This is a genomic window from Pseudomonas sp. WC2, assembly GCF_050586545.1.
Classification (GTDB): domain Bacteria; phylum Pseudomonadota; class Gammaproteobacteria; order Pseudomonadales; family Pseudomonadaceae; genus Aquipseudomonas.
Map to the genome: position 1 here is coordinate 1 of NZ_JBOBDR010000011.1, position 56,839 is coordinate 56,839.

General features: G+C 60.3%; 52 protein-coding genes (1 of these 52 cut by a window edge). 28 read left to right on the forward strand and 24 right to left on the reverse strand.

The genetic code is table 11. The features are described from left to right. Positions 1 to 80: 80 nt before the first annotated feature. The 4 genes from ACQ4OE_RS14835 to ACQ4OE_RS14850 form a co-directional block, all read right to left on the reverse strand. Positions 81 to 977, reverse strand: coding sequence for an Ig-like domain-containing protein (locus ACQ4OE_RS14835; RefSeq protein ID WP_430947068.1), 897 nt, complete (start codon positions 975 to 977; stop codon positions 81 to 83). 56 nt (positions 978 to 1,033) lie between these two features. Further along, positions 1,034 to 5,047, reverse strand: a complete 4,014-nt coding sequence (locus ACQ4OE_RS14840) for an RCC1 domain-containing protein (RefSeq protein WP_430947069.1) — start codon at positions 5,045 to 5,047, stop codon at positions 1,034 to 1,036. A gap of 153 nt (positions 5,048 to 5,200) precedes the next feature. After that, the gene (locus tag ACQ4OE_RS14845) at positions 5,201 to 5,596 is read right to left on the reverse strand and encodes a YbaN family protein (protein ID WP_430947070.1); all 396 of its coding nucleotides are present in this window, start codon (positions 5,594 to 5,596) and stop codon (positions 5,201 to 5,203) included. Between the two features lie 10 nt (positions 5,597 to 5,606). Then, a complete protein-coding gene (locus ACQ4OE_RS14850; RefSeq protein WP_122593282.1) occupies positions 5,607 to 6,194 on the reverse strand; it encodes a UPF0149 family protein in 588 nt (195 codons plus the stop codon). 399 nt (positions 6,195 to 6,593) lie between these two features. Here ACQ4OE_RS14850 and recQ point away from each other — a divergent pair, with 399 nt between their 5' ends. The 3 genes from recQ to ACQ4OE_RS14865 all read left to right on the forward strand — a co-directional run bounded on the left by recQ (position 6,594) and on the right by ACQ4OE_RS14865 (position 11,163). Next, on the forward strand, positions 6,594 to 8,723 hold the full coding sequence (gene recQ / locus ACQ4OE_RS14855) for a DNA helicase RecQ (protein ID WP_122593284.1): 2,130 nt from the start codon (positions 6,594 to 6,596) through the stop codon (positions 8,721 to 8,723). 132 nt (positions 8,724 to 8,855) lie between these two features. Then, positions 8,856 to 9,290 (forward strand): MarR family transcriptional regulator, encoded by a 435-nt coding sequence (locus ACQ4OE_RS14860; protein ID WP_122593286.1) that lies wholly within the window; start codon positions 8,856 to 8,858, stop codon positions 9,288 to 9,290. Positions 9,291 to 9,417: 127 nt separating this feature from the next. Then, positions 9,418 to 11,163, forward strand: a complete 1,746-nt coding sequence (locus ACQ4OE_RS14865; protein WP_430947071.1) for a FimV/HubP family polar landmark protein — start codon at positions 9,418 to 9,420, stop codon at positions 11,161 to 11,163. A 51-nt stretch (positions 11,164 to 11,214) separates the two neighbouring features. Here the strand turns inward: ACQ4OE_RS14865 and ACQ4OE_RS14870 are convergent, their stop codons facing one another. Beyond that, positions 11,215 to 13,416 carry a patatin-like phospholipase family protein gene (locus ACQ4OE_RS14870; protein ID WP_430947072.1) on the reverse strand — a complete coding sequence of 734 codons (2,202 nt, stop codon included), beginning with the start codon at positions 13,414 to 13,416 and terminating at the stop codon, positions 11,215 to 11,217. 71 nt (positions 13,417 to 13,487) lie between these two features. On the opposite strand from ACQ4OE_RS14870, the gene ACQ4OE_RS14875 reads away from it, so the two are divergent. Beyond that, the gene (locus ACQ4OE_RS14875) at positions 13,488 to 13,775 is read left to right on the forward strand and encodes a SelT/SelW/SelH family protein (protein WP_430947073.1); all 288 of its coding nucleotides are present in this window, start codon (positions 13,488 to 13,490) and stop codon (positions 13,773 to 13,775) included. Here the strand turns inward: ACQ4OE_RS14875 and ACQ4OE_RS14880 are convergent. Both ACQ4OE_RS14880 and ACQ4OE_RS14885 read right to left on the reverse strand, forming a co-directional pair. Next, on the reverse strand, positions 13,769 to 14,662 hold the full coding sequence (locus ACQ4OE_RS14880; protein WP_122593294.1) for a DMT family transporter: 894 nt from the start codon (positions 14,660 to 14,662) through the stop codon (positions 13,769 to 13,771). The genes ACQ4OE_RS14875 and ACQ4OE_RS14880 overlap by 7 nt on opposite strands. A 179-nt stretch (positions 14,663 to 14,841) precedes the next feature. Then, entirely contained in the window at positions 14,842 to 15,606 is a 765-nt protein-coding gene (locus ACQ4OE_RS14885; protein WP_430947074.1) for a helix-turn-helix domain-containing protein, read from the reverse strand. Positions 15,607 to 15,739: 133 nt separating this feature from the next. Here ACQ4OE_RS14885 and ACQ4OE_RS14890 point away from each other — a divergent pair, with 133 nt between their 5' ends. Continuing rightward, positions 15,740 to 16,555, forward strand: coding sequence for a UDP-2,3-diacylglucosamine diphosphatase (locus ACQ4OE_RS14890; RefSeq protein WP_122593298.1), 816 nt, complete (start codon positions 15,740 to 15,742; stop codon positions 16,553 to 16,555). Between the two features lie 148 nt (positions 16,556 to 16,703). Here the strand turns inward: ACQ4OE_RS14890 and ACQ4OE_RS14895 are convergent, their stop codons facing one another. Both ACQ4OE_RS14895 and ACQ4OE_RS14900 read right to left on the reverse strand, forming a co-directional pair. Continuing rightward, positions 16,704 to 17,294, reverse strand: a complete 591-nt coding sequence (locus tag ACQ4OE_RS14895; RefSeq protein WP_430947075.1) for an HD domain-containing protein — start codon at positions 17,292 to 17,294, stop codon at positions 16,704 to 16,706. 14 nt (positions 17,295 to 17,308) lie between these two features. After that, positions 17,309 to 17,620 (reverse strand): Mpo1-like protein, encoded by a 312-nt coding sequence (locus ACQ4OE_RS14900; RefSeq protein ID WP_430947076.1) that lies wholly within the window; start codon positions 17,618 to 17,620, stop codon positions 17,309 to 17,311. Positions 17,621 to 17,784: 164 nt separating this feature from the next. Here ACQ4OE_RS14900 and ACQ4OE_RS14905 point away from each other — a divergent pair, with 164 nt between their 5' ends. Then, entirely contained in the window at positions 17,785 to 18,846 is a 1,062-nt protein-coding gene (locus ACQ4OE_RS14905; protein WP_205933104.1) for an AraC family transcriptional regulator, read from the forward strand. Here the strand turns inward: ACQ4OE_RS14905 and ACQ4OE_RS14910 are convergent. Further along, positions 18,803 to 20,257, reverse strand: a complete 1,455-nt coding sequence (locus ACQ4OE_RS14910) for a TrkH family potassium uptake protein (RefSeq protein ID WP_430947077.1) — start codon at positions 20,255 to 20,257, stop codon at positions 18,803 to 18,805. The genes ACQ4OE_RS14905 and ACQ4OE_RS14910 overlap by 44 nt on opposite strands. Before the next feature lie 121 nt (positions 20,258 to 20,378). On the opposite strand from ACQ4OE_RS14910, the gene ACQ4OE_RS14915 reads away from it, so the two are divergent. Then, positions 20,379 to 20,945, forward strand: a complete 567-nt coding sequence (locus ACQ4OE_RS14915; RefSeq protein ID WP_430947078.1) for an NAD(P)H nitroreductase — start codon at positions 20,379 to 20,381, stop codon at positions 20,943 to 20,945. A gap of 93 nt (positions 20,946 to 21,038) precedes the next feature. On the opposite strand, the gene ACQ4OE_RS14920 is transcribed toward ACQ4OE_RS14915, so the two are convergent. From ACQ4OE_RS14920 to ACQ4OE_RS14945, 6 genes are all read right to left on the reverse strand, one after another. Then, positions 21,039 to 22,379 (reverse strand): sensor histidine kinase, encoded by a 1,341-nt coding sequence (locus tag ACQ4OE_RS14920; protein WP_430947079.1) that lies wholly within the window; start codon positions 22,377 to 22,379, stop codon positions 21,039 to 21,041. 177 nt (positions 22,380 to 22,556) lie between these two features. Beyond that, entirely contained in the window at positions 22,557 to 23,006 is a 450-nt protein-coding gene (locus ACQ4OE_RS14925; protein WP_016987938.1) for a Spy/CpxP family protein refolding chaperone, read from the reverse strand. Between the two features lie 125 nt (positions 23,007 to 23,131). Continuing rightward, positions 23,132 to 23,809, reverse strand: a complete 678-nt coding sequence (locus ACQ4OE_RS14930; protein ID WP_016771129.1) for a response regulator transcription factor — start codon at positions 23,807 to 23,809, stop codon at positions 23,132 to 23,134. A gap of 7 nt (positions 23,810 to 23,816) precedes the next feature. Continuing rightward, positions 23,817 to 24,227: a translation initiation factor 2 gene (locus tag ACQ4OE_RS14935; RefSeq protein ID WP_430947174.1), complete on the reverse strand. Its 411-nt coding sequence runs from the start codon at positions 24,225 to 24,227 to the stop codon at positions 23,817 to 23,819. A 110-nt stretch (positions 24,228 to 24,337) separates the two neighbouring features. Continuing rightward, positions 24,338 to 24,637, reverse strand: coding sequence for a YciI family protein (locus tag ACQ4OE_RS14940; protein ID WP_329516037.1), 300 nt, complete (start codon positions 24,635 to 24,637; stop codon positions 24,338 to 24,340). Between the two features lies 1 nt (position 24,638). Beyond that, complete coding sequence (locus ACQ4OE_RS14945) at positions 24,639 to 25,238, reverse strand: septation protein A (RefSeq protein ID WP_007919675.1); 600 nt, start codon at positions 25,236 to 25,238, stop codon at positions 24,639 to 24,641. An 87-nt stretch (positions 25,239 to 25,325) separates the two neighbouring features. On the opposite strand from ACQ4OE_RS14945, the gene ACQ4OE_RS14950 reads away from it, so the two are divergent. The 6 genes from ACQ4OE_RS14950 (at position 25,326) to rluB (ending at position 30,338) form a co-directional block, all read left to right on the forward strand. Then, positions 25,326 to 26,189 (forward strand): PHP domain-containing protein, encoded by an 864-nt coding sequence (locus ACQ4OE_RS14950; RefSeq protein ID WP_430947080.1) that lies wholly within the window; start codon positions 25,326 to 25,328, stop codon positions 26,187 to 26,189. Positions 26,190 to 26,202: 13 nt separating this feature from the next. Further along, positions 26,203 to 26,832: an L-threonylcarbamoyladenylate synthase gene (locus ACQ4OE_RS14955; RefSeq protein WP_038363745.1), complete on the forward strand. Its 630-nt coding sequence runs from the start codon at positions 26,203 to 26,205 to the stop codon at positions 26,830 to 26,832. 123 nt (positions 26,833 to 26,955) lie between these two features. After that, positions 26,956 to 27,654, forward strand: a complete 699-nt coding sequence (locus tag ACQ4OE_RS14960) for a segregation and condensation protein A (RefSeq protein WP_205933105.1) — start codon at positions 26,956 to 26,958, stop codon at positions 27,652 to 27,654. An 11-nt stretch (positions 27,655 to 27,665) separates the two neighbouring features. Next, complete coding sequence (gene scpB / locus ACQ4OE_RS14965) at positions 27,666 to 28,643, forward strand: SMC-Scp complex subunit ScpB (RefSeq protein WP_430947081.1); 978 nt, start codon at positions 27,666 to 27,668, stop codon at positions 28,641 to 28,643. Positions 28,644 to 28,771: 128 nt separating this feature from the next. Then, on the forward strand, positions 28,772 to 28,963 hold the full coding sequence (locus ACQ4OE_RS14970) for a DUF1289 domain-containing protein (protein WP_122593320.1): 192 nt from the start codon (positions 28,772 to 28,774) through the stop codon (positions 28,961 to 28,963). 154 nt (positions 28,964 to 29,117) lie between these two features. Beyond that, on the forward strand, positions 29,118 to 30,338 hold the full coding sequence (gene rluB, locus ACQ4OE_RS14975) for a 23S rRNA pseudouridine(2605) synthase RluB (RefSeq protein ID WP_122593322.1): 1,221 nt from the start codon (positions 29,118 to 29,120) through the stop codon (positions 30,336 to 30,338). Positions 30,339 to 30,468: 130 nt separating this feature from the next. On the opposite strand, the gene ACQ4OE_RS14980 is transcribed toward rluB, so the two are convergent. Both ACQ4OE_RS14980 and ACQ4OE_RS14985 read right to left on the reverse strand, forming a co-directional pair. After that, on the reverse strand, positions 30,469 to 31,434 hold the full coding sequence (locus ACQ4OE_RS14980; protein ID WP_430947082.1) for a leucyl aminopeptidase: 966 nt from the start codon (positions 31,432 to 31,434) through the stop codon (positions 30,469 to 30,471). Between the two features lie 70 nt (positions 31,435 to 31,504). Next, the gene (locus ACQ4OE_RS14985) at positions 31,505 to 31,642 is read right to left on the reverse strand and encodes a hypothetical protein (protein WP_430947083.1); all 138 of its coding nucleotides are present in this window, start codon (positions 31,640 to 31,642) and stop codon (positions 31,505 to 31,507) included. 894 nt (positions 31,643 to 32,536) lie between these two features. On the opposite strand from ACQ4OE_RS14985, the gene ACQ4OE_RS14990 reads away from it, so the two are divergent. Continuing rightward, entirely contained in the window at positions 32,537 to 33,949 is a 1,413-nt protein-coding gene (locus tag ACQ4OE_RS14990) for an amino acid permease (protein ID WP_430947084.1), read from the forward strand. A 234-nt stretch (positions 33,950 to 34,183) separates the two neighbouring features. Then, entirely contained in the window at positions 34,184 to 34,597 is a 414-nt protein-coding gene (arfB, locus tag ACQ4OE_RS14995; RefSeq protein WP_422609194.1) for an alternative ribosome rescue aminoacyl-tRNA hydrolase ArfB, read from the forward strand. On the opposite strand, the gene ACQ4OE_RS15000 is transcribed toward arfB, so the two are convergent. From ACQ4OE_RS15000 to phhA, 6 genes are all read right to left on the reverse strand, one after another. Continuing rightward, entirely contained in the window at positions 34,594 to 35,781 is a 1,188-nt protein-coding gene (locus ACQ4OE_RS15000; RefSeq protein WP_430947175.1) for an MFS transporter, read from the reverse strand. The genes arfB and ACQ4OE_RS15000 overlap by 4 nt on opposite strands. 114 nt (positions 35,782 to 35,895) lie before the next feature. Next, positions 35,896 to 36,078: a hypothetical protein gene (locus tag ACQ4OE_RS15005; RefSeq protein WP_122593329.1), complete on the reverse strand. Its 183-nt coding sequence runs from the start codon at positions 36,076 to 36,078 to the stop codon at positions 35,896 to 35,898. A 69-nt stretch (positions 36,079 to 36,147) separates the two neighbouring features. After that, complete coding sequence (locus ACQ4OE_RS15010; RefSeq protein WP_003222792.1) at positions 36,148 to 36,279, reverse strand: hypothetical protein; 132 nt, start codon at positions 36,277 to 36,279, stop codon at positions 36,148 to 36,150. Between the two features lie 321 nt (positions 36,280 to 36,600). Further along, positions 36,601 to 37,794 carry an amino acid aminotransferase gene (locus tag ACQ4OE_RS15015; RefSeq protein WP_430947085.1) on the reverse strand — a complete coding sequence of 398 codons (1,194 nt, stop codon included), beginning with the start codon at positions 37,792 to 37,794 and terminating at the stop codon, positions 36,601 to 36,603. Further along, positions 37,794 to 38,150, reverse strand: a complete 357-nt coding sequence (locus tag ACQ4OE_RS15020; protein WP_122593333.1) for a 4a-hydroxytetrahydrobiopterin dehydratase — start codon at positions 38,148 to 38,150, stop codon at positions 37,794 to 37,796. Before ACQ4OE_RS15020 ends, ACQ4OE_RS15015 begins: the two co-directional genes overlap by 1 nt. Before the next feature lie 69 nt (positions 38,151 to 38,219). Beyond that, positions 38,220 to 39,011, reverse strand: coding sequence for a phenylalanine 4-monooxygenase (gene phhA / locus ACQ4OE_RS15025; protein WP_430947086.1), 792 nt, complete (start codon positions 39,009 to 39,011; stop codon positions 38,220 to 38,222). Positions 39,012 to 39,395: 384 nt separating this feature from the next. On the opposite strand from phhA, the gene ACQ4OE_RS15030 reads away from it, so the two are divergent. From ACQ4OE_RS15030 to ACQ4OE_RS15090, 13 genes are all read left to right on the forward strand, one after another. Then, positions 39,396 to 40,961, forward strand: coding sequence for a sigma-54-dependent transcriptional regulator (locus tag ACQ4OE_RS15030; protein WP_430947087.1), 1,566 nt, complete (start codon positions 39,396 to 39,398; stop codon positions 40,959 to 40,961). Positions 40,962 to 41,270: 309 nt separating this feature from the next. Then, positions 41,271 to 42,011, forward strand: a complete 741-nt coding sequence (locus tag ACQ4OE_RS15035) for a flagellar basal body rod protein FlgF (RefSeq protein ID WP_122593337.1) — start codon at positions 41,271 to 41,273, stop codon at positions 42,009 to 42,011. A 45-nt stretch (positions 42,012 to 42,056) separates the two neighbouring features. Continuing rightward, positions 42,057 to 42,842 (forward strand): flagellar basal-body rod protein FlgG, encoded by a 786-nt coding sequence (gene flgG / locus ACQ4OE_RS15040; RefSeq protein ID WP_003222804.1) that lies wholly within the window; start codon positions 42,057 to 42,059, stop codon positions 42,840 to 42,842. Positions 42,843 to 42,894: 52 nt separating this feature from the next. After that, the gene (gene flgH / locus ACQ4OE_RS15045; RefSeq protein ID WP_122593339.1) at positions 42,895 to 43,590 is read left to right on the forward strand and encodes a flagellar basal body L-ring protein FlgH; all 696 of its coding nucleotides are present in this window, start codon (positions 42,895 to 42,897) and stop codon (positions 43,588 to 43,590) included. 27 nt (positions 43,591 to 43,617) lie between these two features. Beyond that, the gene (locus ACQ4OE_RS15050) at positions 43,618 to 44,706 is read left to right on the forward strand and encodes a flagellar basal body P-ring protein FlgI (RefSeq protein WP_163005196.1); all 1,089 of its coding nucleotides are present in this window, start codon (positions 43,618 to 43,620) and stop codon (positions 44,704 to 44,706) included. Between the two features lie 11 nt (positions 44,707 to 44,717). After that, positions 44,718 to 46,022, forward strand: a complete 1,305-nt coding sequence (gene flgJ, locus ACQ4OE_RS15055) for a flagellar assembly peptidoglycan hydrolase FlgJ (RefSeq protein ID WP_430947088.1) — start codon at positions 44,718 to 44,720, stop codon at positions 46,020 to 46,022. 24 nt (positions 46,023 to 46,046) lie between these two features. Then, positions 46,047 to 48,092, forward strand: a complete 2,046-nt coding sequence (flgK, locus tag ACQ4OE_RS15060) for a flagellar hook-associated protein FlgK (protein ID WP_122593345.1) — start codon at positions 46,047 to 46,049, stop codon at positions 48,090 to 48,092. Between the two features lie 13 nt (positions 48,093 to 48,105). After that, positions 48,106 to 49,674 carry a flagellar hook-associated protein 3 gene (locus ACQ4OE_RS15065; protein ID WP_430947089.1) on the forward strand — a complete coding sequence of 523 codons (1,569 nt, stop codon included), beginning with the start codon at positions 48,106 to 48,108 and terminating at the stop codon, positions 49,672 to 49,674. 115 nt (positions 49,675 to 49,789) lie between these two features. Then, positions 49,790 to 53,392 carry a glycosyltransferase gene (locus ACQ4OE_RS15070; protein ID WP_430947090.1) on the forward strand — a complete coding sequence of 1,201 codons (3,603 nt, stop codon included), beginning with the start codon at positions 49,790 to 49,792 and terminating at the stop codon, positions 53,390 to 53,392. Positions 53,393 to 53,639: 247 nt separating this feature from the next. Continuing rightward, entirely contained in the window at positions 53,640 to 54,413 is a 774-nt protein-coding gene (gene rfbF / locus ACQ4OE_RS15075; protein ID WP_430947091.1) for a glucose-1-phosphate cytidylyltransferase, read from the forward strand. Further along, entirely contained in the window at positions 54,395 to 55,477 is a 1,083-nt protein-coding gene (rfbG, locus tag ACQ4OE_RS15080; RefSeq protein WP_430947092.1) for a CDP-glucose 4,6-dehydratase, read from the forward strand. The genes rfbF and rfbG overlap by 19 nt, the downstream gene beginning before the upstream one ends. Continuing rightward, entirely contained in the window at positions 55,474 to 56,034 is a 561-nt protein-coding gene (locus ACQ4OE_RS15085; RefSeq protein ID WP_093439614.1) for a dTDP-4-dehydrorhamnose 3,5-epimerase family protein, read from the forward strand. Before rfbG ends, ACQ4OE_RS15085 begins: the two co-directional genes overlap by 4 nt. Then, positions 56,031 to 56,839 carry the 5' portion of a methyltransferase domain-containing protein gene (locus tag ACQ4OE_RS15090; protein ID WP_430947093.1) on the forward strand. 418 nt of this gene lie beyond the right edge of the window, so the window shows 809 of its 1,227 coding nt (coding positions 1-809); it begins with the start codon at positions 56,031 to 56,033; the stop codon falls past the right edge of the window. The genes ACQ4OE_RS15085 and ACQ4OE_RS15090 overlap by 4 nt, the downstream gene beginning before the upstream one ends.

Genomic DNA, 56,839 nt, shown 5'->3' on the forward strand with positions numbered 1-56,839 from the left:
GACAGCAACAACGTCAACAGCCATTTCTGTGCAACCCGGCCCGTGCTCCGCATGACCCTTCCTCTGTGCGCCGATTTCGATCAGGGTGCTGTAACACCCAGTACCTGCAAGAACGTTTGGGTGTCCTGAGCGCTGGCATTGTCATTGACGTCGGGACCGTTCAAGTCGTACGTCCAGGCTGTGCCGGCTCCCAGCGACTCGGCTGTCCATACGGCGTAGTTCAGCCAATCCAGATAGTCGGCCACGGGCCCGGCGTCCTGGAAGTACAGTGACCAAAAGCGTTTGATCTGCGTCAGCGAGATCGCCTTCAGACCGGCTGCCTCACAGGTGGTTTGCATGCCTTGCCAATCCGCTCTGTGGCTGAGGAAATGCACTTCGGTAATGCCCTTGATCGTCAACGGATAGCCAATACTTTTGCCCTGGCTGTCAGTGGCGCTGATGGTGCACTGGCCATTGCGCAGCGCATTGACTTCGCCCGACTGGGCATCGACGCGGGCAATGCCCGGATCGCTGCTCGCGTATCGATAGGGACCGATGCCCCATTGCGCCAGTCGAGTCATTCGCGCCCCTTGCGGCAGATACACCGGTGGCTTTTCAACGGCGACAACGTAGTTCTGCGCGCTGAGATCAAGGGTTGCCGCCACTTCAAAACCCGATTGCATCAGCAGACTCATCGTTTCCGAGGGCACTCGTGCACCACCCACGAAATCCACTTCATAACGAATGGACACGATGTCGTCTGCACCGGCGACGAGTGCGTTGGCGGGGACTTCAAAGAGAACGTCTTTGCCGACTGCGGGGGAGCCGATCGGCAGCTCGTCGCGGTAATTTTCCCCCACAAACAGATACACCCGATCCTTGGCGGCCATATCGTCATAGGCCTTGATTCTGACGGTCACACCGCGCGGCGGGACTTGCTCGGGATCGAGCATGTCACCAGGCGCTTCATCCACTGAAGGTTTAATCAGAGTGTTCATGGCAGCACCTCACTTGGCGCTCTGGCGAGCGCCAAGTCTCAGGAAAAGAACAGGCGTCAGCGCTTGGCGCGCCGCATTGAGTCGAAAGAGCGAGCCGCTTTGAGGGAAAGGCCTCTGGAGGCTGGACTGGCTTTGTAGGAAACCTGCCCTAATAACAGCCGTTGCACCGCGCTGCTGTCGCCGCCCCCGCCAGGGTGTCCCCAAGTCACTACGCGACCGTCAGCAGTCAACGCGGTAAAGCCATGGGTGTTATCGTAGAGGGCTTGCACCTGTGTCAGTTGATCGGCCACTTCCTTGCTGATCGCGCCACCAACGTCTGCATTGCCCCAAGCGACCACCGTGCCATCCTTGCGCAAGGCAGCGAATGCCATTGATGACCCGCACACTTGGACAATGTCGTTCATCCTTGCGATGTCCTCCGGTACGGTGCCGCCTTCTGCCGGACGCCCCCAGGCCACAACACTGCCATTGGAGAGGCGTGCAGCGAACGCCCGCCATGTGGAGCTCACTTCCACAATGTTGGTCATACCGCCGATGGTTCCGCCGATCGTCCCACCATATTCTGGCGTACCCCACGCCACGACCTGACCCGTGGCCCTTCGCGCAGTAAAGGCCTGCGCATTGGCGCAGCTGAGTTCAATGATGTCGTCCAGAAGGGCGATTTCTTCGGGCACCGCACCGCCGTAGGTGGCGTGGCCCCAACCGACAATCCTGTTTGTGCGCAGGTGCGCGGCGAAAGCACCGTAGCTGCCGATCAGATTATCGATACCGGTCAGGCCTCCGATGTTGCCGGGGACGGTGCCACCATTTGCCGCATTGCCCCACGCCACAACGTTTCCCGCCGCCTGGATCGCAGCGAAGGCCTGACCGGCTGCGACTATTCGGACAACGTCTGTCAGCCTGGCGATGTTTTCAGGGACGAGGCCACCGTCGGTCAGATTGCCCCACGCAAACACTTGGCCCGTGTTCTTCAACCCGGCGAGTGCGGTGGAGTTGCCGATGACCTCAACGAAGCCGAACTGCGGAACTCCGTCAATATTGCCCCCCTCCGCTGCGTTGCCCCAGGCCGCGATCGCCCCGCTTTTGGCAACGCGAACCACATAGGCGCTGCGTGAACAACTCACTTCAACGATTTCATCCAGAACGATGATGCTGGAAGGGATACTGGCGCCAAATGCCGCGTCTCCCCAACCAACCACATCGCCTTCATCGCGATGGGCGACAAACGCCGCCTGTCCGGTGGCCGTGGTATCGATGCCGTTGCCGATAATGTTCGCCGGATTGAGCGTGACCTGGTCATCAGCGGTGCGCACCTGCAAAGGTTCTTGTGGTGAGGTATCGCGCCAGGTGGCGGCGGTTTTCCACTCACTGTCCGATGGGTACTTCCATTGTGCTTGCACCGCCGCTCCCGTGACGGCGTTGAATGCGCTGAGAACCCGGCTGGCGCTGGATGCCCGATAGGTGCTGCGGTTGTAGCGCGCGCCCATGATTTTAAGGGAGCCGCTGCCGATCACCTTGCGCACATCGTAAATTGTCGGATCCGACGGACCGTCGGTGCCACCGGCGTTGCGCTTGACGGTGTAGCTCAGCGCAAGGTTGCCCTCGAGGTTGGCATTGACGAAGGCATGAGGCACTTTGATGACGCTCAACTCTTTGTCGGCTTCGGTCGACAGCACTGTGTGCGGGTACGTGGTGGTGGTTATCCCTTCCACCGTCACGATGATCTCGTCATCAGTCTTGAGTCGAGCGGCGGCTTGTATCACCACGGTCGCCCCCGCGGGGTAGACGTCGTCCGGATTCAACAAATCGTTCTGCTGTCCGGAAGCCTCTTTGAACCTGGCTACCGGCAGCTTGAACTCCTGCTCCTGGACTGTGAGTTGGTAGGGCTTGCCCGGGACTTCCTTGTCATCTGCCAACTGCACGACCCGGTAATTGACGGTCACGGTTTTGCCGAGACTGGCCAGTACCACCTCACGGGAAATCGGGAACACAACCGGTTTGCCCTTGTTGTTACCTGTGATGGGTTTGTCAGCCTTTTCCTCGACGGTTCCGTCCGCCGACTTCCAGGTCATGTAAAAGTGATCGCCAGCGTTGTCGGGGCTGTTTGCCGGAATTTCAACGGTCGCGCCGTTCGGTGCATTGGCCGGATCGAGAATGTCGTCGACGGCTTCCACAACCTTGGCCGGATCAAGCAATTGTTCCTGACCTTGGCCGACAGTGAAGGCCAATGGATTTGAATAACTGTATTTGTTGTCTGCGGTGCGAAAGAGTCTGTAGTTCACCGTGATCTTGCTGCCGCGGTTGGCCTCGATGTGATCTTTGACGAATGTTTCGTTGAGCCTGATTTTCAGGTCCTGGCCTTGGTTGAGTGAAGTGATGTTGACTGAGTCTTCATGGTCGCCGGCCCCTTCAGCCGTCCACTTATAGGTCACGACATCGCGGGTTTTCCATGGATTGGCGAGCGGTCGAGGAATGGTTAATTGGCCTACACCGTTTGGCAGATCGTTTGGCTCCAGCGAACCGTTGTTTTCCCCTTGAACAATCGGTTTGTCCAATTCGAACTGCGGCTCGCCGACGTTCAATGGTGCAGCGGACAGCGAAGGACGTGATTGCGGCTCACCCTGCTCATCCTCAAACCAGAACAGGTACGACAGCGTAAGTGTCCCGCCCTCCAGTGTTTTGACGTGTCTGCCGTCTACCGTAATGAAGAAACCATTGGGATCCTCGGCCTCTTCCTCGTCGGGGAGATACCACTCCAGCGGGGGGTTATATACGCTGTTGTCTGGACGTACTCCAAACCATACGACCTCTATGGCGCTGCCATGCTTGATGGCCAGGTTGAAGGGAATCAGAATCCGGGTGTGCGGAAGATCCGGATCCAGTGCGCCCTGGTTATCGTCCTCTGCAATTGGCGCCGCAAGTTGGGTGGACTGTCCGCTAACCTGCACGAACTGGCCTTTGGAGAGCAGGGGGGAGGGTTCTCCCGTGCGAGTAACCTGATAGGAAAAGATGACCTGAGTGTCGACCAATCTGCGCAGATCCGAGTTCTCTATCTCGAACTCATAGACATGTGGCAAGTTGTCGATTTCCTGAGGGGGAGGCGTCAGCTCCACCGTTTCGCCGCTGCTGGTCGTGCCGCGTACTTTCAGTTCGATGACATCGCCAATTTTAAACAGGAGCGATGTGGTAACAACCTGTCCCCAGACATTCGGATTTCCAGTGGCGTCCAAGTCTATGACATTGTTGGTCGCCCCTTTGACGATGGGCGCTATCAGCAACGAGGTTCCCATTGACACACTGAGGCGGGTCTCATTGCACCAGTCCTCAGAGTAGTTGTGCACGATGTCACGCACGCGGAAGGTGACGGGCAGACTGTCGGAGTCGCCCGCCGTTTCTATGGTTGCCTTGGTAACCAGAATCTCGATCGGGTTGTCTTGTGGAGCACTGATCTGCTCCAACGTCACAGGATCGGACCAAACGAATACGCCGCCCCAACTTATTTGCATGCAGTCGCCCACGGCGATATCCGGATAAGGCTTGCCCGTCCCGGAAGCGGCGCGGACGATGATCGGAACGCCGGCTTCGGCCGTCTCTTTGTCCACCCCACCCGTGACAATTTCAGGCGGCAAGAACATGTGCAGATTTGAGTGCCCCGGCCCCTCCTGCGTGTCCTGACCGGCCGGAATATCCAGCTTGACGTAGATCTTGACCGGCGGGGAGTCCTCGGGTGTCTGAACGGGGTTGCTGATCCGATAAATGAGGACGTGAGACCCCTGTGAAAGATTTCTGGGCGCAACGAACAGGGTCACACGCTCACCGACGTCTGCCTGATCACTGATGAAGTGCGAATCGACCTCATCAGCGCCGCGAAAGAGCGTCACCTTGTCACCCACCTTCATGTTGTTCCATGGATTGATGTACACCTGCAACCCGTGGTCCGGATAGACGCCGCGTGCAGCAGCGAGATTGATACCCCACTCATCGGAAGGCAGAATCGGGTGAGTCCGGCCGGTGATTTCCGGTTCCAGCAATGCCAGGGTTGAAATGGCTTTCGGTGGTTGGTTGAGCATGCTGAACACTCCTGCCGGATAAGAAACGACCGAAGGGAGTTAACGCGATAAAAAGGGAGGGTGTCACCTGTCAGATCTGACAGGTGAGGTTGGTTTTCCGATCAGCGGTCGAGTGACGCGGCGGACCCGGCGCACGCTCGGGCGCCGCGTTGTTCACCGTTTTTGCAAAGTCTTCTGCCGCAGGATATAAACCGTCACCAGCACCGCACTGGTGAGCATGAAACCCCGCGCCCACGGCAGCGGCACCAGATAGCAGGAGAACAGAATGCTCGCCCACATCAGCCCGATCGCATAGACCTTGCCTTTGAGGGGGATGCCGTTGCCATCGAGGTAATCGCGGATCCATGGCCCGAGGCGGGGATGCTCGACCAGCCATTTATAGAAACGCGGAGAGCTGCGCGCGAAGCACGCTGCTGCGAGCAGAAGGAAGGGGGTCGTGGGCAGGACGGGCAGGAAAATCCCGATCACCCCTAACGCCACGCTGAGCCAGCCGATGGCCAGCAGCAAGTAGCGCAACATCAGGGGGCGGTTGCCTATGGGATTGTCCATAGGCCGGATCTTAGTGGTGACGTGGCTTGAGGATCGCCGGTTTTTCGTCAGGCGCCTGGCACAGCAGGTACAGCGCGGTGAGGGCTTCCGGAATCTGCACGATCATGTCGTCCATCAGGTTGGCGTCTTTAGCGATGTCTTCGAACTCAGGCTGTTCGTCGAACAGGCCCGAACCGACCATGATCGGCAGGAGCATTTCGCTGACTTCTTCTTCAGCGGTTTCGAACCAAGCGGCTTCGCGCAGGAACACGCCTTCCATGAAACCGATGCACCAGCCGCGCAGTTCCGAATCGTCCGGCTCTTCGCCCAGGTCCAGTTCGCATGGCAGTTCGAACTCTTCATCCGAGGCCAGTTGACGGGCGATGTGCGCCTTGAGGCCGATCAGTGTGGCTTCGATTTCGGCGCGCTGTGCTTCGTCGCTGTAATGCGGCTCTTCGGCGAACAGGGCATCGATCCACTCACGCTCTGGCACGTCTTCGGCACAGATCGACAGGGCGGTCAGGTAACCGTGGGCGGCCACGTAATCCAACGCCTCGTCGTGCAGCTCGTCGGCGTCGAGGAAGACTTGCAGGCGGGTTAGTTGCTCAGCGAAGGACATTACGGGGCTACCTTGGGGGAATAAACAATGCGGGAATTCTAGGCCTTCTTGCGCGCTCAAGCCAGCCGCAAGGCAGATTTGCCGCAATTGCCGGACGGCATACAAAACCTTGTGGGAGCGAGCCTGCTCGCGAAAGCGGTGGGTCAGGCGCGTTTGTATTGGCTGCCCCACCTTTATTCGCGAGCAGCCTCGCTCCCACATGGGTTCGTGTGCGGCAGGTTGATCAGTGTCTTATCAGCGGCACCCTGCACAGGGAAGGCCTCGGGTATACTGCCGCGTTTTGCGATCCCTGCCCGCATTGCGCCTGTCATGCAATGCGCTCTTACGTTTTGTTTAAGCAGCCGTGGCTGTTCTGAACCAGCCTGAGCAGGGATGTATCGGTAGATTTTTGGAGTTTTTATGCTCGAACAGGCTCAACGCGTCCTCAAGGACATCTTCGGCTACGACAGTTTTCGTGGCCGTCAGGGTGCAATCATTGAGCGCGTGGCCAGCGGCGGTGATGCGCTGGTCCTGATGCCTACCGGCGGCGGCAAATCCCTGTGTTTCCAGGTGCCGGCGCTGCTGCGCGATGGCTTGGCCGTGGTGGTGTCGCCGTTGATCGCCTTGATGGACGATCAGGTCGCCACCCTCGAAGAACTGGGCGTGGCCGCTGCCGCGCTGAACTCCACGTTGAGCGCCGAGCAGCAGCGTGACCTGGCGGCGCGGATCAAGCGCGGCGAAGTGAAGATGCTGTACCTGGCACCGGAACGTCTGGTGCAGCCGCGTATGTTGTCGTTCCTGCAAGGCCTGAACATTGCCTTGTTCGCCATCGACGAAGCGCACTGCGTGTCGCAATGGGGCCACGATTTCCGCCCGGAATACCTGCAACTGGGCCAACTGGCCGAGATGTTCCCGGACGTCCCGCGTATTGCCCTGACCGCCACCGCCGACAAGCGCACCCGCGAAGAAATCGTCACCCGACTGCACCTGCAGAACGCCGAGCGTTTTCTGTCGAGTTTCGACCGCCCGAACATTTTCTACCGCATCGTCCCCAAGGAGCAGCCGCGCAAACAGTTGCTGGCATTCCTTGCTGAGCGACGCAGCGATGCCGGCATCGTCTATTGCCTGTCGCGCAAAAAGGTCGAGGAAGTCGCGGCGTTTCTCAGCGAACAAGGCTTCCCGGCGCTGCCTTATCACGCCGGTCTGCCCAATGATTTGCGTGCCTTCAACCAGAAACGCTTCCTCAATGAGGAAGGCCTGATCATGGTAGCGACCGTGGCGTTCGGCATGGGCATCGACAAGCCCAACGTGCGTTTCGTTGCGCACCTCGATTTGCCGAAATCCCTTGAAGCGTATTACCAGGAAACCGGTCGCGGCGGTCGTGACGGCCTGCCGGCGGATGCGTGGATGGCTTACGGTCTGCAAGACGTGGTGATGCTCAAGCAGATGCTGCAGAACTCCGAAGGCGACGAGCGCCACAAGCGTCTGGAGCAGCACAAGCTCGACGCGATGCTGTCGCTGTGCGAAGAAACCCGCTGCCGCCGACAGACGCTGCTGGCGTACTTCGATGAAGAGATGGCCGAACCCTGTGGCCATTGCGACAACTGCGTTGATGGCGTGCAGACCTGGGATGCTACCGAGCCTGCGCGTCAGGCATTGTCGGCGATTTTCCGCACCGGTCAGCGTTATGGCGTGGGTCATCTGGTCGACGTGTTGCTGGGCAAGGACAACGAAAAAATCCGCAGCTTCGGCCATCAGCACCTCTCGGTGTGGGGTGTTGGCAAGGCGCTGAGCGAAAGCGAATGGCGTTCGCTGTTCCGCCAGTTGGTGGCGCGCGGGTTGGCGGATGTCGATCACGAAGGTTACGGCGGGCTGCGTCTCAACGACAGCTGCCGGCCTTTGCTCAAGGGCGAAGTGACCCTGGAACTGCGCCGCGATCTGAAACCGCAAGTCACGGCCAAAAGCGGCAGCAAGAGCCAGGCGAGCCAACTGGTGCGCGGCGAAGAACGCGAACAGTGGGAAGCCTTGCGCGCACTGCGGCGCAAACTGGCCGAAGAACATGGCGTGCCGCCGTACGTCATTTTCCCCGATTCGACTTTGCTGGAAATGCTCCGCAGCCAGCCGACCTCGCTGGCGGAAATGGCCCGGGTCAGCGGCGTCGGTGCACGCAAGCTGGAACGCTACGGCGAGGCCTTCCTCGAAGTGCTCGGTGGCGAAGCCGAGGCCCCGAAAGTGGTCGCCGATGTACGCCACGAACTGATCACCCTGGCTCGTGCCGGCATGACGCCGCTGCAAATTGCCGGGCAACTGCAGTGCTCGGAAAAGAACGTCTACACCATGCTGGCCGAGGCGATCGGCAAACAACAGTTGTCGCTGGAGCAAGCGCTGGACTTGCCTGAAGAGTTGATGGGTGAGGTGCAAGACGCGTTTCTCGATGGCGAGGGTGAGTTGCCGTCGGTCGCCGAAGTGGCCGAACTGTTCGCCGGTCGCGTTCCGGAAGGCGTGCTGTACTGCGTGCGGGCCGCGCTGCAATCGGAATTTGAAATGTGAGAGGGCGTTTGTGCCAAGGCTCATACAGTTGTAACGATTCAGTACAGGCCGCCACTTGCCTATAACTGCAGCTCATGCTTAGCTGGCTAATAATTAGATTTTCTTTATTTTCAGTCTGACCGTGAGTGTTTTATGCCGTTAACCGATCAACACCGCTTTGGCATGCAACTGGCCCAGATGTCCCGTGGCTGGCGTGCCGAACTGGATCGCCGCCTCGCCGGTCTGGGCTTGTCCCAGGCACGCTGGCTGGTGCTGCTGCATCTGGCGCGTTTCGAAGAAGCACCGACCCAACGTGAGCTGGCGCAGAGCGTCGGCGTCGAAGGTCCAACCCTGGCGCGCTTGCTCGATAGTCTGGAAAGCCAAGGCCTGGTGCAACGCCAGTCCGTGATGGAAGACCGCCGGGCGAAAAAAATTGTCCTCTGCGCGCCAGCTCTGCCGCTGATCGAACAAATCGAAACCATTGCCACGCAACTGCGCCACGAATTGTTCGACGGCGTCGACGAGGCGGATTTGAAGGTGTGCATGCGGGTTCACGGGCACATTCTGGGTAACCTGGAAAAATCTTGAGGCACATTGCCGTGCCGTTTCTTTGAGAGATCGCGCTGAGCCGACTATAAGAACTACTGGGCAATATCGTGTTCGTACCGGATGTGCGAACGCATAGAAGTCGGTTTTGCTTATTTAAGGGATGCTCATGCTCGCAAGTTGGCACGTTTTACTGCGCGGCGGCGCCAGAGGGTTGCTGCTCGCTGGCCTATTCAGTTTTTCGACCGCGTCGATGGCACTGGGGCTGGGTGACATCACTGTTCACTCAGCCCTCAATCAGCCGCTCAAGGCCGACATTGCCTTGCAGGATGTCGGCGCTCTGAGCCAGAACGATCTGTCGGTCGGCCTCGCTACAGCAGACGAGTTTGGCCGCGCCGGCGTCGAGCGGGTGTTTTTCCTCAATGACCTGAAGTTCACGCCGATCCTGCATGGCAAGCGCCAGATGATCCGGGTGACGTCCAGCAAACCGGTCAACGAACCCTTCCTGAATTTCCTCGTGGAGCTCAATCAGCCCAATGGCCGTTTGCTGCGCGAGTACACCGTATTGATCGATCCGCCGGGCTCACCGGGGATCGTGCCTGCGACCGATGAACCGGACCCCCGTGCGCAGTCTTCCGAGTTCCCTACGGTGGAGCCGGCGGCGGCGCCGACCCAGGCCGCTCAGGGTAAGCGCGAAAGCGCACCCGCGCCGGCCACGCCCCCCGCCAACGATGCACTGGCCGAGCAATTGGCCGCCAGTACGCTGCTCAACCAGCAGTTGCAGCAGACAGTCGAGGAGCAGAAAGCCCGACTGTTGACTCAGGAAACCCAGATCGCTGAAGGCAAGAAGCAGATCGCTGCGATGGAAATGCGTCTCGCCGAACCGCAGAAAGCGCCGCCAGCGTCCGTGGTCGCACCGACACCGGCACCCGTTGCAGCCCCTGTCGAAGCCACGGATGACGGCTTGAACTGGCCTTTGCTCGGCGGCTTGCTGTTATTGCTGGCAGTCTTGGCTGCATTGTTCGTCCGTCGTCGGCAACAACAGCGGCACACGGGCGGACCGTTGCCCTTCTTTGCGCAGCCTGCTGAAGCGGAAGCCGACGAGGCTGAACCGACAGCCCACGTCCGGACTCACGGCGCAGCAGAACACCGAGAAGAACCCGCCGCCGGGGATGTGCTGGAAGCGGTCGGCATTTACCTGGCGTACGGGCGACTCGCTGAAGCGGCGGGCCTGTTGCGCGATGCCTTGCACAAAGAGCCGGAGCGCCTCGACCTCGGGCTGCAACTGCTTGAGGTATTGGGTCGTCAGGGTGATAGCGCCGCGTATGAACAACAGGAAAGTCACCTGCGCGCATTAGGCGTGGATGAGCTGCAACTGCAGGACACCCGTGCCCGCCATCCAAAACTGGTGAGTACGGTGCCGTTGGCGCCAATCGTCGCGGCAGCGCCCATTGCCTCGGCGCCACCGGCGCCGGAAGACAATTTCGAGTTGAATCTGGGCGAACTGTCGATGGATTCCAGCTGGGACCTGGAGGGCAGTCGCCCATCCCCGGAGCCAGCGCAGCCAAGTCTGGGTTCAAGCCTGCAAGTCTTGCCGCAGGATTTCGAATTGCCTGAACCGGTGGCCAGTGAAGAAGCGGAACTCGAATGGATTCCCGAGCCTGATGCCCAGCCGCTGGATGACGATTTTCTCAATGAGTTCGCTGATCCGCAGCCCTCTTTAGCGCTGGAGCCGCTGGAGTTGCAATTGTCCGAACCGGCGGAAACTACCGGCTCAGTCAAGCTCGAACAGGCACAAACCTGCATCGACGATGGCGACATCGACAGTGCGATTGCCTTGCTCAATGAATTGCTCAAAGAGGCCGATGAACCGTTGAAGCAAACGGCGCGGACGTTGTTGGCGGGGATTCGCTGAAGTCTGGATATTTGGGGCGGGCCGGATATCGCCATCGCGAGCCGACGTCGATCAGAAGGTCTGCCCCAGATTCAGATACACCGCCTGCTCATTCGCATCATTCAACCCATAGCTGAAATTCAACGGCCCCAGCGGCGTATCGAAACCAATAAACACACTCGCCGCGTTGATGTAACCGCTGTCGAATTCATTGTCGTTGTTCCACGCTCGCCCACGTTCCAGCGAGGCGCCGGCGTACATCGGGAAGTCCAGCGGCAGGTACGATCTCGGCGTCAACCGGCGGTAGTAAACCGCGCGCAGCAGACTGACGTTTTGCCCGGAAACCGCATCCTCGCGGAAGCCGGACAATTGCCGCGCACCACCGAGCAGGAAGCTTGAAGTGACCACGTTGGTATCGTCCAGCGTGCGCCCATAGCGCCCGCCGATAATCAGCGTGTCCGGCCCATGACTCAGGGCTTTATCGAGTTTGAACTCCCACTGCCGGTAACGCGTGTCGGAACCCAGGCTCGGCTCGAACTGCTTCAGGGTCAGGCTGATGTCTTTGCCTTCGTGGGGGAAGTACACGTTGTCCAGTGAGTCGTAGGAATACTTCAAGGCATAGAAGCCTTCATTGAAGGTTTCGCTCGGCAAGTCTTGATCGCCAATGCGCACATCGGCCTTGCCCCAGGCTTCGCCGACGCCGAAACGGATCTCGCCATTGTTGCCGATCTGCCGCCCCAGGTTGAGGCCGAAACCGTAACGTTCGACGCGGTATTGCGCGATCGGATCGTTGTCGAGCACCGAGTCGACGTTCTGCGCTTCGAACGACGCGTAGGGCGCGACAAAGTAGCGTGAACCGACGTCCAGCGGCTGATAGAACTCGGTGTACAGCTCTTGTTTGTCGCCAATCTGTGCGCGGGTCAGCCATTCGGCACCAAGGCGATTGATGCCGTTGATGCGGTAACTCGCCCCGAGATTGAAAGCGCTGTCGCCGCGCATGTCGTCCGACAGGTTGAGGCCGACCCGCAGATAATCGGTGCCGCTGCGTTTGCCCCGGGCGCTGATCACCAGCGTGTGATCCTGGCCCTTGTGCACCACTCGGTACTGCACCTGTTCAAAGTAATCGAGGCCGTACAACGTGCCCATGTCTGAGTGCAGCCGGCCCAGATCCAGTGGCTCGCCGACGGTCTGGCGGATGTAGTAACGGATCACATCGTCGTCGACTTTCGAATCGTTCTCGACCCTGATCGCGGTGATCACCGGCGTGCGCTGGCCTGGCGAGCGGGCTGCGTTGAGTTCAGCGTCCTGGGCATTATCGGGTTTCAGCGCAGCGAGGCGTGCGTCGAGGATTCGGGTCGCGCGGTAGCCGGCGTCGATCATGTCCTGGGCCTTGCCGAAATCGGTGACGCCATACGCCGCCAGGGCTGGCTGGATCAATACGTCGGTCGGCTTGAGCGCGGCCAGTTGTTCTTCCGAATTGCTGCGGGTCATCAGGGTGATCGACTGATTCAACACGTCGACCACGGTGGTCAGTTGCTTGCGGTTGCGCAGCGGCGTGCCGATGTCGACGACGATGGCCACGTCGACGCCCATTTCCCGCGCCACATCGAGCGGGATGTTGTCGGTCATGCCGCCGTCCACCAGTAGCCTGCCGTCGAGCTCGACCGGGGCGAACACCGCCGGGATCGACATGCTCGCGCGGATCACCTGCGGCAGATGGCCTTTGCGAAACACGACTTTTTCACCGTTGGCGATGTCGGTGGCCACGGCGCGGAACGGGATTGGCAGTTTGTCGAAATCGCGGGTATCGCTGGTGTGCGCGAGCAGACTTTCCAGCAACAGCGCGAGGTTCTGCCCCTGAATCACCCCAAGTGGCAGACCGAGGCTGCCATCGTCGCGGAAGCTGAGTTTTTGTTTCACCAGAAAATCGCGGTCATCCTGCTTGCGGCGGAACGGCACGTCTTCGCGCGGTGGCGCGTCGGAGAGCGCGGCTTGCCAGTCGATCTGCAGCGCCAGTTTTTCCAGCTCGTCGATCTTGTACCCCGAGGCATACAGGCCGCCGACCACGGCGCCCATGCTGGTGCCGGCAATCGCATCGATCTTGATGCCTTGCTCTTCGAGTGCCTTGAGCACGCCGATGTGCGCCAAGCCGCGAGCAGCGCCGCCGGACAGCACGAGGCCGACCTTGGGGCGTGATGCTTCAGTGGCTTCGACGCTGGCGTGGACGAAGAGGGGCAGCAAACCCAGCAGCAGGCAGAGCAACAAACGGCGCATTGTGAGTCTCGGGGCGATCGGTAAAGCCGGCTATTATAGCGGCGCCCTCTGTCTCAGGAGTTTCAGCGAACATGACTGTCGCAAAAGCAGAAATTGTCATCACCTATTGCACCCAATGCCAGTGGCTGCTGCGCGCCGCGTGGCTGGCGCAGGAACTGCTCAGCACCTTCGGCGATGACCTCGGCAAGGTCTCGTTGGTGCCAGGCACTGGCGGGGTGTTTCACATCACCTGCGCCGGCACGCAGATCTGGGAGCGCAAGGCCGATGGCGGTTTTCCCGAAGCCAAGGTGCTCAAGCAACGGGTTCGCGATCAGATCGACCCTGACCGCGACCTCGGCCACAACGACCGCTCTCAGTGAGACGCAGCCTCGGCGGCACCGGTTTTTTTATCGCTGCCGCCTGACATCCGTGCCGACACCACGATGGCGACAATGATCAGCGCGCCACCGAGCAACATGCGCAGGGTCGGGTTTTCATTGAACAGCAGCCACGCCACGGTGATGCCGTAAACCGGCTCCATGGCGAACACCACTGCCGCCGTGCGCGCCTTGATCACCGCCAGGCTGGCGACGAACAGACTGTGGGCGACGCCGGTGCAGAACACGCCGAGCAGGGCGATCCACAACCAGTCCAGCGCGCGGACCTCGCTGAGTTGCGGCGCCGCCACCGGCAGCAGACACAGCGCCACCACGACGTTCTGACACAGTGCCGCCTGCACCGCCGGAATGCGTCCGGAGCTGGCGCGATTGGTCAGCGACAGCAGGGAAAACAGCAATCCCGACAGCACTGACCAGAGCAAACCGATGGTCGCGCCGCTGCCCAGATCGAACGCTGGCGTCACCAGCACCAGACCGACACTGACCAACACCACCAGCACGATTTCATTGGCGCGAATGCGTTCGCGGAAGATCAGCCCTTCGAGAATCACCGTGAACGCCGGGAAACTGGCGAAGCCCAGAGTCGCGATGGCCACCCCGGCAATCTTCACCGAAACGAAAAAACTCACCCAGTGCCCGGCCAGCAACACGCCGCTCAGGGCCAGACGTCGCCAATCCACGGCTTGAAGTTTTTGCCAGCGGCTCTGGCTGGCGAAACGGGCGAAGAACGCCAGGGCGAGTACGGCGAAGGCGGCACGGCCGAAGACGATCACGGCCGGCGAAGCGGCGGCGAGCTTGCCGAAGACGCCAGTCAGGCCAAACATCAAAGCGCCGATATGCAGGGCGCCGAGGGCGGTACGCGGGGTCATTGCAGTCCTTAATCCAGACACGATTCGATCGTTCCCACGCTCTGCGTGGGAATGCCTCTAGGGACGCTCTGCGTCCAGTGACGCGGAGCGTCACGGGGCTGCATTCCCACGCAGAGCGTAGGAACGATCAACCCATAGGCCCATTGAACCGCGTATCGGCCAGCAAGTCTGTCGGCAGGCTATCGTCTTTTGTTGTAGGAATCGCGCCGAAGTTGCCCGGGTGATGCGCCGAACTCGCGTAGGACGGCGGCGGAAAAGGCACTTTGCGAGCTGTAACCGACGCGACAGGCAATTTCTCCGATCGGCAGGACCGTGTCGCGCAACATGTGCACCGCCAGATGCAGGCGTCGGCTGCGACTGTAATCCATCGGTGTCTGCCCGCATTCAGCCATGAACCGAGCATGCAGGCGTGCACTGGACAACCCGGCCACTCGCGCCAGATCGGCGACCTGCAGCGGGTAAGCGGCATTCTGTTCGATGTGCGCATCCAGTGCGGCATAGGGCAGGCGACGAGCAGTGAGTTCGGCCGGTTGCGCGTGATTGAGACTGGCCAGCAGCAACACCGCACCTTGCTGTGCGATCAACGGATCGCTGACCGGACTGTTCGCCAACCAACTGACCAACTGGCTCTGTCCCGAATCCAGCGACAGGCGGGCGGGCTGATCGAGCAAGCGGCGACTGGCCTCGGCATGCTCGCCCAGCGAGTCGTTCACCCATTGCCCTTCAGGGATATCCAGTACCAGGCAGCGGCTGCCCGTCGGACTGCCGCACGCGTGGTGGGCGCCGGACGGGATGACCACGAAACTCTGCTGGCGCACCTGGCTGCCACAACCCTCGACCTCGAAATCCAGCGCACCGGACAAGCCGAAGACCAATTGGGCGTGGTCGTGGCTGTGGACGATCAGATCGCGGGTGTACTGACGCAAGGTGAGGATCGGGCGCATAAGCAGGTCTCCGGGCAGGCCTGCAGTCTACACCCACGCACGCCGGACGCGCTGTCACAGGACTGACTTGTGCTTGTCATGGTCAATTAACCGGGCAAGCGCACTCTGGCGAAAACATCGCAGAGGGTTGCCCATGACCAGCGCCGAGCTCGCCAGACCCAGCCGCAAACAACGGGTGCGAACCCTGTGGATTTCCGACGTGCACCTGGGGACGCGGGACTGCCAGGCGGAACATTTGTCGCAGTTTCTCAAAGGCTATCAGGCCGACAAGATCTACCTGGTCGGCGACATCATCGACGGCTGGAAACTGCGCGGCGGCATGTATTGGCCGCAAGCGCACACCAACGTGATCCGCCGCTTGCTGACCATGAGCAAGCGCGGCACCGAGGTGATTTACGTCACCGGCAACCACGACGAATTCCTCAGACGTTATTCGAAGCTGATTCTGGGCAACATTCAGTTGGTCGACGAGGCGGTGCACGTCACGGCGGACGGTCGGCATTTGCTGGTGATTCACGGCGATCAGTTCGACGTGATCACCCGTTATCACCGCTGGCTGGCGTTTCTCGGCGACTCGGCCTACGAATTTACCCTCACGCTTAATCGCTGGCTCAACCATTGGCGTGCGCGTTATGGCTACGGTTACTGGTCGTTGTCGGCTTATTTGAAACACAAAGTGAAAACGGCGGTGAGTTTTATCAGCGACTTCGAAGAAGCCATCGCCCATGAATGCGTGAAGCGCGGATTGCACGGCGTGGTGTGCGGGCACATTCACCATGCCGAGATCCGCAAGGTGGGCGAGGTGGATTACCTCAATTGCGGTGATTGGGTGGAGTCGTGCACGGCGCTGATCGAGCATTGGGATGGCACGATCGAGTTGTATCGACTGGCGGATGCGCAGGCGCGGGAGGCCGAGCTGAAAGCGGCCAAGGTCGCCGAACTCGCCTGAACCACACAAATCCCCTGTGGGAGCGAGCCTGCTCCGGGCGGCGTTCCGACGAAAGCGTTACATCAGGCAAAGTCGTGTCGCCTGACACTCCGCATTCGTCGGAACGCCGCCCGGAGCAAGCTCGCTCCCACAATGGGCTGTGATGTTCTCAGGCTGGGCTGTGTTCTTCCATTGCGGCTTTGTAAATTGAGTTCTTCGGCTGCGCAAACAGCCTTTGCATCATAGGCTCAAAGAAGCTCAACGGCAGCGTGTCATAGTCTGGATCAAACGCTGCCGCATCGTACTTGGCGCAAAACTCGGCGGTCGCCTGAAACTGCGGATGTTCCTTGAATTGCTCGCGCAGATGCCGATCCATGCCCAAATGGTGGAAGAAGTAGTAGCCCTGAAAAACGCCATGCTTTTCGACCATCCACAGATTCTCGGCACTGACGAACGGCTTGAGAATCGCCGCAGCAATGTCCGGGTGGTTGTAAGAGCCCAAGGTGTCGCCGATGTCGTGCAGCAGAGCGCAGACCACGTATTCCTCGTCACGGCCATCGCGAAAGGCGCGGGTCGCGGTTTGCAGCGAGTGAGTCAGGCGATCCACCGGGAAGCCGCCGAAGTCGCCTTCAAGCAGCTTCAGATGAGTCATGATCCGCGAGGGCAATTGTTTAGCGTAGGCACTGAAGTCGGCGGCGATGATCGCCCAGTCTTCCTGCGTACCGTCCTTCATATGGGTGAAGCGGGCATTGGCATTCATTGGCTGACCCTCATTCAGAACGCCACGCGACCGAGGATCATGTCGCGATACATGACGAAGTCGCCGAGGAGGCTGTACAGCGGATGCTGAAACGTCGCCGGCCGGTTCTTTTCAAAGAAGAAGTGCCCGGCCCAGGCAAAGCTGTAACCGGCCAGCGGCAAGGCCAATAACAGCAGCCAAGCGCCTTTGGCGATGGTCATCGCGAGAATGAAAATCACCAGAGTCGTGCCAATGAAATGCAGGCGACGACAGGTGCTGTCGTTGTGTTCACTGAGGTAATACGGATAGAACTCAGCGAAGTTGTTGAAATGTTTGATGTTTTCCACGACCGCGTTCTCTGTGGTTATTGTTCTGGCGACGAGTTGTTCTGCGGGTAGCTTATTTGAGTCTAGAGTGATCATTGGCGTGGGCCAGTGACAATCGGCGCCACTTTAGTATCCTTCGCAAATCAGGTCGTAATATGCGGCCCCTCATGTAAAAGAAAAACGCCATGAGCGAACGAACGACTTCTGCAAGCTGGGCGATGGGGATTGTCAAAGCATTGGAGATGGACGGCCTGGATTGCCGGGTTCTGTTCAAGCAACTGGGGCTCGATTACACGGCTCTGGATGATCCGGATGCACGCTTCCCGCAAGATTCCATGACCCGCCTCTGGCAACGGGCGGTCGAGTTGTCCGGCAACCCGGCGATCGGCCTGAACATGGGCAAAGTGGTGCGCCCGGCCTCGTTTCATGTGGCCGGCTACGCGCTGATGTCGAGTAATACGCTGGCTGAAGGCTTTCAGCGGTTGGTGCGCTATCAGCGGATTATCGCGGAAAGTGCCGACCTGAGCTTCCGTCTGCTGGAAGAGGGTTACGCGCTGATTTTGACCGTGCACGGCGATCACCTACCGCCGACCCGGCAAAGCGCCGAAGCCTCGCTGGCCTGCGCTTTGGGCCTGTGCGGCTGGTTGACCGGGCGCACGCTGCACCCGGTCAAAGTGCTGGTGCAGGGCGACGAGCCGGATGATCTGGCACCCTATAAACAAGCCTTCCACGCGCCGTTGATGTTCAACGCGCCGTACGATGCGCTGATCTTCGAGCGCGCCGACATGGAAGCGCCGCTGCCCACCGCCAACGAAGCCATGGCGCTGTTGCACGATCGCTTTGCCGGGGAATACCTGGCGCGATTTTCCGAAAGCCGTGTGACCCACAAGGCGCGGCAAGTGCTGTGCCGTTTGCTGCCGCAAGGCGAACCCAAGCGCGATACCGTGGCGCAGACCCTGCATTTATCGCAGCGCACCTTGCAGCGGCGCTTGCAGGAGGAGGGCACCAGTTTTCAGCAGTTGCTCGACGACACCCGCCGTGAACTCGCCGAGCAGTATCTGGCGCAACCGAGCATGACCTTGCTGGAGATTGCCTATCTGTTGGGCTTTGCCGATCCGAGCAATTTCTTCCGCGCGTTCCGCCGCTGGTTCGACACCACGCCCGGCGATTACCGGACGCGGTTGTTGCAGGCGCCGAACGCGGTCAGTGACGCCAAAAGGCCGGAATACACAGCACAAACACCGTAATGATCTCCAGTCGGCCGAGCAGCATGCCAAACGACAGGATCCACTTGGCGGCATCCGGCAAGGTGGCGAAGTTGCCCGCCGGGCCGATGGTTTCGCCAAGCCCCGGGCCGACACCGGACACGGTGCTGGCGGCACCGGTCAGTGCGGTCATCCAGTCGACACCGAGCAGCGACAGCAGCAGGGCGATCACGCAGATGGTGATGGCGAAGAAGAACGAGAAGGTCAGAATCGAACGCACGATCTCTTCGTCGAGACGGTGACCGTTGTACTTCTGCTTGATCACCGCGCGCGGGTGAATCAGTTGATTAAGGTTGGCCTTTAGCAGGATGTAGGCGACCTGGAAACGGAAGATCTTGATCCCGCCCGCCGTCGACCCGGAACAGCCGCCGACAAACCCCAGATAGAAGAACAACATCAACGAGAAGTTGCCCCACAGGCTGTAGTCGCCGAGGGCAAAACCGGTGGTGGTGACCACCGACGTCACGTTCAGCGCCACATGACGCAGGGCGTCCAGCCAATGCAGGTTGGTGGTCCACCAGTACCAGGTGCCGAGCACCAGCCAAGTGACCAGCAACATGCCGAGCAAACCCTGCACCTGCTGATCCTTGATCAACGCCTTGCGGTTACCGCGCAATGTCGCCACGTACAGGGTGAACGGCAGGCTGCCGAGAATCATGATGACCACCGCAACCCAGTGCACCGCCGGTTGCGTCCACTTGGCCAGCGACTGATCGGAGGTCGAGAACCCACCGGTGGAAATTGCCGACATCGCGTGGTTGATCGCGTCGAACGGGCTCATCCCCGCCCACCAGAACGCCAGGCTGCCAAGAATGGTGATGCCGACATACGCGGCGACGATCAGCCGCGCCACCATGTGCGAGCGCGGCATGACCTTTTCCGAGCGATCCGAAGATTCAGTCTGGAACAGGCGCATGCCACCGATGCGCAACAGCGGCAGAATCGCCACCGCCATGCCGATAAAGCCGATGCCGCCGATCCAGTGCAGCAGCGAGCGCCACATCAGAATGCCCGGTGACATGTTGTCGAGATGATTGAGCACGGTCGAGCCGGTGGCGGTGATGCCGGACATGCTTTCGAAAAACGAGTCGGTGTAGCTGATGTGCTGGGTCAGCAAAAACGGCAGCGCGGCGAAAATGCACACCACCAGCCAACTGCTGACGGTCAGCAAATACATGTCACGCGGGCGCAGGTGAATGTGTTCCGGGCGGCCGGGAATCACCAGCGCGAGGCCCGCGACAAAGGTGATCATGCTCGCCCAGAGGAACGACGGCAGGTCGCTGGTGCGGTCGAAAATCAACAGGGTTGCCATGGGCACGACCATGGCCACGGCCAGGGTGATCAGGAAGATGCCGATGATGAAACCAATGATCCGTAAGGTCGGCAACGCCATGAAGTCCGCTCGGGCTGATGTGAGAAGGGCGCCATTCTACCCGTGGGGCAGGGCATGTAAACCGGCATCCTGCTGGCAGATAAAGCTAGAATAGCCGCACATATTTTTCAGGAGGTGGCCGATGCAGGCTCTCGACGCGTTGCTCAACCGTGTTTCCGTTCCACGTCTGGTCGAACCGGCCCCCACTGCCGAGCAGCGCGAAGCCTTGTTCGGCGCAGCGTTGCGCGCGCCGGATCACGGGCATTTGCAGCCGTATCGCTTCCTGACCGTCGAAGGCGCGGCACGCGAGCAAATGGGCGAGTTGCTGGCCGAGGCTGCGCAGCAGCAGGCAGGCGAAGTCACCGAAGCGATGATCGACAAGGCGCGCAACGGCCCGCTGCGTGCGCCGCTGGTGGTTGTGGTGATCGCTAAATTGCAGGAACACGTCAAATACCCGAAGGCCGAACAGTTGCTGGCGGCCGGGTGTGCGGCGCACGGAATTTTGCTGGCGGCGTATGCGCAGGGGATTGGTGCGGTGTGGCGCACGGGCGATCTGGCGTATTCCCAGCATGTGGCACAAGGTTTGGGCTTGACCGAAGGTGAAGAGGTTATCGCATTCCTCTACCTAGGCACGCCGCAGAAAGAACCTCGCGTAGTTGAAAAGGTCGACCTGAGCGAGTTTGTCAGCGCCTGGCCCGGCAAGGCCTGACCCCCTGAATCAAATGTGGAGCGAGCCTGCTCGCGAAAGCGGTGTTTCACTCATTGCACAGGGTGACTGACAGGCTCGCTCGCACAGGTTTAATCAGATTTGAAGAACAACCCCGGGTACGAGCGGTAATTCCAGGCTGGCAATAAACCCGCCCTGCGGATGGTTGGCCAACGTCAGAGTCCCGCCATGGCGCTCCGCCGCTCGCCGGGCAATCGCCAGGCCCAAACCATGTCCCGCCGCCGTCTGCCCCGGCGCCCGGTAAAACGGCTCGCCCAATTGACTCAGATGTTCGGCCTGCACACCGGGGCCATGGTCGCGCACGCTGATGATGATTTTTTCACCCTGACGTGAGGCGTGCATCTCAATCGCCTGACCCTCCGGGTTGAAGCGCTGAGCATTGCGCAACAAATTGTCGACGGCGCGTTCAATCATGGTCGGCCAGCCTTTCAGGTTCAGCTGCGGTTCGGCCTCGAGACGCACGGTCTGCTCGGGTGATCCAAGTTGTGCATCCTTCTGCAACGTGCCGAGCAGCGCATTCAAATCAACGTCCTCGGCACTGGCATTGTCGGCATCGACTCGCGCCAGCACCAAAATTTCACTGATCAACGCTTCGAGGCGATCGCACTCGCGTGTGAGGCGTGGCCAGAGTTTTTCCCGTTCTTCAGGATTGGCGCGCTCTGCCAGCGCCAAGGCTATGCGTAGTCGCGCCAGCGGTGAGCGCAACTCGTGGGAAACATCGCGCAGCAACTGCCGCTGACTGCCGATCAGGCTTTGCAGACGCGCGCCCATGCGGTTGAAGTCTGTGGCGAGTACGCCGAATTCATCGCGACGGTTAGCCAGTTTCGCCAGGCTGTTCTGCTGATAGGTCGTCTGCCCCAGATCATGCACGGCGCCACGTAAACGGCTGAGCGGACGGGTGATCGAAAAGGTCACGAGCAGGCTGAACAGGGTCAGCACCACCAGCGCGATACCCAGCGCACTCAAGGGCCAGAGCAGGCTTTCGCGGTGCCAGGAATCGAGTTCCGGGTGCGGGATGCGGTAGATGAACAGGTAAGTGTCGCCGGTTTTTTCGCTGGTGAATTCGTCGGTCAGGCGGCGCCACGGCAGGCGTCGGTCATCGTTGTTCTGCCGCGCTTCGAAGGCGGCGGCGCGGCGTGGGAAAGTGCCGCGTACGACCGGATCGCCGCTTTCGTTGAGCACTTGCACATCGATGTGATATTGGCGTTTGCGCTGTTCGAGGATGTCCTGGGCGGCTTCTTCGCCTTGGGCTTCGTAGGATTGCGTCCACTCGCTGGCGAGGGTGTTGAGGCCCGGATGGCGACTGAGGATCCACGCGTCCTGATTGAGCATGTGCCCGAGCAGAATCGACAGCCCTGCCACCAGAGCGATGGCCAGCCAGAAACTCGCGAGAATACGCCAGAACAGTGAACGCACAGAAAATCCTCAATCAAACACAAATCCAGAAATGTTGGAGCGAGCCTGCTCGCGAAAGCGGTGTATCAGCGAAGAAATTCTTTTCTGACACACCGCTTTCGCGAGCAGGCTCGCTCTCACATCAGATCTAAAGCCAGAAAACCCGACGGGGTTAACCGTCGGGTCCGGGTCAGAACATTATTGCGCTTTTTGCGCCTGCTGCGCTTTCCACGCCTTGAACTCAGCCCATTCGGCGCGACGCTCAGCCTGTTTCTTCTGGATCTCGTCGAATTTCTTCTGTTGATCCGGCTTCAGCACCGCACGAACATCGGTCTCGGCTTTCTTGTGGTTGGCCGCCATCTCGTCCTTCATGGCCTTCTGGTCAGCCGGCGAGAGTTTTTCCAGGTACTTGTCGACCACTTGCTTACGCTCGTGCATCTGCTCGCCCATGATCTTGCGGATCTGCTCGCGCTGTTCGCGGGACAGGTCGAGTTGGCTGTACGGGCCTTTACCGTGCATGCCGTGCATCTGACCGCCGTGGCGTGGGCCGTCGAGCGGGCCACCCATCGGGCCGCCGTCTTGCGGCATTGCCATGGCGACGGTTGGCAGAGCGGCAGCGAACATCAGAGCGATAAGAGTCTTGCGCATGGTGTATCTCCTTGTCTCGTTCCCGGTACGTTCCGGATGAGTTCAGATTACGGAGATCAAGGTCAGCGGCGGTCAGCGCTACGTAAAGCTTGGGTAAAGACGTTCGAGCGCTGACCTGACACTTTCTACAGGCTGTAGTAGTAACCCCGGCTGCGCAGGGCGACGATGCGTGGGCGGCCGTCGGGATGCGGGCCGATCTTTTTGCGCAGGTTGCTGACGTGCATGTCGAGGCTGCGGTCGTACAGGGTCAGCTTGCGACCGAGGGCGAGCTGCGCCAGTTCCTGTTTGTCCAGCGGTTCGCCAGGTTGCTTGAGCAAAGCTTCGAGCAAGCGGCTTTCGGAGACAGTGAGGGTCAGTTCCTTCTCGTCGATGCTGACCACGCCGCGCACCGGGCTGAAGCTCAGGTCGCCCAGTTCAAGCTGCGTCGACACCGCTGCCGGATGACTGCGGCGCAACACAGCGCGCAGGCGGGCGGTGAGTTCACGCGGGTCGCACGGTTTGGCCAGATAATCGTCGGCGCCCAGTTCGAGGCCGAGGATTCGGTCCAGCGGCTCGCCACGGGCCGAGAGCATCAGCACCGGCAGATCAGCGTGATCGTTGCGCAGTTGCTTGAGCAGCTCCAGACCGCTGCCGTCGGGCAGCATCACGTCGAGCACCACCGCCGCCGGGGCGGTTTCGGCCAGCGCTTTGCGGGCGCTCTGGCCATCGTGGCAGGCACGCACCTGGAAGCCTTCCTGGCTCAACCAGCTACTCAGGAGTTCACACAACTCCTGGTCATCATCAATCAATAACAGCTCGCTCATGACTCACTCAATTTAGCCATTGCCGACGTTTTCGGCTTGCTCCACTGGCAAAGATACCGCAGAGCAGCGCCAATAGCGCTACCCCGGCTCCCGTGACGAACCACTGCTGCTGGTCGGTCAACAGACGCGGCAGCGGGCTGGCCTGGGCTTCCTTGAGTTGCAGCTTGAGGCGCTGGTTCTCTTGGCGCAGCCGGGCGAGCTGGGCGCTTTCGCGGGTGTTGTCGGCATTTTGCAGTTGTTTGTTCAATTCTTCCCGTTGCTGCTCGCTGGCCTTGAGGCGCTGCTGCAGTTCGGTGATCTGGCTGCCGGCACTCAACGATAAGGGTGTAGAGGTTCCGCTTTCGGTGGATTCCTCACCGTGGGCGGGCGCCATTATCGACAACGTGACCAACATCAGACACAACGGACCCTTGCGCATCGCGACACCTGCTTCCAAATGGATATTGGGCAGGTTGTCGGCAGGCAAACGAGAATAATGAGCGATTGAGAACGCGATGAACCGACAAGGTTCATCGCGTGGAGACAGAGTTACGGCAGGACTTGCTTGAACGGCTTGACGATCACGTTGGCGTAGACGCCGGCGGCCATGTACGGATCGGCGTCAGCCCAGGCCTGTGCGGCGCTCAGCGAGTCGAACTCGGCGACGATCAGGCTGCCGGTGAAACCCGCTGCGCCCGGATCATTGCTGTCGACCGCCGGGTGTGGACCGGCCAATACGATGCGGCCTTCGCCCTTGAGCGCTTGCAGGCGTTCGAGATGCGCAGGGCGCGCGGCCAGGCGTGCTTCCAGCGAGTTGGCGACGTCGGTGGCAATGATGGCGTAGAGCATGTCAGTCCTCGGTTTTTGGTGTTGTTGTGGTATCGGCATCGTGCAAATGGCGCGACAGGTAAATGCCCTGTGCGACCAGGAACACCAGGGTCATGCCCAGGCTGCCGAACACCTTGAAGTCCACCCAGTAGCTCTGGAAGGTGAAGGCGACGAACAGGTTGGCGGCGCCGCAAAACAGGAAAAAGGCGATCCAGGCGATGTTCAGGCGCGTCCAGACCGGATCCGGCAGGGTCAGCGCGTGGCCCATGATGCGTTTGATCAGCAGGCGGTCACCGATGAAGTGGCTGCCGATGAACGCAACGGCGAACAGCCAGTTTACCACCGGGGCTTTCCATTTCAGGAAGGTCTCGCTGTGGAACGCCAAGGTCAGGCTACCGAATACCAAACAGGCGATCAGGGTCAGCCATTGGCTCTTTTCCAGCTTGCGCTGCTTGATGAACAACGCGCCGTACACCACCAGCGAACTGATGATCAGCATCGCCGTGGCGCTGTAAATACCGCCTACAGTCACTTCATGGCCAGCGATATCGACGACCCGTGGATCAAGTTTGTAAACGATGAAAAACAGCAGAAGCGGAATGAAATCGATGAATTGTTTCACAGTGAGAGCCAGAAGCTGGATGTGGCGGCATAATAACAAACATATGGGCGCGCGATAGCGCCAGCTGATTTGAGGTTACAACTCCCCGTGAATGTTGATTTGCACTGCCATAGCACGGCCTCCGATGGCGCCCTGGCGCCTGCGGTTCTGGTTGCGCGTGCGTTCGAAAACGGCGTGCGAGTCCTGGCGTTGACTGACCACGACACCCTTGAAGGCCTCGCCGAAGCACGCGCGGCCGCCAACGAGTTGGGCATGCAACTGGTCAACGGCGTCGAGTTGTCCTGCACCTGGGGCGGCGCGACCATTCATGTGCTGGGCTACGGTTTCGACGTCAACGCCGCGCCGTTGGTCGAGGCCATCGCCAAATTGCACGATGGCCGTTGGCTGCGGTCGGAAGAAATAAGCCGCAAGCTCGCCCTCAAAGGCATGCCCGGGGCCCTCGACGGCGCCCGGCAGGTTCAGCAGGAGCTGGGCGACAGCGGCAACGCCCCGGCCCGTCCGCACTTCGCTGACTGGATGGTGCGTGAAGGTTTCGTCAAGGATCGCGCCGAGGCATTCCGCAAGTGGCTCGGTGCCGGCAAGCTGGGCGACGTCAAGCTGCACTGGCCGACGCTGGAAGACACCGTCGGCACACTGCGCGCTGCCGGGGCCTGGGTCAGCCTGGCGCATCCGTGGCATTACGATTTCACTCGCAGCAAGCGCCGAAAGCTGATTGCCGACTATATTCAAGCAGGCGGGCATGCAATCGAGGTGGTCAATGGCCATCAGCCTGCGGAACAGGTGGGCAGCCTGGCAATCCTTGCCCGTGAGTTCGGTCTGCTGGTCAGCGCCGGCAGTGACTTCCATGGCCCTGGCGGCTGGTCCGAGATCGGCCAGTACCGGCCGGTTCCCGAGGACCTTCCACCCCTGTGGTGTCGGTTCAAACATGACACAGCTATTGCCGCCGTCTGAACAGGTAGAGAATGTGAGTCAATTTTTCCAGATTCATCCGGAAAACCCGCAAGCGCGCCTGATAAAACAGGCGGTCGAGATCATCCGCAAGGGCGGGGTGGTGGTGTATCCCACGGACTCCTCCTATGCGATCGGCTGCCAGATTGGCGACAAGACTGCTATCGAACGCGTGCGCCGCCTGCGTCAGCTCGATGAGAAGCACAACTTTGCGCTGATCTGCAGCGACCTGTCGCAGTTGGGCAACTACGCCAAGATCGACACCGGCACCTTCCGTATTCTCAAGGCGCACCTGCCGGGCCCGTACACCTTTATTCTCAATGCGACCCGTGAAGTGCCGCGTCTTCTGTTGCATCCGAAGAAACGCACCATTGGTCTGCGCGTGCCCAGCCATCCGATTGCGCTGGCGCTGCTGGCTGAACTGGGCGAGCCGCTGATGAGCGTGACCCTGATCATGCCCGGCGATGAAGACCCGCTCAGCGATCCGTACGAAATGCGTCAATTGCTTGAACACCAGGTGGACCTGATCGTCGACGGCGGCTTCGGCGGCATCAAAGCTTCTACAGTGATCGACCTGACCGGCGACGACCCGGAAGTGGTCCGCGTCGGTTGCGGCGACCCGACGCCGTTCATGGTCGAGGCCTGAATGTCCGCAGTGGAAACCGTGGTCGATCCTCAGGCCGACGCTCAGCAGGAACTGCCGTTTGCCATGGTTTATGGCCAAGCGGTCATGGAAATGCCGCTCGACCTGTACATCCCGCCGGATGCGCTGGAAGTCTTCCTTGAAGCCTTTGAAGGCCCGCTCGACCTGCTGCTGTACCTGATCCGCAAACAGAACATCAACATCCTCGACATCCCTGTGGCGGAAATCACCCGCCAGTACATGGGCTATGTCGAGTTGATGCAGTCGGTGCGCCTGGAACTCGCCGCCGAGTATCTGGTGATGGCCGCGATGCTCGCCGAGATCAAATCGCGGATGCTCCTGCCCCGCGCTGAAACTATCGAAGACGAAGAAGACGACCCGCGCGCCGAACTGATCCGCCGCTTGCAGGAGTACGAGCGCTTCAAGGCTGCCGCTGAAGGCATCGACGGCTTGAGCCGGGTGGGCCGCGACGTCATCGTGCCGAAGCTCGACGCCCCGGAAGCCCGCGCGCGCAAGCTGCTGCCGGACGTGGCGCTGGAAGAGATTTTGATGTGCATGGCCGAAGTGCTGCGCCGTGGCGACATGTTTGAAAGCCACCAGGTCAGCCGCGAGGCGTTGTCTACCCGCGAGCGCATGAGCGATGTGCTGGAGCGGCTCAAGGGCGGCGGGTTTGTGCCGTTCGTCGAGCTGTTCACCGCCGAAGAAGGGCGACTGGGTGTGGTGGTGACCTTTATGGCGATCCTTGAACTGGTCAAGGAATCCTTGGTCGAGCTGGTGCAGAATGAGCCGTTCGCCGCGATCCACGTGCGAGCCCGAGCCGAATAACGAGTCGAAACATGAACCTGACTGAACCCCGCGAGCTGGCGCCCCTGCTTGAAGCCTTTCTGTTGGCCTCGGGAAAGCCGCAATCCCTTGATCGCCTGTTTGAACTGTTTGAAGAAGGCGAACGGCCAGAGCCCGCGGTCTTCAAGAAAGCCCTGACCCTGTTGGGCAAGTCCTGCGAGGGCCGCGCCTTCGAGCTCAAGGAAGTCTCGTCCGGTTATCGCTTGCAGATCCGCGAGAAATTTTCGCCGTGGGTTGGCCGCCTCTGGGAAGAACGCCCGCAGCGCTATTCCCGTGCGTTGCTGGAAACCATCGCGCTGATTGCCTATCGCCAGCCGATCACCCGTGGCGAGATCGAAGACGTGCGCGGTGTGGCGGTGAACAGCAATATCGTCAAAACCTTGCTGGAGCGTGAGTGGATCCGAGTCGTCGGCTACCGCGACGTGCCGGGCAAACCGGCGATGTTTGCCACCACCAAGATGTTTCTCGATCACTTCAACCTGAAGAACCTCGAAGACCTGCCGCCATTGGCCGAGCTGCGCGAGATGGAAACCGATCCGGTGCTCGATTTCGACGACGCGCCAGTGCCGCAGAGTCTGCAGGAACTGGCCGACGCCAGCGCCGAGCCCGAGGAGGAGAAGGAAGAAACCAGTTTCCATACTTTGCTGCTGGAACTGGACAGCATGGAGGAGGGGATCAAGACCGACTTCGACGATTTGCTGCGGGACGCAGCGGATGGTGAGGCGCCGATGACCGAGCCGGAAACCGAAGTCGCCGCGCCAGCAATTGCAGTTGAACTTGAAGCCGAGGCAGAAGCCGAAACCGAAGAGGACATCCTCGGTGTTGCCGCAGCCCGGGAAAAACTTCTGGCCGCCGTCGCTGCCCTTGAGCAACCGGCGCCAGCGCCCGAACCGGCGCTGAGTGAAGAAGAAGCCGAAGCCCGCGCGCTGGCCGAAGCCATCGAAGCCGAACGCCGGGAACTCGAAGACTGATTACGAACAGCTGTGGGAGCGAGCCTGCTCGCGAATGCGGTGTGTCAGACAACGATGATGTCGACTGACAGGGCCCTTTCGCGAGCAGGCTCGCTCCCACAGGAAAAGGTGCATATTCGGAGTGAGTGATGAGTTCCACCAAAGACCCGTGCATCAGCGTCTGCAAATTCACCGACGACATCTGCATCGGCTGCGGCCGCAGCAAGCGCGAAATCAAAGCCTGGAAGAAACTCGACAAGGACGACAAACGCACCGTGCTCGCCGAAGCCGCACTGCGGCTGATCAAACTCGGTGGCGCCGGTCGGCGGAAAAAGAAATAACTGTCGATCGATCAGCTAGTCTCTGATGCGCGATGGCGCACATCCGCGTATGATTCGCGACCCTTCGCCGATCCCTTCGGCCTAGAACCCAGATTTCAATGCGTCAAGCGTCCAATTCAGGGCGCTTGAACAGACCACACCGGGAGGTGCCCAGATGAGCGACATCATTCAGAAAGACGACCAGGAAATCGGCCCAGCAGGCGAAAAGCTGCAGAAAGTCCTCGCCCGTATCGGCGTCGGCTCGCGCCGTGACGTGGAATCCTGGATCAGCCAGGGCCGGATCAAGGTCAATGGCAAAGACGCCACCCTCGGTCTGCGCGTCGACATGCACGACGCCATCACCATTGATGGCAAGGTGATCAAGCGTGAAGAGGCGGCCGAATCGGTACGCCGCGTGATCATGTACAACAAACCCGATGGCGAGATCTGCACCCGTGACGACCCGGAAGGCCGTCCGACCGTGTTCGACAAGCTGCCGCGTCCGAAAGAAGGCCGCTGGATCAACATCGGTCGTCTCGACATCAACACCACCGGTTTGCTGATGTTCACCACCGACGGTGAGCTGGCCAACCGCCTGATGCACCCGTCCTACGAGATGGACCGTGAATACGCCGTGCGCGTACGCGGTGAAGTCGATGACGAGATGATCGAGCGTTTGAAGGCTGGCGTGGTGCTGGAAGACGGCCCGGCCAAGTTCACCGACATCAAACAGGCGCCGGGTGGCGAAGGCTTCAACCACTGGTATCACTGCGTGGTGATGGAAGGCCGTAACCGTGAGGTTCGTCGTCTGTGGGAATCCCAAGGTCTGGTGGTCAGCCGTCTGAAGCGCGTGCGTTTCGGTCCGGTGTTCCTCAACTCCGACCTGCCGATGGGCCGCTGGCGCGAAATGAGCCAGTACGAAGTCGACATCCTCAGTGCTGAAGTCGGCCTGACGCCGGTTGCCATGCCGCAGCTGAACGCCAAGAGCAAAGACAAGCTTGAGCGCATGCAGCGCAAATCGTCGCGTCCGATGGGCAAGACCGAGCGCGTACGCACCCTGCGTCCAGCCGCTGGCGCGCCGACTGGCCCACGTCCTAGCCGTGAGCCGCAGATCGAGGGCGAGCGTCCAGGTCGCAAACCCGTTGCCCGTGACGGCGAGCGCGCTCCGCGTCCGGCCAACGGTCGCACCGAACGTGGCGAGCGTGGTGCGCCTGCCGGTCGCGGTACGCCAGTGGCGGATCGTCCAGCGGACACCACCAACAAGCGCCCAGCCAAGCCTGCGCCGAAGCGTCCGGGAATCAAGCTGGTTGAGGGCGACAAGCCATCGGGCAAGCGCCGCGGTGCACCGGCCGGTTCCGGTCAGCGTCCGGGGTTCGGTCGCAAGAAGCCGGAATAAGGCAGCTGTGAGCTTCTAGCGGTAAGCTGCAAGCTCAAGCAAAAACGCCAACCTTAGGGTTGGCGTTTTTTTTCGTCTGGCGCACACCGATCATTCCCACGCGGAGCGTGGGAATGATCAGGTGTCGGCCCTAAAACACAAAGCGGCCATCAAACACCGGCTTGTCATCCAGCGCCAGAACGCCGCCGGAGAAGATCAGGTCCAGGTGATGACTGCCCTTGGCCCCACCGCCCAGCCCCAGATGCAACCCACAATGCCGCTCCTCAAACCCGGCATTGCGCGCGTACAGATCCTTTACGCCTTCGTTGGTGCCAATTCCCAACTCCTCAATCCGCCGATTCGACGGGTTGGCGTCCAGGTACTTGTTGAAATCATGCTCCAGCCCCGGTACGTCCGTGGCGATGCGGCTGATGGTCGAGTTCTCGATCCACAGCTCCAGCGGCGACTCCAGCACGCCGTACTTGCGCGCAAACGGAATGGTGCTGAGGAACGTGCCCTTGAACTTCACGTGGCCATTGATGGCTTCACTGTGGGTGGCGATCTCGCCGGGGGCCAGGTCGAAATTGCCGACACCGTTGATGTCGGTCCACTTCTTGATGCTGCTCAGCGGTGCTTCGAACCATGAGCCTTCGTCGTCCTTGAAACTCAGCGTGGTCGCTTGAGACATGCGCTGGATCAAGTGGCTGTTGAGCCCGGCAATCCGCTGCGGCGTGACGCTGAAAGTGTCGTAGAAATACTCGCCGTAATCCTTGAACAGGAGCGACTTCTTCCAGTTTTCCGCCATCACGCCTTGCAGCGCACGGACGAACTCCGGGCCGTCAGGGCGCGGGTTGGGCAGGGTGGAAGAGTCGTAGAAGAAAATGTAAAGATCGCTGTCGGTAATTGCCGAGGTCAGCGTTGCGGTGCTGTCGAGGTCCAGACGTCGGGCGCTGAACGTGAAGCGTGGATGATCACCGGCCTGTTCGGCAATGGCGCCGGTCAGCGCTTCGTAATCAGCCGTGTGGCCGAGCAATACCTTCGCCGAGTCGAGGCCAGCAAGGGCAGGGTGATGTTCGAGGTAGTAAAGGAAATGCGAGATCGCGCGGGGCTTATCCATGAATCCTCCCTGACTGACCGTGGAAAAAGCGGCAGGCACGACCGGCCGGATCGTGCCTGCCCGGGATGTGTTACAGAGGCCACATTGCCGTGCCGAACGGAACGACCGCATCGGCTTGCATCATTTCCACGGCGGCGTCGTGGGTCGGGGCTTCAAACCATTCGTCCAGTTGCAGTTCGCTGTCCAAGTCTTTTTCCAATGCTTGCATGGTCGATCTCCTAGATGACTTTTCACGGTTATGACTCGTCGGTCGAGGTGGCCGGCGGGACGTGAAAAACCTAGTTCAGGGTGTTTTGTAATGCAAAAAATTATTCATTTAATTTTTAAATAGACTTTTTATTCTGTTTTTCCTCGGTGCTTTTCTTATTTGAAAACAAAAAACTAAACGGCGAGGTTTATTAGCAAGCTGGGTATCGTCAATTTGCAGGCGTCCTACAGAAATGTCTGAAATGGAAATTCTGCGTTACGCCTTGTAAAGGAATGTTTACGAAAAGCTCGGTAAAACCCAGTAAACCGAGCTCGGGGGAAACGCTGTAAGGAAAAGCTGCCGAAGCCTTGCCGTCCGGGCGCCGCGCGAGGCTCTGGCGCGCTTGTTTCGAAGCCGTATGAAGGGTGTGATGCGCCCCATGCCTGCCGTGCAGGTGCATAACAAGAAGGAGGCGCAATGAACGCCGTGACTGATTTCCACTTCTCTCCGTGGGACGGTTTTTTCCTCGTCCGCGTCGATGGCCTGCAAAGGCCTGACTCAATTTTTGCAGCCGCCCGAACCTCTCGTGGCGGACACACGCAATCCCGGCAACCGACACGCTGATCCAGCGGGGTCTGGCAGCAGGGGGTTAGCGGTGTACAATGCGCCGCGTTTTAACTGTGACCCTCTGCGTAATCGCGCAAATCTCAAGGCTATCCGCCTTGTTCACTCCGTGGCGCCACAAGCGTTTCGGGTTCGATTTCGTCACAGATAAAAACAAACAGGTGACGCATGACCGTTGTAAATAAGCTGAACTCCTGGTGCCTGCGCTGGGGTTTGATCGGGGCTGCTTGAAATCGCAACCTGGCAGCAACGTCTACTGAACATCATCAAACCTTGCGTGAGACCTTTTTCATGAGTGGACAACCCTCGCAATCAGGCGAGCTGAAACGCGGCCTGAAAAATCGCCATATTCAACTGATCGCCCTCGGTGGCGCGATCGGTACCGGATTGTTCCTCGGCTCGGCCGGAGTACTGAAATCCGCCGGCCCGTCGATGATCCTCGGCTACGCCATCTGCGGCTTCATCGCCTTCATGATCATGCGCCAGCTGGGTGAAATGATCGTCGAAGAGCCGGTGGCCGGTTCCTTCAGCCATTTCGCGCATAAGTATTGGGGCGGCTTTGCCGGCTTCCTGTCGGGCTGGAACTGCTGGATTCTGTACATTCTGGTGGGCATGTCCGAGCTGACCGCGGTCGGTAAATACATTCACTACTGGGCGCCGGACATTCCGACCTGGGTTTCCGCTGCTGCGTTCTTCGTGCTGATCAATGCGATCAACCTGGCCAACGTCAAAGTCTTCGGTGAGGCCGAATTCTGGTTCGCGATCATCAAAGTCGTGGCGATCGTCGGCATGATTGCCCTCGGCAGCTATCTGCTGGTCAGCGGCAACGGCGGCCCGCAAGCGTCGGTGAGCAACCTGTGGTCCCACGGTGGTTTCTTCCCCAACGGCGTCAGCGGTCTGGTGATGGCCATGGCGATCATCATGTTCTCCTTCGGCGGTCTGGAAATGCTCGGTTTCACCGCGGCTGAAGCCGACAAGCCGAAAACCGTGATCCCGAAAGCGATCAATCAGGTGATCTACCGGATCCTGATTTTCTACATCGGTGCACTGGTGATCCTGCTGTCGCTGACCCCATGGGACAGCCTGCTGGAAACCCTCAACGCGTCTGGCGATTCCTACAGCGGCAGCCCGTTCGTGCAAGTGTTCTCGATGCTCGGCAGCAACACCGCCGCGCACATCCTCAACTTCGTGGTCCTGACCGCGGCGCTGTCGGTGTACAACAGCGGCACTTACTGCAACAGCCGCATGCTGCTCGGTATGGCCGAGCAGGGTGATGCACCGAAAGGTCTGGCGAAGATCGACAAGCGCGGCGTGCCGGTGCGTTCGATTCTGGCTTCAGCGGCGGTGACCGTGATTGCGGTGTTGCTCAATTACCTGATCCCGCACAGCGCGCTGGAACTGCTGATGTCGCTGGTGGTTGCCACACTGGTGATCAACTGGGCGATGATCAGTTTCTCGCACTTCAAGTTCCGCCAGCACATGAACAAGACTCAGCAGACGCCGCTGTTCAAGGCGCTGTGGTACCCGTACGGCAACTATGTCTGCCTGGCGTTCGTGGTGTTCATCCTCGGCGTGATGCTGTTGATCCCGGGGATTCAGATCTCGGTGTACGCGATTCCGGTGTGGGTCGTGTTCATGTGGGTCTGCTACGTGATCAAGAACAAGCGCAGTGCGCAAACTGCATTGCCTGCGACCGCGAAGTAACCGCTCAAGCAGAAACAACAAACCCGGCCAAGTGCCGGGTTTGTTGTTTATGGGCGCAATGGAAGGATGGCGAATCCTGTGGGAGCGAGCTTGCTCGCGAAGAGGATATTGAATCCAGCATCAGCGTTGCCTGACACCACGCCTTCGCCAGCAAGCTCGATCCCACAGGGTGTTGTGCCGAATCCAGAATGATTTTCGCGGTATCCTGCACACTCTGAATACGGACGCTTTTCCATGCTGGTGATTTCCAACAATGTGCATCTGCCGGATGCCGAGATCGAATTGACCGCCATCCGCGCGCAAGGCGCCGGGGGGCAGAACGTCAACAAGGTCTCCAGCGCCATGCACCTGCGCTTCGATATTCCGGCCTCGTCCTTGCCTGAATTTTACAAGGAGCGGCTGCTGGCGCTGCGCGACAGTCGTATCACCAGCGACGGCGTGTTGATCCTCAAGGCCCAGCAATACCGCACGCAGGAAGCCAACCGCGCCGATGCGCTGGAGCGCCTGGTCGAGCTGATCCTGAGCGCCACCAAAGTTGAAAAGAAACGCCGCCCGACCAAGCCGACCCTTGGTTCAAAGAAGCGTCGGCTCGAATCGAAAACCAAGCGCGGCAGCATCAAGGCCGGGCGTGGCAAGGTGGATTTCTAGTCTTCGCGATACTTGGCGGTGTGCTTGTACAGATAGACGCTTAGCGCCAAACCGCTCAACGCGGCGAGAGCGGCGAAGAGGAAGATCGAAGCAAATCCGAATCCCGCCGCAATCGCCCCGGCCAATGGCCCGGTGATCCCCAGCGACAAATCGATGAACAGCGAGTAAGCGCCGACAGCCGCGCCGCGACTGGACGCTGGCACCAGATTCACCGCCTCCACGCCCAGCGCCGGGAACACCAGCGAGAAGCCGAAACCACTCAACGCCGCCCCGGCCAGCGCCCAGTGCGCGTCCGGCGCCAGCCACAACAACAGCAGGCCGAGGGTTTCTACCGACAGGCAGGCAATCGCCACGCGGAAACCGCCGAGACGGTTGATCAGATTGCCGAACAGCAACCGCGCACCGATGAAGCTGGCGCCGAACAGGCTCAGACACAGCACCGCGTTTTCCCAATGCTGAGTCGCGTAATACAGAGTAATGAAGGTGGCAATGGTGCCGAAGCCGATCGAGCCCAACGCCAGGCCGCAACCGTGGGGGAACACTTTGCCGAGCACATGCATGAACGGCAGGCGTTCACCGGCGACAATCGGTGCAGGGGTTTTCGGCCACGCCAGCGCCAAACCGAGCATCGCCAGCAAGATGATGCTGACGCCCATGCTCCACAAACCCAACTCGCCCACCAGCCACACGCCGAACGGTGCGCCGATCGCCAGTGCGCCGTAACTGGCGATGCCGTTCCAGGAAATCACCTTGGCGGTGTTGGCCGCGCCGACGCGACCAATGCCCCAGCCAATCGATCCGGAACCGACCAGACTTTCGGCGCTGCCCAGCACCAGTCGGCCAATCAACAGACTGATCAAACTGAGCATCGGCATGCTCGGGGTCCACGCCGAAATCAGCATGAACACACCGCTCAAGCCGCAACCGGCCAGACCAATCATCACCGCGCGTTTGCTGCCCTGGTTGTCGATGATCTTGCCGGCGTAGGGGCGGCTGAGCAGGGTGGCGAGGTATTGCACGCTGATCACCAGACCGGCGATCACCGCGCCAAAGCCCAGGTCGCTGTGCACGTAACCGGGCAGCACCGCCAGCGGGATGCCGATGTTCAGATAACCGATAAAGGTGAAGAGGACGATGGAAACGACTTGCAGCGTGACCGCCAGGGGGCGCTGGGGCTCGGACATAGAGGACGACATGGGTAACGATCCACGGGAACGGCAGATTAGATAGGCTGCTTATGATACCGGCGCGGAGCAATCTGGGGCGGGAAAAGTAAAACTATTTGCCCGGTGGCCGTTTCAGGACTTGGCCGGGGCAACCAGTTGCGTGGTGACCAGTGCGGCGAGGGCGTTTTCTTCAGTGCCGAAACGGGCGAGCAGGGCGGCTTGTTTCTCGGGAGAGAGGCGGCTCCAGATCTCGATCATCTTCTCGGTAGCACCGATCAGGACGGCAGCTTGGCTTTCGGAGAATTCGTCGGTCATGGCAGGGTCGGGTTCAGGCAGTGTGGAAAGCGCATGTTAGCGCTTTCCACACGGTCTGTACGACGGGTCTTACTCTTCGCTGTCGGCCGGGCGGCTCTCAACGGCTTCTTTCGGCTCGGGCTGTTGGGCGCCGGCTTGTTGCGTGGTCGTCTGCTCAGGTACGTGCAGGCTTGGGAAGGGGAGATTAGGAATCTCGTGCATGGTTGCGCTCCTCGCTAAGTCTGTTGATAGATCTGGTAGATCCGCGCTTTTACAAAGCCTGCGCAGGATACAGCAGGAAAAATGACAATCAGACTTTTAATTCAAAATAATGCGACAGATGGCCGCAGGGGGGCGCAAAAACGGTGGTGATTGATCGTTCCCACGCTCTGCGTGGGAATGCCTCAATGGACGCTCTGCGTCCGCTGTTGGGACGCGGAGCGTCCCGGGCTGCATTCCCACGCGGAGCGTGGGAACGATCAACCGCAGAAACAAATGTGGGAGCGAGCAGGCTCGCTCCCACTTGGTTTTGTATTGCTGTAGCTATTTGCAGACGCTGGCGATCGCTTCGGCCAGCAGCGCCAGTCGCGTGGCGTCGATCCCGGCAACGTTCGCCCGGCCTGAGCTGACCATGTACACGCTGTGATGCTCGCGCAGTTGTTTTACTTGCTCCGGCGACAGGCCGGTGTAAGAGAACATGCCGCGCTGCACGCCAATGTGCGCAAAGCGCTCGCGCAAGCCGTGTGGCTCCAGCGCTTCGACCAGGCCGCTGCGCAGTTGCGCAATCCGCAGGCGCATGGCTTCCACTTCATCGGCCCAGCGCGCTTTCAGCTCCGGGTCGGCGAGGATGGTCGCGACCACCGCAGCGCCGTGATCCGGTGGCGTCGACCACAAATTACGGGCGATGTTGGCCAGTTGGCTGCGGATGTCGATGAGCTTGTCAGCGGTGTTCGCGCAGACGATCAGCGCACCGGTGCGGTCGCGGTACAGGCCGAAGTTCTTCGAGCAGGAACTGGTGATCAGCAGCTCGGGAATCTCGGTTGCGAACAGTCGAGTCGACCACGCATCCTGTTCCAGACCATCGCCAAAACCCTGATAGGCGAAGTCGATCAGCGGCAGCAGATTGCGACTGCGCACCACGTCAAGCACGCGCCGCCAGTCGTCATGGTTCAAGTCGAAACCGGTCGGGTTGTGGCAGCACGCGTGCAGCAGCACCACATCACCTTTCGGCACTTCGTTGAGCACGGCGAGCATGGCCTCGACGTCGAGGCGGTTGTCGCTGCCCACGTACGGGTAGTGGCTGACCTTGACCCCGGCCGCGGCGAAAATCGTTTCGTGGATCGGCCAGGTCGGGTTGCTCAACCACACGCCTTTGCCCGGCAGGCACTGGGCGATGAAGTCAGCCGCCAGACGCAGGGCGCCGGTGCCGCCCGGCGTTTGAGTCGCGCCGGCACGTTGTTCGGCGATCAGCTTGGAGTCAGCGCCGAGCACCAACTCGTTGATGACTTTGCCGAACAGCGGGTTGCCGTGGCCACCGATGTAGGTCTTGGTGTCCTGGCTGTCGACCAGTCGCGCTTCGGCGATTTTCACCGCTTCGGGGATCGGCGTCAGGCCTTGGGCATCCTTGTAGACGCCAACGCCCAAGTCGAATTTGCGCGGGTTGGTGTCCTGCGCATACGCCTCCATCAAGCCGAGGATCGGGTCGCCGGGGACCCGGCCGATGGCGTCGAAGTGCATTACTTGCGTCCTTCTGCAGTCTTGGCCACTTCGTCAGTGCGCGCGGCCATGATGAAGTCGTTGCGGTGCAGGCCTTTGATCGAGTGGCTCCACCAGGTGACGGTGACTTTGCCCCACTCGGTCAGCAGGCCCGGGTGGTGACCTTCGGCCTCGGAGATCTCGCCGACAGCGTTGGTGAACGCCAGTGCGTGCTTGAAGTTCTTGAACAGGAAAACTTTCTCCAGCTGCATGATGCTGTCGCGAACTTCGATGTTCCAGTCAGGGATCTGCTTGATCAGGACCGGCAGTTCTTCGTCGCTGACTTGTGGCGCATCGGCGCGGCAGGCTTCGCAGTGGGCTTGGTTCAAAGTGGACATGGTCTGTTCCTGAATTCGATTCTTGTTGGAAATTACTATCTTTGCGCGCAAGTCGCGAGCGGGTTCTGCTCAGGCCGCTTTCGGCTTTGGCGGAAATTTCGGTGCGTGCAGACCCAGCTGCATGCCTTGTCGAACCATGGCCATGATGTCTTCATGGGCGACGTCGAACAGACGCTTGAGGTTCGGCAGGACAAAGTACAGCGGTTGCAGGATGTCGATGCGGTACGGCGTGCGCATCGCTTCGAGCGGATCGAAGGCTTGATGCTCGGGCTCGTCCGACAGCGAATAAACGGTTTCTTTTGGCGAAGACAGAATGCCGCCGCCGTAGATGCGTTTGCCTTGCGGGGTTTCGACCAGGCCGAACTCGATGGTCATCCAGTACAGACGCGCCAGATACACGCGCTCTTCCTTGGTCGCTTGCAGACCGAGTTTGCCGTAGGTGTGGGTGAATTCGGCGAAATACGGGTTGGTCAGCAGCGGGCAGTGACCAAAGATCTCGTGGAAAATGTCGGGTTCTTGCAGGTAGTCGAGTTCTTCGCGGGTGCGGATAAACGTCGCGACGGGAAACTGCTTGCTGGCGAGCAATTCAAAGAAGGTCTGGAAGGGAATCAGCGCCGGCACGCGGGCCACCTCCCAACCGGTCGTCTCGCGGAGTACCTTGTTGATCTCGCCGAGTTGCGGGATGCGGTCGTGGGGCAGACCGAGTTTCTCGATACCGTCCAGGTACTCCTGGCAGGCACGCCCTTCGATCACTTTCAACTGGCGAGTGATCAGCGTGTTCCACACCGCGTGTTCTTCGGCGGGGTAGTCGATAAAACCTTGCGCATCGGGCTCGCGGGCCACGTATTGCGTCTGCTTCATACTGCTCTCCTGCTAGGGGAATTCGTTTTTGTTATGTCCAGCGATGGACTCAGAATTACCCGAGAGTGGGGTGATGTGCAGTACGTTTGGCAGGACTCTCGTAGGAAATTTCCCTGCATTTCGTAAAATAATCGTTACGGTTTTGCCGATATCGCGCATTTGCGGCGATTCGCAGGTTTGAAAAGTTCAGCTACTGTCACGTAATCTTGACAATAATCTGTGCGCCTCGACAGAAAAGTCATGGTGCTATCCCTTGTGGGAGCGAACCTGCTCGCGAATGCGATCTGTCTGATACATCAAGGTTGGATGTGCGGACGTCTTCGCGAGCAGGCTCGCTCCCACAGGGTGTCGTGTTCAACTTTCATTTTTGCCGGGCCTCTTTCTATGCGCATCAAAGTCCATTGCCAGAACCGCATCGGCATCCTGCGCGACATCCTCAACCTGCTCGTGGAATACGGGATCAACGTCGCGCGGGGCGAAGTCGGTGGCGAGCATGGCAACGCGATTTACCTGCATTGCCCGAACCTGATCAACATTCAGTTCCAGGCACTGCGACCGAAGTTCGAGGCGATCGCCGGCGTGTTCGGCGTCAAGCGGGTAGGGCTGATGCCGAGCGAGCGGCGGCACATGGAGTTGAACGCGCTGCTCGGCGCGCTGGAATTTCCGGTGTTGTCGATCGACATGGGCGGCTCGATCGTTGCCGCCAACCGCGCGGCGGCGCAATTGCTCGGTGTGCGGGTCGATGAAGTGCCAGGTATTCCGCTGTCGCGCTACGCCGAAGACTTCGACTTGCCGGAACTGGTGCGTGCGAATAAATCACGCATCAACGGCATGCGGGTCAAGGTCAAAGGCGACATCTTTCTCGCCGACATCGCGCCGCTGCAATCGGAGCACGACGACAGCGAAGCCATGGCCGGCGCCGTGCTGACTTTGCATCGCGCCGACCGCGTCGGTGAGCGCATCTACAATGTGCGCAAACAGGAATTACGCGGCTTCGACAGCATCTTCCAGAGCTCGAAAGTCATGGCCGCTGTTGTCCGTGAAGCACGCAGAATGGCACCGCTCGATGCGCCGCTATTGATAGAAGGCGAAACCGGCACCGGCAAGGAATTGCTCGCGCGCGCCTGCCACCTCGCCAGCCCGCGTGGGCAATCGCCGTTGATGGCGCTCAACTGCGCCGGTTTGCCCGAGTCGATGGCCGAAACCGAACTGTTCGGCTACGGCCCGGGTGCCTTTGAAGGCGCACGCGCCGAGGGCAAGCTTGGCCTGCTGGAATTGACCGCTGGCGGCACGCTGTTCCTCGATGGCGTCGGTGAAATGAGCCCGCGCTTGCAGGTCAAATTACTGCGCTTTCTGCAGGACGGTTGCTTCCGCCGGGTCGGCAGTGATGAAGAGGTCTATCTGGATGTGCGAGTGATTTGCGCCACTCAGGTCGACTTGTCCGAGTTGTGCGCTCGCGGCGAGTTTCGCCAGGATTTGTATCATCGCTTGAACGTGCTCTCGCTGCACATTCCGCCGCTGCGCGAATGCCTCGACGGTTTGACCCCGCTGGTCGAGCACTTCCTCGATCAGGCCAGTCGGCAGATCGGTTGTTCGCTGCCAAAACTGGCGCCGGCGGCGATGGATCGGCTCAGTCATTACCACTGGCCGGGCAACGTGCGGCAACTGGAGAACGTGCTGTTCCAGGCGGTTTCGCTGTGCGATGGCGGCACGGTGAAGGCGGAGCATATTCGTTTGCCGGATTACGGCGTGCGTCAGCCGCTTGGCGATTTCTCGCTGGAGGGCGGCCTGGACGAAATCGTCGGGCGCTTCGAGAAAGCGGTGCTGGAGCGCTTGTATTCCGAGCATCCGAGCAGTCGGCAGTTGGGTAAGCGGCTTGGGGTTTCGCACACGACGATTGCCAATAAGCTGCGCGAGTATGAGGTCGGTAAAGAGCCGGGCAGCACGTGATCGTTTCCACGCTCCGCGTGGGAATGCAGGCCCGGACGCTCCGCGTCCCAAAGCGGACGCAGAGCGTCCATTGAGGCATTCCCACGCGGAGCGTGGGAACGATCATTACGATCATTCGCCGGGATTGCCGCCAAGCGGCATAACACCGCCGGTTTTTCGACTTCGATACATTTCAGATTCCCCCGCAAAATCCCCCAAGTCCTTTGTTTACCGGGCCGCGCGCCGCCAGAAAAAAGTTGGTCTGCAAATTGCTTATGGCTCAGCAGTACAGCGGTGGGCGGCAAACGTCCGGCATGCAGAGGAAAGAGTGTGGACAAGTACCTTTATGTGGCAATGACCGGCGCCAGCCAGAACGCACTGGCGCAAAAGGCCCATGCCAACAACCTGGCGAACATCTCCACCAACGGTTTTCAGCGCGACCTGGAGCAGGCGCGTTCGATGCCGGTGTTCGGTGACGTGTTTCCGGCGCGTGCGTTTGCCATGAGCGAACGGCCTGCCACCGACTTCACCCCAGGCTCGCTGGTGCAGACCGGTCGTGACCTCGACGTCGCCGTGACCGGCAACGGCTATATCGCCGTGCAGAACCCTAGCGGCGGTGAAAGCTATGTGCGCACCGGCAGCCTCAACATCGACGCCCTCGGCGTGCTGCGTGCCGGCAACGGCATGGCCGTGATGGGCAATGGCGGGCCGATTGCCGTGCCGCCAGAGCAACAGGTCGAAGTCGGCGAAGACGGCACCATCAGTATTCGTGCGATGGGCGAAGGCCCGCGCGTCATGGCGGAAGTCGACCGGATCAAACTGGTCAACCCGGACATCAAGAACATGAACAAGGGCCTCGACGGCTCGATTTACACCAAGGACGGCCAGCCTGCGCAGGCCGATGCCAACGTCAAACTGGTGTCGGGTTTTCTTGAGTCGAGCAACGTCAATGCCGTGGAAGAAATGACCTCGGTGCTGGCCTTGGCCAAGCAGTTCGAATTGCACGTCAAGATGATGAACACCGCCAAAGACGACGACCAGGCCATGGCTCGGGTCTTGCAGATCAGCTAATTATCAGAACGTCGCGCCGTAAAACAGGCGCACGAGGAGAATCGAATGCTTCCGGCTCTATGGGTTGCCAAAACCGGTCTGTCCGCCCAGGACACTAACCTGACCACCATTTCCAACAACCTGGCGAACGTGTCGACCACGGGTTTCAAACGTGACCGCGCCGAGTTCCAGGACCTGCTGTATCAGATCAAGCGGCAGCCTGGCGCTCAGTCGACTCAGGACAGCGAACTGCCGTCGGGTCTGCAACTGGGTACCGGTGTGCGCATCGTCGGCACGCAGAAAAACTTCACCGCCGGCAGCCTGCAAACCACCGAGCAGCCGCTGGACATGGCCATCGACGGTCGCGGTTTCTTCCAGATCCTGCAGCCGGACGGCACCACGTCCTACACCCGTGACGGTACCTTCCACCTCGACTCCAATGGCCAGATCGTCAACGCCAGCGGTTTCGCGCTGGAGCCGGCCATCGTTATCCCGAACAACGCGCAGAGCTTCACCGTCGGCACCGACGGCACCGTGTCCATCACCGTGCCGGGCAACCCTGCCGCGCAGGTGATCGGCAACCTGCAAACCGCCGACTTCATCAACCCGGCCGGTCTGCAAGCAGTGGGCAACAACCTGTTCCTGGAAACCGCTGCTTCCGGCGCGCCGCAAATCGGTACACCGGGCCTGAACGGTTTCGGCACCACGCTGCAGAACACCCTGGAAGGTTCCAACGTCAGCACCGTTGAAGAGATGGTCAACATGATCACCACTCAGCGCGCTTACGAGATGAACTCCAAGGTGATCTCCACCGCCGACCAGATGCTCTCGTTCGTAACGCAGAATCTGTAATCAAGTCTATGTGGCAGCCATGAGGCTGCCTGCAACACCGTGAGGTAGGGTCATGAAACGCTTTGTATCTGTTCTGGCATTGGGTGGGGTCGTCTCGCTCGCGGGCTGCGTCGCACCGACGCCCAAGCCTAATGACCCTTACTACGCTCCGGTGTTGCCGCGCACGCCGTTGCCGTCGGCGGCCAACAATGGCTCGATCTATCAGGCCGGTTTCGAACAGAACCTGTACAGCGACCGCAAGGCGTTCCGGGTCGGTGACATCATCACCATCACCCTGAACGAGCGCACCCAGGCAAGCAAGAACGCCAACTCGCAAATGGACAAGAACAGCGATAACAAGATCGGCCTGACGTCGTTGTTCGGTTCCAGTCTGACGACGAACAACCCGATCGGCAGCAACGACCTGAGCCTGAACGCCGGCTACAGCGCCGACCGTTCGACCAAGGGCGACGCCAAGTCGGGGCAGAGCAACAGCCTGACCGGTTCGATCACCGTGACCGTCGCTGACGTGCTGCCCAACGGCATCATCGCCGTGCGCGGCGAGAAGTGGCTAACGCTGAACACCGGTGACGAACTGGTTCGCATCGCCGGCCTGGTGCGCGCCGATGACATCGCCACGGACAACACCGTGTCGTCGACCCGGGTCGCCGATGCACGCATCACCTACTCGGGTACCGGCGCGTTTGCCGATACGAGTCAGCCAGGCTGGTTCGACCGTTTCTTCCTCAGCCCGCTGTTCCCTTTCTAGGTGGCTACGTTGAACTTCAAGAGCCTCATGCTCGCTGCGGCGATGATGTCCGCAGCGTTTGGTGCCCACGCCGAGCGGCTGAAAGACATCGCCAGCATCTCCGGCGTGCGTTCCAACCAGTTGATCGGTTACGGCCTGGTGGTCGGGCTTAATGGCACCGGTGACCAGACGACGCAAACCCCGTTCACCCTGCAGACCTTCAACAACATGCTGTCGCAGTTCGGCATCAAAGTGCCGCCGGGCTCGGGCAACGTGCAGTTGAAGAACGTTGCAGCGGTGTCGATCAGTGCCGACTTGCCGGCGTTTGCCAAACCGGGTCAGCAGGTCGACATCACTGTGTCCTCGATCGGTAACTCCAAGAGCCTGCGCGGCGGCACACTGTTGCTGACCCCGCTCAAGGGTATCGACGGCAACGTCTACGCCATCGCTCAGGGCAACCTGGTGGTCGGCGGTTTTGATGCCGAAGGTCGCGACGGCTCGAAGATCACCGTCAACGTTCCGTCGGCCGGTCGCATCCCCGGCGGTGCGTCGGTAGAGCGTTCGGTGCCGAGCGGTTTCAACCAGGGCAACAGCCTGACGCTGAACCTCAACCGCTCCGACTTCACCACCGCCAAGCGCATCGTCGACAAGATCAACGACATGCTCGGCCCTGGCGTCGCCCAAGCCATCGACGGCGGCTCGATCCGTGTCACCGCGCCGCTCGATCCGAGCCAGCGCGTCGACTATCTGTCGATCCTCGAAAACCTTGAAGTCGACCCGGGTCAGGCAGTGGCGAAAGTCATCATCAACTCGCGTACCGGCACCATCGTCATCGGCCAGAACGTCAAGGTTTCGCCGGCCGCCGTGACCCACGGCAGCCTGACGGTGACCATCACCGAAGACCCGATTGTCAGCCAGCCAGGCCCGTTGTCCAACGGCCAGACGGCTGTCGTGCCACGCTCGCGCGTCAACGCCGAGCAGGAAGCCAAACCGATGTTCAAATTCGGCCCGGGCACCACCCTCGACGAGATCGTGCGTGCGGTGAACCAGGTCGGCGCGGCGCCGGGTGACTTGATGGCGATCCTTGAAGCACTGAAGCAGGCCGGCGCATTGCAAGCCGACCTGATCGTGATCTGAGGACGGCAGACATGGATATGCGCAAAGGCAGTCTGGTCGACACGGCGGATTCGGGTTCGTATTCCGACCTCAATCGTCTGAATCAGCTCAAGGTCGGCGACAAGAACAGTGATGCGAACATGCGCAAGGTTGCGCAGGAATTCGAATCGCTGTTCATCGGAGAAATGCTCAAGTCGATGCGCTCGGCCACCGAGACGCTCGGTCAGGACAACCCGCTCAACACACCGGCCGCCAAGCAGTACCAGGAAATGGCTGACCAGCAGATGGCCGTTTCGATGTCCCGCGAGGGCGGTGGTATCGGCCTGGCTGACGTGCTGTTGCGCCAGATGCAGAAGAACAAACCGATGGCGCCGGGTGAGGCGGCTGCCGCCTCCGCCGCCAAGCAGGAAGAAGCCCGGGCGAAAGTCGCTGCCGTGGCCACGCCGATTGCTGCAGGCACCACCGCGATCAATGGCCCGTTGTCACGAGTCAATGGCGAGCGTCCGCTGTGGGCGTCGCGTTCGGGTCGTGTGTCGAACAGCGCCGACGTTTCCCACAGCAATGACATGGCGATGATCAACAAGCGGCGCTTGGCACTGCCGCCGAAACTGGCTGATCGTCTGCTCGCCGGTCTCGTGCCGTCGGCCACGACAAACGCGACGCCTGCCGCGAATACCGTGTTGCCGCGCGCCACGACTGCCGTCGCGACGGGCTCTGGTCCGCTGTACAACGGTGATTGGCTGGCCCGCGCCGAGAACGAAAAAGCCTCCGGCGGGCAGATGCAGGTTTACGGCCGCGCCATGGCACAAATTCCGCTGGCGCCGGCGAAGAAAGCCTTCAGCTCTGCCGACGAATTCGTCAACACCATGCTGCCGATGGCCAAGGAAGCTGCCGACCGTATCGGCGTCGATCCGCGTTATCTGGTCGCCCAAGCGGCACTGGAAACCGGCTGGGGCAAATCGGTCATGCGCGCCCAGGATGGCAGCAGCAGTCACAACCTGTTCGGCATCAAGGCGAGCAGCAATTGGAAGGGCGATTCGGCCCGGGCGATCACCAGCGAATTCCGCGACGGGCAGATGGTCAAGGAGACGGCCGAGTTCCGTTCCTACGCCTCCTACAAGGACAGTTTCCACGATCTGGTGACTTTGCTGCAGAGCAATAATCGCTATCAAGATGTGCTGAAGTCTGCCGATAACCCAGAACAGTTTGTACGCGAATTGCAAAAGGCCGGTTACGCCACCGACCCGAACTACGCGACAAAGATTTCGCAGATAGCCAAGCAGATGAACAGTTTCCAAAACTACGCTGCGGCGGGTGTATCCACCACGCCTTTATAAGGCACAAGGTATAAGGTCTGAACCATGAGTTTGCTCAATATCGGGATGTCGGGACTGTCGGCCAGTCAGTCCTCTTTGGCTACGACAGGCAACAACATTGCCAACGTCGACACCGCCGGTTATTCGCGTCAGCAAACCGTGCAGGGCACAAAATCCTCGCAGCAGTACGGCACCGTCTTCATCGGCACGGGCACCACCCTGGCTGACGTGCGCCGGGTTTATAACTCGTACCTGGAAACCCAACTGCACACGGCGACCTCGCTGGACAGCGAATCGGCCTCGTTCCTGGCCCAGGCCACGCCGCTGGACTCGATGCTGTCGGATACCAACACCGGCCTGACCGGCGTGCTGCAAAAATTCTTCACCTCGATGCAGGGCGTTTCGACTTCGGCCACCGATGACACCTCCCGTCAATCGGTGCTGACCGGCGCGCAGGCACTGACCAATCGCTTCAACACCATCGCCAAGCAGCTCAACGACCAGAACACCACCATCAACGGCAGCCTCGCCGACATGGCGGCCCAGGTGAACAAGCTGGCGACCTCGATCGCCAACCTGAACCAGAAGATCGGCGAGATCTCCACCAGTGGTGGCGCGCCGAACGACTTGCTCGACTCGCGTAACGAAGCCGTGCGCCAACTGTCCGAGCTGACCGGTGCGCAAGTGGTCGAGCGCGGTACCAGTTTCGATATCTACGTCGGCAGCGGCCAGCCGCTGGTGATCGGCAACACCACCAACACCCTGAGCACCGTGCCGATGAAGGATGATCCTTCGCGCATGGGCATTCAGATGGATCGCGGTTCGAGCACCATCGACATCACTTCGGTGATCAGCGGTGGCGAAATCGGCGGCCTGCTGACCTATCGCAAGGAAGTCCTCGACCCTTCGCTCAACGAGCTGGGCCGCGTGGCGTTGGTGGTCGCTGACCAGATCAACAGCCAGCAAGCCCAGGGCATCGACAAGAACGGTGACTTCGGCGCGGCGATTTTCAACAACATCAACAGTGCCGCACTGATCAGTCAGCGCAGCATTGCGGCGGCGGGCAACAGCACCGGTTCGGGCAACCTTGACGTCACGATCAAGGACACTGGCAAGCTGACCACCAGTGATTATCAGGTCACCTTCACCAGCGCCACCGACTACACCGTCAAGCGTTCCGATGGCACCGACCTGGGCACGTTCAGCACCACCACCAATCCGCCACCGGTGATCGACGGCTTCAGCCTCGCCCTCAATGGCGGTGCGTTGAGCGCCGGTGACAGCTTCAAGATCACCCCGACCCGTGGCGCGGCCGCGAGCATTCAGACGGTCCTCACCGACCCGAAGAAAATTGCTGCAGCCGGTCCATTGACCGGTGTGGCCAGCGCTGCCGGCCTGGGGACTTACACCCAGCCGACGCTGAGCGACACGATCGATATCTACAGCTCGACGGCCCAGGCTGACATGCAGGCGGCGCTGAAGAATTCGACGCCGGTCAAACTGGTATTCGGTGCAGCCAGCGGCGGTAGCCAATCGTACAACCTGGTCGATGCCAAGGGCGCGACCATCGGCACCGGCACCATCGTGCCCGGCCAGTCGAACACGCTGAACCTGAAAGTCGGCATCGTCGACGCCAGCGGCAACCCGGTAATGGACACCACCGTCACGCCGAACGTGCAGAAGACCTTCACCGTACAAACCACGGTCGGCGGCACGCCGAAGTCCGGCGAAACCTTCACCATGAATCTGACCGGCGCGGCATCTTCGGACAACCGCAACGCGCAAGCATTGGTCGGCCTGCAAACCAAGCAGACCGTCGACACCGGTTCGGCGAGCAAGGGCATCAGCCTGACCGACGCCTACAACAAACTGGTGACCAACGTCGGCACCAAGACGGCCCAGGGCAAGTCCGACAGCGCCGCCACCACAGCGATTCTGGACAACGCCAAAGGCGCCCGCGATTCGCTGTCCGGGGTCAACCTGGATGAAGAAACCGGCAACCTGGTCAAATATCAGCAGTACTACACAGCGTCTTCGCAGATCATCAAAGCTGCGCAGGAAACTTTCGCCACGCTGATCAACAGCCTTTAAGGAGTCGTAATTCATGCGCATTTCCACCGCCCAGTATTACGGCACGCAAGCGTCGGACTATCAGCGTAACTTCAACAAGGCGGTTGCCACCGCCAGCGAGGCGAGCAGCCTGCAGCGCATCACCAATGCGTCCGATGACCCGCTGGGTGCCGGGCGCTTGCTGCAATTGGGCCAGCAGGCCGCGATGCTTGACCAGTACACCACCAATATCAGCACCACCAAAAGTGCGTTGACCGTTCAGGAATCCACGCTGGATGCGATCACCACGGCGTTGTCGCGTGCCAAGGAACTGTCCCTGGCCGCCAACAACGGCACGATCACCGACAAGGACCGCCAGGCTTACGCCTCGGAACTGGGCGAGATCCAGAAACAAGTGCTGGGCCTGATGAACTCCAAGGATGCCAACGGCAACTACCTGTTCTCCGGTTCCAAGACCGACACGGCCCCGTACTCGCAAAACGGCGACGGCACCTACACCTACAACGGTGATCAGACCACCATCAATCTGGGCATTGGCGATGGCCTGTCGGTCGGCACCAACACGACCGGTTGGGATGCATTCCAGCAGACCATCAATACCGCCCGCACCAACGTGACCCGCACTGCTCCAGCGGTGGATGACGGTCGTGTCGTGCTGTCCAACGGTACGATCGGCACTGAAGCGACCTACAACGCCAAGTTCACCAGCGGCCAGCCGTATACCGTCAGTTTCGTCAGCAGCACGCAGATGCAAATCACTGATGCGCTGGGTAATGACGTGACCGCTGAAGCCAGCAAGAATGGCCTGATCAGCAACACCAGTGGCGCCAACCAGAGCTTCAGCTTCCGTGGCGTCGACATGCAGCTGAACATCAACCTGCAGGCTGGTGATACCAACCCGGACGCGGTCATTGCCGGGCACAGTTTTCAGTTGGCGGTGACACCGGACACGTTCACCACCTCGCGTAACCCGGGCAATACGTCGACGGCGGTGATCACCGGTTCCAGCATCACCGACCAGGCAGCCTACACCGCGGCTTTCCCGCAGGGTGGCGCCGTCCTCAAGTTCACCAGCGCCACTGCGTTTGACCTGTACGCGGCACCGGTAACGGCCGACAGCAAACCTGTGTCCTCGGGCACCGTGGTCGGCGGCAACGCGACCGCAGCCGGTGTGACATTCGCCTTGGGTAATACTCCGGCAACGGGTGATCAATTTTCGATCCAGCCGAACAACCATCAGACCCAGAACGTACTCGATACCCTCGGCCAGATGATCAACGCGCTGAACACGCCAATCGATGGCGATCCGGTCGCCAAGCAAAAACTGCAGGGCGCCATGGAAGCCGGTATCGGAAACATTGATGCTGCGACCAACCAGATTGGCACCGCAGTCACGTCGATCGGCGCCCGTGGCCAGTCGCTGGACATGCAAAGCGTCACCAACGACAGCCTGAGCACCGCCAACACTACGACGCAAGGCTCGATCCGCGATTCGGATCCGGCCGAAGTCATGACCCGCCTGACCTTGCAGCAGACCATGTTGCAGGCTGCGCAACTGGCGTTCAGCAAGATCAGCCAGCTGGGTCTGTTCAACAAGATCTGACGATGACCGGGTGTGCAAGCACCCGGTTTTCCTGCTCTTGAGTTTCTAATGTTTTTTTCCGCGGTTTCAGAGGGCTCGCAGTTCCGGTCGGGTTCCCGCCGCTAGCGAGTCCGCCGTGAAGTCACTTCCCCTTGTCAGCCTTGTCATTCCTGCCTTCAACCCGCGCTTCTTCGAGCGGGCATTGCGCAGCGCCGTCAGTCAGGGCTACGGCAATCTTGAAATCATTGTCTGCGACGACAGTCGTGGTGATGACATCGAAGCCATTGTCGCGGCGATGACCGAGCAGAGCGGGGTGGCTGTGCGCTACGTGCGCAATCCGCACACCTTGGGAATGGTCGGCAATCTGCAGGCCTGCCTGGATCAGGCTCAGGGCGAATTCATCAAGTTTTTGTGCGATGACGATCAGCTGTTCACCAGCTGTATCGAGCATCAGGCCAAAGTGCTCGCTGAACGTGACGAGGTCAATCTGGTGCTGGCCCAGCGACTGTTCTGGGACGCCGATGACATGGTGCTGCCTTCACGTCTGGAAAACACGCCACTCTCTCCGATCAGTGGCCTGTTCAAGGGAGAGGATCTGCTGGCGCTCTTCGAGACGTTCCCGTCGAACCTCCTCGGTGGTTTCAGTAATGCCCTGTTCCGTCGCGCCGACGTTGTCGAGTTACTGCCGGCGCTGACTCAGCCGGACCACTGTTTTGTCGCGAGCCTCGATTTCGCCTTGTTCGTGTGTTTGCTGCGACGCGGCAACACGGTGATTTCCAATCATGTGTTAAGCGTTGAACGTCTGTATCCGGATCGCCTGAGTGGCCAGCAAGTCATGAAGGACGCTTTGGTGGTCGAGCGGCAATGGCTGCTGCAAATGCTCAAGGCGCGCAGCGGAGAGTCGGCGCCTGCGAAAGGGTGGGTGCGTTATGTGCCATTGCCCAATGCGGATGAGTCCCCCCGGGTCTGGATAGAACTGCCGCTGAGCCGAACCCTCGGTACCAAACAGAGCGCCCAGATCTGGCAAGTCGGTGCTGACAGCCAGAGCTTTTCCGAACTCTATGCGCAATGGCTGGGGTGCCGCAGGCTCAGCGACGTCCAGAGCAGATTGTTGCCGGACACTCTGGCGGGCTGGTCGTCTACACCGCGAATCGTGCCCATCGTGGTGGACGAGCAGGGCAGTCCTGCGGCGCTGGAGCGGACGCTGGAAAGTCTTGTCGCGCAGGTCTATCCACCTGAGTTGACGCTGGTGTTGTCCAGCGATTGCACTGAGCCGGTATTGGATGGGCGTGTGTTCCATTTGCCGTTGCAGGACGATTATCTGCACCAGATCAATCAGCTGCTGCCGCAACTGGATGGCGCTGACTGGTTTTATCTGCTGCGCGCGGGTGATCGTCTGGTGCCTCCGGCCTTGCTGATGTTGGCCGAACGCATCGCCTTCAACAGCGCCTTGCACTGTCTGTACAGCGATGAAGGCAGCTTGCGTGCGGGGGAGTCGGCGGAGCCGGCATTCAAGCCCGACTTCAACCTGGATCTGATGCGCTCCTACCCTTATGTCGGTCGTGCGCTGGCGTTCCGGCGCGAGACTTTTCTGACACTCGGCGGCTTCGATTCGACTTTCACTGAGCTCGCGCCTCACGACATGCTCTGGCGAATGGTTGAAGAGCACGGCACTCAGGTAGTTGGGCATCTGGCCGAGATTGCCATCGAGTCGTCCTTCGACCTGGCGCAGTGGCTGTCGCTGCCCGCCGTGAGTGAACACAACGCGCGATTGCTGTCGGCGCATCTGGATCGTATGGGGATCGCCCACGATCTGCGACGCGGCAGCGTCGAGTTGCTCAATCGGGTCGATTACCGGCATGCCCATCGGCCGTTGGTCTCGATCATCATTTCCACTCGCGACCAGATTGCGGCGTTGCAACGCTGCGTCGAAAGCCTGCTGGAAAAAACCGCGTACAGCGAGTACGAGCTGTTGCTGGTCGACAACGCCAGCGAGACCGCCGAGGCCCGTGCCTGGCTGGACGGTATGGCGCAATTGGGCAGTGAACGCGTACGCGTGCTGGCCTACCCGCAACAGGGTAACGTCGCCGCACTGCGCAACTTTGCCGTAGGTCAGGCGAGGGGCGAATACGTCTTGCTGCTCAACCCCTACACCGTGATCACTCAGGGTGACTGGCTCGACGAGTTGCTCAATCACGCCCAGCGTCCGGAAGTCGGCATTGTCGGTGCCAAGCTCTTCAATCCTGATGGCTATGTGTTGCATGCGGGGCTGGTGCTGGGTTTGCAGGGGCCGGCCGGCCTGCCGTTCTATGGTCAGGCCATGCAGTCGTCCGGCTACATGTTCCGCTTGCAGGTGGTTCAGGATCTGAGCGCCGTCGGCGCCGATTGCCTGATGGTGCGCAAGTCGGTGTTCGATGCGGTTGATGGTCTGGATGAGCAGAGTCTGCCGCGTATGTTGCATGAAGTGGACCTGGCACTACGCGTGGCCCGGCAAGGTTATCTCGTGGTGTGGACTCCCTATGCTGTGCTGGCGCTGGGCGCGCAGCCAGTCGAGGAGGTCATCAACGAAGAAGGGGTCTCGCATAATCAGCAGGAAGAAACGTTCTTCAAGCGCTGGCTGCCGGTCATTGCCCGCGACCCTGCCTACAATCCCAATCTTTCGCTGCAAAAGCACACCGGCTCGAGCTTCACGCTTGAGCCGGGCCTGCGCACCGGCTGGACTCCTTTCCGCAATAGCACCATGCCGAGGATTCTCGGGTTGCCGCTCAACGCCTCGGCGATCGGTCACTATCGTGTCACGCAACCGCTGATCGAGCTCGAAGCGGCCGGGCGGGTGCAGGGACAGATCCGCTATAGCGTGAACCTGCCACCGATTGTTGAAATCGAGCGTCTGTCACCTGATGTAATCGTTCTGCAAGGGCGTTACACCGTGTCGTCGGTCAACGAAATGCCGGTGCTGTGCAGCTACTTCAATGCCCGCAGCATCTATGAGCTTGACGACTACGTCATTGATGTTCCCCATCGCAATGCGCATATCCGCAACATGCCGGACAAGTATGAAATGGAGCGTATTGTCCGCCGTGCGATCGGCATGTGCGACCGCGTCGTGGTCTCGACTCAGCCATTGGCCAACGCCTTGTCGGACATGCATCACGACATCCGTGTCGTGCCGAACATGTTGGCGAAGGAGTTCTGGAGCAACTTGCGCGGCCAGCGCCGGACCTCGAAAAAGCCACGAGTCGGTTGGGGCGGCGGCACCAGTCACCATGGTGACCTCGCGGTGATCGCTGATGTCGTGCGCGAACTGGCGGATGAAGTCGACTGGGTGTTTTTCGGTATGTGCCCGGATGATCTGCTCCCGTACATGCATGAGTTCCATGGTGTGATCGCCCTCGACGCGTACCCGGCGAAACTGGCCAGCCTCAATCTCGACCTGGCCCTTGCACCGCTCGAATTCCACATTTTCAACGACTGCAAAAGCAACCTGCGTCTGCTGGAATACGGTGCCTGCGGTTACCCGGTAATCTGCACCGACACTGAGGCCTATCGCGGCTACCTGCCGTGTACTCGGGTCAAGACCAACTCCACGGAAGAATGGCTGCAGGCAATCCGCATGCACCTGGCCGACCCGGACGCCAGCTACCGCATGGGCGACGAGTTGCGCGAAGTCGTGCTGCGCGACTACGTGTTGCGCGGCGATAATCTGCGGTACTGGGAACATGGCTGGCTGGCGAATTGATTCAAGTGCTGACCCGGAAAAACAGGCGACTGACGAGTCGCCTTTTTTTTCGCCCGAAAAGCATCGTGCCCGGCCTCTGGCGCCTGCCCTGCGAGCTGGCGCGTTTCCTGCAAGTCCCCCGCAAATCGCCATAAAACGAGCGCTCGCGGGCATGCCACCTGCGCCCGAACCGGCAAAAAGGCTAGCCAGTAGGCCGCACAGCTCAAGAAAGCTGCGCGCAGCCCGGTGACGAACAAGAGGGGAGACGATGAAGGCAGTTATTTTGGCGGGTGGCCTCGGCACACGCATCAGTGAAGAGTCGCACCTCAAGCCCAAACCGATGATCGAGATCGGCGGCAAGCCAATTCTCTGGCACATCATGAAGCAGTATTCCGCCCACGGAATCCACGACTTCGTAATCTGCCTTGGCTACAAGGGCTACGCGATCAAGGACTTCTTCGCTAACTACTTCCTGCACACCTCCGACGTCACCTTCGACATGCGCAACAACCGCATGGACGTGCACCAGAACTACAGTGAGCCGTGGAGCGTCACGCTGATCGACACCGGCGAGGAAACCATGACGGGGGGCCGTTTGCTGCGTGCTGGCCGTTATCTCAAGGATGAAGAGGCGTTCTGCTTCACCTATGGCGACGGCGTTTCCGATCTGAACATTCGTCAGTTGGTCGATTACCACAAGGCTCATGGCCGCCTCGCGACCGTGACGGCCGTGCAACCGCCAGGGCGCTACGGTGCGCTGGAGCGTCAGGGCGATCAGGTTCTCGGCTTCACCGAAAAACCTCGTGGCGATGGCGGCTGGATCAACGGTGGATTTTTCGTGCTGTCGCCGAAAGTGTTGCCGTACATCGCTGGCGATGAAACCACTTGGGAAGCCGAACCATTGGCCCGTCTGGCTCAGGATGAGCAGCTCAAAGCCTTTGAACACGATGGTTTCTGGCAACCCATGGACACCCTGCGCGACAAGAACCACCTCGAAGCGCTGTGGCAGAGCGGGGAGGCCCCATGGAAGCAATGGGCGTGAGTGCGGATTTCTGGCGCGGCAAACGGGTTCTCGTTACCGGTCACACCGGTTTCAAAGGCAGTTGGCTGACCCTGTGGCTGCAAAGCCTCGGCGCGCAAGTCAGCGGCTTTTCCCTTGATCCGTCGACCGAGCCGAGCCTGTTCGAACTGGCGCGCGTGCACGAAGGCATCAACGATCAGCGCGGTGATTTGCGTGATCTCGGCGCCTTGCTGGAAATCATCGCTGACACCGAGCCGGAGATCGTTTTGCACCTGGCCGCGCAGCCGTTGGTGCGCGAAGGTTATCGCGATCCGCTCGGCACTTACTCCAGCAACGTCATGGGCACGCTGAACCTGCTCGAAGCGATTCGTCAGGTCGGTTGCGTGCGCGCCTGCGTGCTGGTCACCACCGACAAGGTTTACGCCAACAAGGAATGGCTGTGGCCGTACCGCGAAGACGAAGCCCTCGGTGGCCACGATCCTTACAGCAGCAGCAAGGCCTGCTGTGAATTGCTCGCACAGTCTTATGCCGCGTCATTCTTCCCGGCGGACAAGTACGCCGAACACGGTTTGGCCCTGGCCACGGCGCGTGCCGGCAATGTCTTGGGCGGCGGTGATTTTGCCCCTGAGCGACTGATTCCCGACGTACTGAAAGCGTGGACGGCAGACGAGCCGGTGACGCTGCGTTATCCGCAAGCCGTGCGCCCGTGGCAGCACGCGCTGGAGCCGCTGGCCGGTTACCTGCAACTGGCCGCCGGCCTCTACGAACAAGGCCCGGAATACGCCGGGGCGTGGAACTTTGGCCCGAGCGAGGCGGACATGTGCAGCGTCGGCGAAGTGGTCGAATTGCTCGCCAGCCGCTGGCCGCAGGCGCGTGGTTTGCGCATCGAAAAAAGCGAACTGCACGAAGCCGGCCTGTTGCGTCTGGACAGCAGCCGCGCGCGCCAACTACTTGGCTGGCAACCGCGCTGGACCCTGCAGCAATGTCTGGCCCAGACCCTCGACTGGCACCTGGCCTGGCAGAACGGCGATGACATGCGCGCCGTCACCCTCGGTCAATTGGACCTGTACCGAGGCGTGCTGTGAGCGAGTTTTCCCTGAAGGCTTTGCCGCTGGCCGGTCTGTTCAGCGTCCAGCACAAACGCTTCGAAGATCAGCGCGGGCACTTTGCCCGGCTGTTCTGCGAAGGCAGCTTGAGCGCGTTCGGCAGCGAATTTCACATCCGCCAGATCAACCATTCCTGCACCCGCGAGAAGGGCAGTGTGCGCGGTCTGCATTATCAGAACGCCAACGCGCCGGAAGCCAAACTGATCACCTGCCTGCGTGGCGAGGTGTGGGATGTCGCGGTCGATTTGCGTCCCGATTCCGAGACGTTTCTGCACTGGCACGCCGAGCATCTGAAGGCCGGCGATGGCCGCAGTCTGTTGATCCCGGCTGGCTTCGCCCACGGTTTCCAGACCCTCACCGAAGACGCCGAATTGCTCTACCTGCACAGCGCCGATTATGCGCCGGAGCATGAGGGTGGTCTGTCGGTGAATGATCCTCGGCTGGCGATTGCCTGGCCGTTGCCTGTCAATAATTTGTCAGCGCGCGATTCCAGCCATCCCGCGCTCGATCAACACTTTGCTGGAGTGCGTCTATGAACTGCCGTGGGTGCGCCGCACCGCTGAGTCTGCCGCTGATCGACCTCGGCACCTCGCCACCGTCCAACGCCTATGTGCACGCCGATCGCCTCGAACAGGCCGAGCAATGGGTGCCGTTGAAAGTCGCGGTGTGCCAGCAATGCTGGCTGGTGCAGACCGAGGATTACACCCGCGCCGACAGTCTGTTTGACGCCGAGTACGCCTACTTCAGTTCGTTCTCCAGCACCTGGCTGGCCCATGCCGAGCGCTATGTCGCCGAGATGATTGAACGCTTCGGTCTGACTGCCGACAGCCGCGTGGTTGAAGTCGCCGCCAACGATGGTTACCTGCTGCAATACGTCGCCGCTCGTGGCATCCCGTGCCTGGGTGTCGAGCCGACGCGCAGCACCGCGCAAGCCGCGCGCGAGAAAGGTTTGGAAATCCGAGAACTGTTCTTCGGTCGCGACACCGCTGCACAACTGAACAGCGAAGGTTGGGGCGCCGATCTGATGGCGGCCAACAACGTGCTCGCCCATGTGCCGGACATCAACGATTTCCTCGGTGGGTTCGCCGCACTGCTCAAGCCGAGCGGCGTGGCCACCTTCGAATTTCCGCAACTGCTGACGCTGATGGCCGGCGCGCAGTTCGACACGCTGTATCACGAACACTATTCCTACCTGTCGCTGACTGCCGTGCAGACGCTGTGTGAGCGCAACGGTCTGGAAGTCTTCGACGTCAGCCAACTGACCACTCACGGCGGCTCGCTGCGCGTGTTCGTCCAGCGCAAGGACGGCGAGCGTCGCCCGCTGCAACCGGCGGTACAGCA

Excerpts from the sequence above, each read along its gene's own strand:
- ACQ4OE_RS14835 (WP_430947068.1), bottom strand. The coding sequence starts at position 977 with ATGAACACTCTGATTAAACCTTCAGTGGATGAAGCGCCTGGTGACATG.
- ACQ4OE_RS14840 (WP_430947069.1), bottom strand. The coding sequence starts at position 5,047 with ATGCTCAACCAACCACCGAAAGCCATTTCAACCCTGGCATTGCTGGAA.
- ACQ4OE_RS14845 (WP_430947070.1), bottom strand. The coding sequence starts at position 5,596 with ATGGACAATCCCATAGGCAACCGCCCCCTGATGTTGCGCTACTTGCTG.
- ACQ4OE_RS14850 (WP_122593282.1), bottom strand. The coding sequence starts at position 6,194 with ATGTCCTTCGCTGAGCAACTAACCCGCCTGCAAGTCTTCCTCGACGCC.
- recQ (WP_122593284.1), top strand. The coding sequence starts at position 6,594 with ATGCTCGAACAGGCTCAACGCGTCCTCAAGGACATCTTCGGCTACGAC.
- ACQ4OE_RS14860 (WP_122593286.1), top strand. The coding sequence starts at position 8,856 with ATGCCGTTAACCGATCAACACCGCTTTGGCATGCAACTGGCCCAGATG.
- ACQ4OE_RS14865 (WP_430947071.1), top strand. The coding sequence starts at position 9,418 with ATGCTCGCAAGTTGGCACGTTTTACTGCGCGGCGGCGCCAGAGGGTTG.
- ACQ4OE_RS14870 (WP_430947072.1), bottom strand. The coding sequence starts at position 13,416 with ATGCGCCGTTTGTTGCTCTGCCTGCTGCTGGGTTTGCTGCCCCTCTTC.
- ACQ4OE_RS14875 (WP_430947073.1), top strand. The coding sequence starts at position 13,488 with ATGACTGTCGCAAAAGCAGAAATTGTCATCACCTATTGCACCCAATGC.
- ACQ4OE_RS14880 (WP_122593294.1), bottom strand. The coding sequence starts at position 14,662 with ATGACCCCGCGTACCGCCCTCGGCGCCCTGCATATCGGCGCTTTGATG.
- ACQ4OE_RS14885 (WP_430947074.1), bottom strand. The coding sequence starts at position 15,606 with ATGCGCCCGATCCTCACCTTGCGTCAGTACACCCGCGATCTGATCGTC.
- ACQ4OE_RS14890 (WP_122593298.1), top strand. The coding sequence starts at position 15,740 with ATGACCAGCGCCGAGCTCGCCAGACCCAGCCGCAAACAACGGGTGCGA.
- ACQ4OE_RS14895 (WP_430947075.1), bottom strand. The coding sequence starts at position 17,294 with ATGAATGCCAATGCCCGCTTCACCCATATGAAGGACGGTACGCAGGAA.
- ACQ4OE_RS14905 (WP_205933104.1), top strand. The coding sequence starts at position 17,785 with ATGAGCGAACGAACGACTTCTGCAAGCTGGGCGATGGGGATTGTCAAA.
- ACQ4OE_RS14910 (WP_430947077.1), bottom strand. The coding sequence starts at position 20,257 with ATGGCGTTGCCGACCTTACGGATCATTGGTTTCATCATCGGCATCTTC.
- ACQ4OE_RS14915 (WP_430947078.1), top strand. The coding sequence starts at position 20,379 with ATGCAGGCTCTCGACGCGTTGCTCAACCGTGTTTCCGTTCCACGTCTG.
- ACQ4OE_RS14925 (WP_016987938.1), bottom strand. The coding sequence starts at position 23,006 with ATGCGCAAGACTCTTATCGCTCTGATGTTCGCTGCCGCTCTGCCAACC.
- ACQ4OE_RS14930 (WP_016771129.1), bottom strand. The coding sequence starts at position 23,809 with ATGAGCGAGCTGTTATTGATTGATGATGACCAGGAGTTGTGTGAACTC.
- ACQ4OE_RS14935 (WP_430947174.1), bottom strand. The coding sequence starts at position 24,227 with ATGCGCAAGGGTCCGTTGTGTCTGATGTTGGTCACGTTGTCGATAATG.
- ACQ4OE_RS14940 (WP_329516037.1), bottom strand. The coding sequence starts at position 24,637 with ATGCTCTACGCCATCATTGCCACCGACGTCGCCAACTCGCTGGAAGCA.
- scpB (WP_430947081.1), top strand. The coding sequence starts at position 27,666 with ATGAACCTGACTGAACCCCGCGAGCTGGCGCCCCTGCTTGAAGCCTTT.
- ACQ4OE_RS14970 (WP_122593320.1), top strand. The coding sequence starts at position 28,772 with ATGAGTTCCACCAAAGACCCGTGCATCAGCGTCTGCAAATTCACCGAC.
- rluB (WP_122593322.1), top strand. The coding sequence starts at position 29,118 with ATGAGCGACATCATTCAGAAAGACGACCAGGAAATCGGCCCAGCAGGC.
- ACQ4OE_RS14980 (WP_430947082.1), bottom strand. The coding sequence starts at position 31,434 with ATGGATAAGCCCCGCGCGATCTCGCATTTCCTTTACTACCTCGAACAT.
- ACQ4OE_RS14985 (WP_430947083.1), bottom strand. The coding sequence starts at position 31,642 with ATGCAAGCATTGGAAAAAGACTTGGACAGCGAACTGCAACTGGACGAA.
- ACQ4OE_RS14990 (WP_430947084.1), top strand. The coding sequence starts at position 32,537 with ATGAGTGGACAACCCTCGCAATCAGGCGAGCTGAAACGCGGCCTGAAA.
- arfB (WP_422609194.1), top strand. The coding sequence starts at position 34,184 with ATGCTGGTGATTTCCAACAATGTGCATCTGCCGGATGCCGAGATCGAA.
- ACQ4OE_RS15000 (WP_430947175.1), bottom strand. The coding sequence starts at position 35,781 with ATGTCCGAGCCCCAGCGCCCCCTGGCGGTCACGCTGCAAGTCGTTTCC.
- ACQ4OE_RS15005 (WP_122593329.1), bottom strand. The coding sequence starts at position 36,078 with ATGACCGACGAATTCTCCGAAAGCCAAGCTGCCGTCCTGATCGGTGCT.
- ACQ4OE_RS15010 (WP_003222792.1), bottom strand. The coding sequence starts at position 36,279 with ATGCACGAGATTCCTAATCTCCCCTTCCCAAGCCTGCACGTACCTGAG.
- ACQ4OE_RS15015 (WP_430947085.1), bottom strand. The coding sequence starts at position 37,794 with ATGCACTTCGACGCCATCGGCCGGGTCCCCGGCGACCCGATCCTCGGC.
- ACQ4OE_RS15020 (WP_122593333.1), bottom strand. The coding sequence starts at position 38,150 with ATGTCCACTTTGAACCAAGCCCACTGCGAAGCCTGCCGCGCCGATGCG.
- phhA (WP_430947086.1), bottom strand. The coding sequence starts at position 39,011 with ATGAAGCAGACGCAATACGTGGCCCGCGAGCCCGATGCGCAAGGTTTT.
- ACQ4OE_RS15030 (WP_430947087.1), top strand. The coding sequence starts at position 39,396 with ATGCGCATCAAAGTCCATTGCCAGAACCGCATCGGCATCCTGCGCGAC.
- flgG (WP_003222804.1), top strand. The coding sequence starts at position 42,057 with ATGCTTCCGGCTCTATGGGTTGCCAAAACCGGTCTGTCCGCCCAGGAC.
- flgH (WP_122593339.1), top strand. The coding sequence starts at position 42,895 with ATGAAACGCTTTGTATCTGTTCTGGCATTGGGTGGGGTCGTCTCGCTC.
- ACQ4OE_RS15050 (WP_163005196.1), top strand. The coding sequence starts at position 43,618 with ATGCTCGCTGCGGCGATGATGTCCGCAGCGTTTGGTGCCCACGCCGAG.
- flgJ (WP_430947088.1), top strand. The coding sequence starts at position 44,718 with ATGGATATGCGCAAAGGCAGTCTGGTCGACACGGCGGATTCGGGTTCG.
- flgK (WP_122593345.1), top strand. The coding sequence starts at position 46,047 with ATGAGTTTGCTCAATATCGGGATGTCGGGACTGTCGGCCAGTCAGTCC.
- ACQ4OE_RS15065 (WP_430947089.1), top strand. The coding sequence starts at position 48,106 with ATGCGCATTTCCACCGCCCAGTATTACGGCACGCAAGCGTCGGACTAT.
- rfbF (WP_430947091.1), top strand. The coding sequence starts at position 53,640 with ATGAAGGCAGTTATTTTGGCGGGTGGCCTCGGCACACGCATCAGTGAA.
- rfbG (WP_430947092.1), top strand. The coding sequence starts at position 54,395 with ATGGAAGCAATGGGCGTGAGTGCGGATTTCTGGCGCGGCAAACGGGTT.